This window comes from Methanosarcina sp. WH1 (assembly GCF_000970005.1).
Taxonomy (GTDB): domain Archaea; phylum Halobacteriota; class Methanosarcinia; order Methanosarcinales; family Methanosarcinaceae; genus Methanosarcina.
In genome coordinates, this window is the sequence record NZ_CP009504.1 from 1 (window position 1) to 57,671 (window position 57,671).

Annotated in this window: 41 protein-coding genes, 2 tRNA genes, 3 rRNA genes and 2 pseudogenes (1 of these 48 running past the window's edge); 27 read left to right on the forward strand and 21 right to left on the reverse strand. The window is 42.7% G+C overall.

Features of this window, described 5'->3' with window-relative positions:
• Positions 1–1,081 precede the first annotated feature (1,081 nt).
• The 4 genes from MSWH1_RS00005 (at position 1,082) to MSWH1_RS00020 (ending at position 5,231) form a co-directional block, all read left to right on the forward strand.
• Positions 1,082–2,326: an ORC1-type DNA replication protein gene (locus MSWH1_RS00005; protein WP_048124959.1), complete on the forward strand. Its 1,245-nt coding sequence runs from the start codon at positions 1,082–1,084 to the stop codon at positions 2,324–2,326.
• Between the two features lie 659 nt (positions 2,327–2,985).
• A complete protein-coding gene (locus tag MSWH1_RS00010) occupies positions 2,986–3,582 on the forward strand; it encodes a dephospho-CoA kinase (RefSeq protein WP_048124961.1) in 597 nt (198 codons plus the stop codon).
• A gap of 193 nt (positions 3,583–3,775) precedes the next feature.
• Positions 3,776–4,255: an RNA-binding domain-containing protein gene (locus MSWH1_RS00015; protein ID WP_048124963.1), complete on the forward strand. Its 480-nt coding sequence runs from the start codon at positions 3,776–3,778 to the stop codon at positions 4,253–4,255.
• 202 nt (positions 4,256–4,457) lie between these two features.
• Positions 4,458–5,231 (forward strand): sugar phosphate isomerase/epimerase family protein, encoded by a 774-nt coding sequence (locus MSWH1_RS00020; RefSeq protein WP_048124965.1) that lies wholly within the window; start codon positions 4,458–4,460, stop codon positions 5,229–5,231.
• A gap of 202 nt (positions 5,232–5,433) precedes the next feature.
• Here the strand turns inward: MSWH1_RS00020 and MSWH1_RS00025 are convergent, their stop codons facing one another.
• From MSWH1_RS00025 to tnpA (MSWH1_RS00040), 4 genes are all read right to left on the reverse strand, one after another.
• Positions 5,434–5,943, reverse strand: a complete 510-nt coding sequence (locus tag MSWH1_RS00025) for a gamma-glutamylcyclotransferase (protein ID WP_048124967.1) — start codon at positions 5,941–5,943, stop codon at positions 5,434–5,436.
• A 42-nt stretch (positions 5,944–5,985) separates the two neighbouring features.
• The gene (locus tag MSWH1_RS00030) at positions 5,986–7,035 is read right to left on the reverse strand and encodes an elongation factor Tu (protein ID WP_048124968.1); all 1,050 of its coding nucleotides are present in this window, start codon (positions 7,033–7,035) and stop codon (positions 5,986–5,988) included.
• 350 nt (positions 7,036–7,385) lie between these two features.
• Entirely contained in the window at positions 7,386–8,558 is a 1,173-nt protein-coding gene (locus MSWH1_RS00035) for an RNA ligase (RefSeq protein WP_048124970.1), read from the reverse strand.
• A gap of 160 nt (positions 8,559–8,718) precedes the next feature.
• On the reverse strand, positions 8,719–9,132 hold the full coding sequence (gene tnpA / locus MSWH1_RS00040; protein ID WP_048124972.1) for an IS200/IS605 family transposase: 414 nt from the start codon (positions 9,130–9,132) through the stop codon (positions 8,719–8,721).
• A gap of 28 nt (positions 9,133–9,160) precedes the next feature.
• Between tnpA (MSWH1_RS00040) and tnpB (MSWH1_RS00045) the strand changes: the two are divergent.
• A pseudogene (gene tnpB, locus MSWH1_RS00045) lies at positions 9,161–10,273 on the forward strand (IS200/IS605 family element RNA-guided endonuclease TnpB).
• Positions 10,274–10,464: 191 nt separating this feature from the next.
• Positions 10,465–11,256: a TIGR00266 family protein gene (locus tag MSWH1_RS00050; RefSeq protein WP_082087983.1), complete on the forward strand. Its 792-nt coding sequence runs from the start codon at positions 10,465–10,467 to the stop codon at positions 11,254–11,256.
• 176 nt (positions 11,257–11,432) lie between these two features.
• Here MSWH1_RS00050 and MSWH1_RS00055 read toward each other — a convergent pair whose 3' ends face one another.
• The 6 genes from MSWH1_RS00055 to MSWH1_RS00080 form a co-directional block, all read right to left on the reverse strand.
• Positions 11,433–12,209 (reverse strand): CBS domain-containing protein, encoded by a 777-nt coding sequence (locus tag MSWH1_RS00055; protein WP_197073995.1) that lies wholly within the window; start codon positions 12,207–12,209, stop codon positions 11,433–11,435.
• Between the two features lie 294 nt (positions 12,210–12,503).
• Positions 12,504–13,349: a CBS domain-containing protein gene (locus tag MSWH1_RS00060; RefSeq protein ID WP_048124976.1), complete on the reverse strand. Its 846-nt coding sequence runs from the start codon at positions 13,347–13,349 to the stop codon at positions 12,504–12,506.
• A 424-nt stretch (positions 13,350–13,773) separates the two neighbouring features.
• Positions 13,774–14,775, reverse strand: a complete 1,002-nt coding sequence (locus tag MSWH1_RS00065) for a CBS domain-containing protein (protein ID WP_048124978.1) — start codon at positions 14,773–14,775, stop codon at positions 13,774–13,776.
• Positions 14,776–15,199: 424 nt separating this feature from the next.
• Complete coding sequence (locus MSWH1_RS00070) at positions 15,200–15,994, reverse strand: HPP family protein (protein WP_048124980.1); 795 nt, start codon at positions 15,992–15,994, stop codon at positions 15,200–15,202.
• Positions 15,995–16,068: 74 nt separating this feature from the next.
• Positions 16,069–16,698, reverse strand: a complete 630-nt coding sequence (locus tag MSWH1_RS00075) for a cyclic nucleotide-binding/CBS domain-containing protein (RefSeq protein WP_048124982.1) — start codon at positions 16,696–16,698, stop codon at positions 16,069–16,071.
• A 1,486-nt stretch (positions 16,699–18,184) separates the two neighbouring features.
• A complete protein-coding gene (locus MSWH1_RS00080) occupies positions 18,185–19,639 on the reverse strand; it encodes an OB-fold nucleic acid binding domain-containing protein (RefSeq protein WP_048124985.1) in 1,455 nt (484 codons plus the stop codon).
• Between the two features lie 695 nt (positions 19,640–20,334).
• Between MSWH1_RS00080 and MSWH1_RS18650 the strand changes: the two genes are divergently transcribed.
• The 3 genes from MSWH1_RS18650 to MSWH1_RS00090 all read left to right on the forward strand — a co-directional run bounded on the left by MSWH1_RS18650 (position 20,335) and on the right by MSWH1_RS00090 (position 21,766).
• Positions 20,335–20,490, forward strand: coding sequence for a hypothetical protein (locus MSWH1_RS18650; protein ID WP_156148035.1), 156 nt, complete (start codon positions 20,335–20,337; stop codon positions 20,488–20,490).
• A 39-nt stretch (positions 20,491–20,529) separates the two neighbouring features.
• Complete coding sequence (locus MSWH1_RS00085) at positions 20,530–21,018, forward strand: hypothetical protein (protein WP_048124987.1); 489 nt, start codon at positions 20,530–20,532, stop codon at positions 21,016–21,018.
• 124 nt (positions 21,019–21,142) lie between these two features.
• On the forward strand, positions 21,143–21,766 hold the full coding sequence (locus tag MSWH1_RS00090; RefSeq protein WP_048124989.1) for an RNA 2'-phosphotransferase: 624 nt from the start codon (positions 21,143–21,145) through the stop codon (positions 21,764–21,766).
• 34 nt (positions 21,767–21,800) lie between these two features.
• On the opposite strand, the gene rtcA is transcribed toward MSWH1_RS00090, so the two are convergent.
• Together rtcA and MSWH1_RS00100 are read right to left on the reverse strand one after the other, a co-directional pair.
• Complete coding sequence (gene rtcA, locus MSWH1_RS00095) at positions 21,801–22,868, reverse strand: RNA 3'-terminal phosphate cyclase (protein WP_048124991.1); 1,068 nt, start codon at positions 22,866–22,868, stop codon at positions 21,801–21,803.
• A 41-nt stretch (positions 22,869–22,909) separates the two neighbouring features.
• Positions 22,910–24,415, reverse strand: a complete 1,506-nt coding sequence (locus MSWH1_RS00100; protein WP_048124993.1) for an NAD(P)/FAD-dependent oxidoreductase — start codon at positions 24,413–24,415, stop codon at positions 22,910–22,912.
• 1,502 nt (positions 24,416–25,917) lie between these two features.
• Here MSWH1_RS00100 and dnaG point away from each other — a divergent pair.
• On the forward strand, positions 25,918–27,468 hold the full coding sequence (gene dnaG, locus MSWH1_RS00105; protein ID WP_048124996.1) for a DNA primase DnaG: 1,551 nt from the start codon (positions 25,918–25,920) through the stop codon (positions 27,466–27,468).
• A gap of 411 nt (positions 27,469–27,879) precedes the next feature.
• Positions 27,880–28,158, forward strand: a complete 279-nt coding sequence (locus tag MSWH1_RS00110) for a UPF0058 family protein (protein ID WP_048124998.1) — start codon at positions 27,880–27,882, stop codon at positions 28,156–28,158.
• Here the strand turns inward: MSWH1_RS00110 and rimI are convergent.
• Together rimI and arcS are read right to left on the reverse strand one after the other, a co-directional pair.
• Positions 28,142–28,696: a ribosomal protein S18-alanine N-acetyltransferase gene (gene rimI, locus MSWH1_RS00115; RefSeq protein ID WP_231591846.1), complete on the reverse strand. Its 555-nt coding sequence runs from the start codon at positions 28,694–28,696 to the stop codon at positions 28,142–28,144. The two genes, MSWH1_RS00110 and rimI, sit on opposite strands and share 17 nt — an antisense overlap.
• Before the next feature lie 242 nt (positions 28,697–28,938).
• Positions 28,939–30,816: an archaeosine synthase subunit alpha gene (gene arcS, locus MSWH1_RS00120; protein WP_048125000.1), complete on the reverse strand. Its 1,878-nt coding sequence runs from the start codon at positions 30,814–30,816 to the stop codon at positions 28,939–28,941.
• A 331-nt stretch (positions 30,817–31,147) separates the two neighbouring features.
• Between arcS and MSWH1_RS00125 the strand changes: the two genes are divergently transcribed.
• The 4 genes from MSWH1_RS00125 to MSWH1_RS00140 all read left to right on the forward strand — a co-directional run bounded on the left by MSWH1_RS00125 (position 31,148) and on the right by MSWH1_RS00140 (position 34,582).
• Positions 31,148–32,518: an FAD-binding oxidoreductase gene (locus tag MSWH1_RS00125; RefSeq protein WP_048125002.1), complete on the forward strand. Its 1,371-nt coding sequence runs from the start codon at positions 31,148–31,150 to the stop codon at positions 32,516–32,518.
• Positions 32,519–32,565: 47 nt separating this feature from the next.
• Positions 32,566–33,693 carry a (Fe-S)-binding protein gene (locus tag MSWH1_RS00130; RefSeq protein ID WP_369798547.1) on the forward strand — a complete coding sequence of 376 codons (1,128 nt, stop codon included), beginning with the start codon at positions 32,566–32,568 and terminating at the stop codon, positions 33,691–33,693.
• A gap of 307 nt (positions 33,694–34,000) precedes the next feature.
• Entirely contained in the window at positions 34,001–34,258 is a 258-nt protein-coding gene (locus tag MSWH1_RS00135; RefSeq protein ID WP_048125005.1) for a hypothetical protein, read from the forward strand.
• 42 nt (positions 34,259–34,300) lie between these two features.
• Positions 34,301–34,582, forward strand: a complete 282-nt coding sequence (locus tag MSWH1_RS00140) for a hypothetical protein (protein ID WP_048125007.1) — start codon at positions 34,301–34,303, stop codon at positions 34,580–34,582.
• A gap of 278 nt (positions 34,583–34,860) precedes the next feature.
• Here MSWH1_RS00140 and MSWH1_RS00145 read toward each other — a convergent pair whose 3' ends face one another.
• The 4 genes from MSWH1_RS00145 to MSWH1_RS00160 form a co-directional block, all read right to left on the reverse strand.
• Positions 34,861–36,678: a YgiQ family radical SAM protein gene (locus MSWH1_RS00145; RefSeq protein ID WP_048130125.1), complete on the reverse strand. Its 1,818-nt coding sequence runs from the start codon at positions 36,676–36,678 to the stop codon at positions 34,861–34,863.
• Between the two features lie 388 nt (positions 36,679–37,066).
• The gene (locus MSWH1_RS00150; protein WP_048125010.1) at positions 37,067–37,708 is read right to left on the reverse strand and encodes an MBL fold metallo-hydrolase; all 642 of its coding nucleotides are present in this window, start codon (positions 37,706–37,708) and stop codon (positions 37,067–37,069) included.
• Between the two features lie 86 nt (positions 37,709–37,794).
• Positions 37,795–38,553 carry a TatD family hydrolase gene (locus MSWH1_RS00155; RefSeq protein WP_048125013.1) on the reverse strand — a complete coding sequence of 253 codons (759 nt, stop codon included), beginning with the start codon at positions 38,551–38,553 and terminating at the stop codon, positions 37,795–37,797.
• Positions 38,554–38,725: 172 nt separating this feature from the next.
• On the reverse strand, positions 38,726–40,264 hold the full coding sequence (locus MSWH1_RS00160; RefSeq protein WP_048125015.1) for a 2-isopropylmalate synthase: 1,539 nt from the start codon (positions 40,262–40,264) through the stop codon (positions 38,726–38,728).
• 704 nt (positions 40,265–40,968) lie between these two features.
• Between MSWH1_RS00160 and MSWH1_RS00165 the strand changes: the two genes are divergently transcribed.
• From MSWH1_RS00165 to tpiA, 9 genes are all read left to right on the forward strand, one after another.
• Positions 40,969–42,446 (forward strand): 16S ribosomal RNA (locus tag MSWH1_RS00165).
• 196 nt (positions 42,447–42,642) lie between these two features.
• Positions 42,643–45,547: ribosomal RNA gene (locus tag MSWH1_RS00170) — 23S ribosomal RNA — on the forward strand.
• Between the two features lie 74 nt (positions 45,548–45,621).
• Positions 45,622–45,743: ribosomal RNA gene (gene rrf / locus MSWH1_RS00175) — 5S ribosomal RNA — on the forward strand.
• The 16S, 23S and 5S rRNA genes sit together here, the layout of an rRNA operon.
• 857 nt (positions 45,744–46,600) lie before the next feature.
• The gene (locus MSWH1_RS00180; RefSeq protein WP_048125017.1) at positions 46,601–47,164 is read left to right on the forward strand and encodes a YIP1 family protein; all 564 of its coding nucleotides are present in this window, start codon (positions 46,601–46,603) and stop codon (positions 47,162–47,164) included.
• Positions 47,165–47,266: 102 nt separating this feature from the next.
• Positions 47,267–47,338, forward strand: a tRNA-Cys gene (locus MSWH1_RS00185).
• 72 nt (positions 47,339–47,410) lie between these two features.
• Positions 47,411–47,482 (forward strand) — tRNA-Cys (locus MSWH1_RS00190).
• A 411-nt stretch (positions 47,483–47,893) separates the two neighbouring features.
• Complete coding sequence (nth, locus tag MSWH1_RS00195) at positions 47,894–48,508, forward strand: endonuclease III (RefSeq protein WP_048130126.1); 615 nt, start codon at positions 47,894–47,896, stop codon at positions 48,506–48,508.
• A gap of 227 nt (positions 48,509–48,735) precedes the next feature.
• Positions 48,736–49,914: a bifunctional 5,6,7,8-tetrahydromethanopterin hydro-lyase/3-hexulose-6-phosphate synthase gene (locus tag MSWH1_RS00200; protein WP_048125018.1), complete on the forward strand. Its 1,179-nt coding sequence runs from the start codon at positions 48,736–48,738 to the stop codon at positions 49,912–49,914.
• Positions 49,915–49,978: 64 nt separating this feature from the next.
• Positions 49,979–50,647 (forward strand): triose-phosphate isomerase, encoded by a 669-nt coding sequence (gene tpiA / locus MSWH1_RS00205; RefSeq protein WP_048125020.1) that lies wholly within the window; start codon positions 49,979–49,981, stop codon positions 50,645–50,647.
• 222 nt (positions 50,648–50,869) lie between these two features.
• Here the strand turns inward: tpiA and MSWH1_RS17275 are convergent, their stop codons facing one another.
• The 3 genes from MSWH1_RS17275 to tnpA (MSWH1_RS00215) all read right to left on the reverse strand — a co-directional run bounded on the left by MSWH1_RS17275 (position 50,870) and on the right by tnpA (MSWH1_RS00215) (position 55,309).
• On the reverse strand, positions 50,870–54,034 hold the full coding sequence (locus tag MSWH1_RS17275; RefSeq protein WP_052723109.1) for a HEAT repeat domain-containing protein: 3,165 nt from the start codon (positions 54,032–54,034) through the stop codon (positions 50,870–50,872).
• 489 nt (positions 54,035–54,523) lie between these two features.
• Entirely contained in the window at positions 54,524–54,688 is a 165-nt protein-coding gene (locus tag MSWH1_RS18655; RefSeq protein WP_156148036.1) for a hypothetical protein, read from the reverse strand.
• Positions 54,689–54,895: 207 nt separating this feature from the next.
• A complete protein-coding gene (tnpA, locus tag MSWH1_RS00215) occupies positions 54,896–55,309 on the reverse strand; it encodes an IS200/IS605 family transposase (RefSeq protein WP_048125022.1) in 414 nt (137 codons plus the stop codon).
• Positions 55,310–55,337: 28 nt separating this feature from the next.
• Here tnpA (MSWH1_RS00215) and tnpB (MSWH1_RS00220) point away from each other — a divergent pair.
• From tnpB (MSWH1_RS00220) to MSWH1_RS00230, 3 genes and pseudogenes are all read left to right on the forward strand, one after another.
• Positions 55,338–56,453, forward strand: a pseudogene (tnpB, locus tag MSWH1_RS00220) (IS200/IS605 family element RNA-guided endonuclease TnpB).
• Between the two features lie 329 nt (positions 56,454–56,782).
• Positions 56,783–57,283, forward strand: coding sequence for an FmdE family protein (locus tag MSWH1_RS00225; RefSeq protein WP_048125023.1), 501 nt, complete (start codon positions 56,783–56,785; stop codon positions 57,281–57,283).
• Position 57,284: 1 nt separating this feature from the next.
• Positions 57,285–57,671, forward strand: the 5' portion of a protein-coding gene (locus tag MSWH1_RS00230) for an ABC transporter substrate-binding protein (RefSeq protein WP_231591848.1). Its footprint extends 1,365 nt past the window's final position; 387 of the gene's 1,752 nt are visible here — the first part of the coding sequence; it begins with the start codon at positions 57,285–57,287; the stop codon falls past the right edge of the window.

The window sequence follows — 57,671 nt, forward strand, 5'->3', positions numbered from 1 at the left end:
GTTTTAAGGAACATATCTGTTCCAGTAGAAACAGAGGGGTCTTCACCATAACTATTAATACCGTGTACTTCCATTGGATCTACTGCAAATATACTTTGAAATCAAAGGTTTATATATAACTTTCATCTAAAATTTTGGGTAAAGAAGATCCTGATTACAGGTTTCATCAGGGCTTAAGAGATGCTTTAAAATGCGCAACTCACTCTTCAGTTTATCCCCAGCCTTTTAGGAACAAAAATTTCAGGCATTAACTTTAAGAAACATGCATTTATCTATCCATCTCCCTTTGTAAATCTCTCATCCGTAAGGTTTGACTTATCAAAATTATACAAAAAAACAGGTCAGGTTTCCAGAATTACTGAGAATCAAGAGTGAAAGACATTTCGAAAATTAACAATTACGCCTTTCCATATATCTTTTCCATGTCCGGGTGATATTATGCCTAAACATATTCAGTCTGATGTATTCTGTCTGATATATTCTGTCTGGATAGTGTTCTGAGTCTCCAATATACTCACTTCGAAATAATGAAAATGGTTCAAAAAATCAAAAAATCTTTCAAAATCTGGGTTTAAATGTTTGCAAGTTTTTCCTTTATATGTATTTATGGAAAATTAGTGATATGATTCCTTAAGCAGGACTTTCACTCATTTAAACTGGATACAATAATCGAGACTGGAAAACGGAATTCAAAAATTAAGATTGAAAAACGGACCTGGAAAAACTGAGATTAAAATTTAAAATAAAAAAAAGAAAAAACACATAAATTCATAAGCGTGTGTACATTCATATAATTTCTTTAATTGGTTATTACCTTTGCAGATTTTATCTGTGTATTAACCGTACATATTAATTGTCCATATAAACCTAATTGTCCATATAAACCATCTTAAAATCGTACATATTAATTGTCCATATAAACCATCTTCATATAAACCATCTTAAAATTGTACATATTAATTGTCCATATAAACCATCTTCATATAAACCATCTTAAAACCGTACATATTAATTGTCCATATAAACCATTTTAACTCGTTACATCTGTAGTATTATAACTTTTATGCGAAGAGGATCATTCATGATAAAAGCTCAATCATTAGACGGCTTATTCGAAAAATTACTTGACGGAAAGTCAATTTTCAAAAACAAAGAGGTTCTTCGTCCTTCTTATACACCGGACCTGTTATTACACAGGAACGAACAAATAAACAGTCTTGCAACTATCCTGGTTTCTGCACTCCGGGGAGAGACCCCCTCCAATGTCCTGATTTACGGAAAAACAGGGACAGGAAAGACTGCAGTGACCAGATATGTAGGGAAGGAACTTGAAAGGGTAAGTGAAGACAAATCAATTTTCTGTTCTGTTGTTTATATTAACTGCGAGGTAATCGATACTCAGTACAGGCTTCTTGCAAATCTTGCCAGGCATTTCGAAGAAGAAGTCCCTATGACCGGGTGGCCTACGGACCAGGTCTTCATGAAATTTAAGGAAGCAATAGATGCAAGAGATCAGGTTATTATCATCATTCTGGATGAAATTGACAAGTTGATCAAGAAAGGTGACGATGTCCTCTACAACCTTTCAAGGATCAATACCGACCTCAAAAAAGCCAAGGTCAGCATGATAGGGGTTTCTAACGACCTTAAATTCACAGAGTTTCTGGACCCCAGAGTCAAAAGTTCCCTGGGCGAAGAGGAATTGATCTTTCCGCCTTATGATGCCGAACAGATCAGCGACATCCTGAAGCAAAGAGCAAAAATGGCTTACAACGACGGAGTGCTTGGCGAGATGGTAATTCCGCTCTGTGCAGCCTTTGCAGCCCAAGAACACGGCGATGCCAGGAGAGCACTTGACCTTCTGCGCGTTTCAGGAGAAATCGCAGAGAGAGAAAACCAGCCTCAGGTTCTTGAAGAGCACGTAAGGCGTGCGCAGGAAAAAATCGAAATTGATCGCGTCGTAGAAGTTGTAAGGACTCTCCCCACCCAATCCAAGCTTGTGCTCTACAGCATCATCATGCTCAGGAGCCGGGGAAGAGAAGGCAAGAACGTCACAACCGGAGAGATGTATAACGTCTACCGCCAGCTCTGTCATCATATTGACGTGGATATCCTTACCCAGCGCAGGGTCACCGACCTTATGTCAGAACTTGATATGCTGGGCATAGTGAATGCCGTGGTAGTAAGCAAGGGCCGTTACGGCAGGACAAAAGAAATCTCTTTGAGCGTCCCTGTGGAAAACACTCGTAAAGTACTTCTTGAAGACTACAGGCTTAAACCTCTTGTAGATTTCAAAGCCTCCATCTTCAACAAGATGTTCTCATAAAGTCCGGATTATCTTTCTGATCCGGCCTTTCTGGCTTTTCCACACTTTTTTTAAGACAATCAACCTGTTCTAAAACAATCTTAGCTTCTTTTAAGACAACTTTAATCTGTTCTAAGGCAACTTTTACCTGTTCTAAGGCAACTTTTACCTGTTCTAAGGCAACCTTACTTTTACGGAAAAACTTTTTTTATAGTTTTCTTTCCAGAAGCTTTTCTTTCAATCTTTCAGAAATAGCCTCAGCTTTTCAGGAAATAATATATATGATCCTGTGTTTTGACTAGGATCGTATCATAATTCATATTTCAGGTATAGATCTATATCATTCAAGTTCTATACTATGCAAATTACATACATTCAAATTGTATAATCTTCAATTTCCATACTATTCAAGTTTCTACCAGAGTTAATGATCTAAACTTTAACTCGAGTTTCGATTGAGATTCTAACTGATATTTCTATTTGAGGCTTCTACTCAAATTAATAGCCCATGTTTATAATTCAAATCTAATGATTTAGGTTTAAAAACTCAGATTTATAATTCAAATCTAATGATTTAGGTTTAAAAACTCAGTTTTATAATTCAAATCTAATGATTCAGGTTTAAAAACTCAGTTTTATAATTCAAATCTAATGATTCAGGTTTAAAAAGGTAATTTTTGATGAAGATAATAGCGTTTGTAGGCATGCCAGCTTCGGGAAAATCCGAAGCTTCTAGGATTGCTGCTGAGATGGGCATTCCTGTTATTATTATGGGTGACGTTATCAGAAAGGAAGTACTGAGGCGTGGGCTTGAGCCCAACGATTCCAATACCGGGATGGTTGCAACGGACCTTCGCAAATGTGAGGGCATGGATGCTGTTTCCAGGCGTTGCATTTCTCAGATCAGGGAAACAGGCTCGGAACTTGTAGTTGTTGATGGTGTACGCGGGATTGCGGAAGTAGAGTGCTTCAGGCAGGAATTCGGAAAAGGTTTTATCCTGATTTCCATTTACGCTCCCATTGAGATTCGTTTTTCCAGGGTCCAGAAGAGGGGTAGAAGTGATGATATGAACAGTATCGAAGGCCTTCGCCACAGAGATGAAAGAGAACTCGGCTGGGGTATGGGAGAAGCTATAGAAGCCTCTAATGTGGAAATTGAAAACAATTCCACTCTTGAAGCCTTCAGAAAAGATGTTATTGATGTTTTGGGGAACTATTCAGGATCATGCCCGGAAAAAGATCATGCCCGGAAAAAGACCATGCCCGAAAAAATCTGACAGAATAACATTTCAAGAACAAACCCAGAAAATGATGTTTTAAGAACAGATTTGATAGACTAACTTCTCTGAAGACAGCAAGTTATTTCTGTCGAACAGTGTCGAAAAATCAATTCAACTGAAAACTTTCCGGAACAATCATATATTAATCACTTTGAGATCAATCACATTGAGAGTATAGTGGAGTAGATTTATGATAAATGTAAAGGTTTCAGCAGCTGTATATCCTACAGAAGACTCTGAAAAGATCACTAAAGCAATTTCAGTTCTTTTTACGGGAATAGAACTTCAAAAAGAAAAGATTGAGGTAACAGAAACCGAAAAAGGAATTTCTCCTTCTTTTATTCTTACAGGAGAGGGAGGACTTGATCTCTTGTTTACTTTTCATGGACTTATTCGTAGGGAAAAGATTATAGATAGCATTCGCAACAAGGTTTTCAATAAAGGATTGTCCAGGGAAGGGCTTTTAGTCCGTTTTTTGCTCAACAAGCAGGCAGCTTTTGTTGGAGTTCCCAGTGTTCCTGCTAAAGAAGAATCCCTGGGAGCCATCGAAGTGATTATCAGGGCAGACTCTTCTGAGGAGATGGAAAGGCTCTTTGAGTGGCTTTTGCCTCTAACCGAAGAAGGAGTGCCAGTTGTTGAAGTGGGAATGGACTATGTGGAAAAGGGTTGAAATCACGAATTTCAGTTAATTACGAATTTCAGTTAATTACGAATTTCAGTTAATTACGAATTTCAGTTAATTACGAATTTCAGTTAATTACGAATTTCAGTTAATTACGAATTTCAGTTAATTATATTTTAATTCCCGCCCCAAGTTTATGTTAATCAGGGACGAATTAGAAGAGACGAAGTAAAAAGGATGAATTGTCACCATGCAGCTGCATAAAATCAGTTTTTCGTCGCGTGCGGTCGTTGAAGATCCTTTTAAATGGGCATACACGCTTGAAGACCATGGGTATACGGGCTGGGAGATTGTACAGGAAGGATCCCAGTGCCTTAACAGTAAAACCGTTCAGAATCTGAAGAATATTTATGATACCACCAGCCTGGAAATGACCCTGCATTTGCCTTTTTCTGATATGAACCTTGCAGGTCTGAACGATTCAATCCGTGCAGAAGTCCTCAGGCAGATGAAGCATTACCTGACCCTTGCCTCGAACTATGTCAACCTTGCTGTGGTACATCCCGGATATCTCTCACCTTATGGGGTACAGGTTCCGCAGCAAGCCTATATGACAAACCTTGCCTCTATCCGGGAATTATGTGACTTTGCAGCAGATTTCGGAATCCTTATAGCTGTTGAGAATATGCCCGATTACCCGAAGATTTTTGGCAAATACCCTGATGAAATGCAGGAAATGCTCGATGCTGTCGGGAGCCACAACGTTGGCTTCACCTTTGATGTCGGGCACGCAAACACTGTTGGGCTTGTAGACGAGTTTCTGGAGCAACTGGGAGGGAGGATATCCCATGTTCACATCCATGATAATATGGGCAAAAAAGATGAACATCTCCCTCTCGGAGAGGGTACTGTAAACTGGAAACAGGTTATGGAAAAACTCTCAAACTATAATGGAATCTTTGTTACCGAAATGGCTTCAGTCGAAGAAGGGATCAAAAGCCTTGAGTTCTTAAGAAAGCTATGAGTTACCTGTGGCTTTTTTACCCGCCGTCTTTTCTTCTCAATTCGTACCCCATTTCTCTCCAATTCTTGCCTAATTTTCTCTTTAATTTTTGCCTCATTCCTTTTTCAGTTCTTTTCTTTCAGTTCTTTTCTTTCAGTTCTTTTCTTTCAGTTCTTTTCTTTCAGTTCTTTTCTTTCAGTTCTTTTCTTTCAGTTCTTTTCTTTCAGTTCTTTTCTTTCAGTTCTTTCTCTTTGAGGTAATGGATCCAATCTCCGTGTTCGATTATTTCAGTTTCGGGTTTTTCATCGTAGACATAGATAAAACCCCTAATTTTCTGTTTTTCTATCTCAAGGTCCACATATTCCCTGTGGTACCCTCCAAAAAGTTCCATATAATCAATGGATTTTGCAATTTCAAGCTGTTTTCCGGAAAACCTGCGAACCTCTGCAACAACTGAGCAGCCTTCAATGGGGTATATTCCGGGGTAAGGACCCAGAGAGTAGAGTGCATATCCGTCGACTTTTGTTGTCCCGAGGAATTCTGATTTTTTCTGGAGATCAAAGCGCCGGCTGTTGTAGAGCCCATTTCTTAAGCTGCCGTAAAGTGCCATTACGATTTCTTCGCCTTCTGCTCTTTCGTATGAGCGCTGCCAGCAGATGTTTCGGTGGAAGGTGTTCCCGTAAAGGGTATTGTCCTTCCTTGAGGTTATGTTTTCCCCTGAGCCGTTTTCCATGGCATATCCCTTTTACATTCAGTCTCAAACTTAATCTCAAACTTATTTCGAAAAACCGTAAGCTGCAAAGCGCTGGGTCAGATCAAGGTTTGCAAGCAGGAAACGGTCTTCTTTGCTGTAGGCAACCTTTTTGTTTCCTGAAAGTTCCAGCACGCAGGTAGTGCCTGGCTTTGCTTCCGTTGCTTCCTTTCCGTCAACCAGGATTTTCTCAACGCGCACAGGTTCGGACTGCAAACCGACAAAAAGGTGAAGTACACTTTCAGGTTCTATCTTTTTCGTGAATTTTGAGATAGTACATTCCAGGATATAGTCGGTAGTCACGGTTTCCCTGTCGGAAATGATGAAGCCTCTTTCTATATCTTTGGCCTGGACATTTTTCAGGCGCATGCCGACTCTTGTGCCTGTCGGGGCGCTGTCGATGTCAACATCATGGCTCTGGATTGAGCGAATTTCGATATCCCTGTCCAGCGGGAAAATTTTGGTTTTATCTTTTTCTTTTGATATTCCCTGCTTAACAACTCCGAGAACAACACATCCTTTGCCTGTCACATTGAAAGCGTGGTCTATAAAAACCCTTGAAGGCAGGCTGTTAAGTTCTGCATGTTCGACTTCTATTTTTTCTGCCATCTCATTTATTCTGGCTTTAAGGTTGTCAACGCCTTCAAAGGGGTTCTTTGCGCTTTTGTTTGTGTTCAGGGAAATACATTCCCAGTCATGGAGTGCGGTTCCTGTAGTGATTGCCTTTAGTTTCGCCTTAAATTCTTCAACTGCATGCATGTTGGTGCTGTCCGATTTCGTCAGGGCAATAATTCCATGTTTAAAACCGAGCAGGTCCAGTGCAATGATACATTCCCCGGTATGGGCGTCCAGGTTCGGAGGGATGCACAGGACGGCTATATCGGAAATATTCAGTAATGTGACAAGGGATTTCAAGGTTTTAGGATAGCTTTGAGCATCCATAAAAACCATATTCTTGCCTTCCTTAGCGTTGTTGTACATCGTTATATCGGAAACTGTTCCTTTTTTCCCGAGGTTTGCGGCAAGGGAGGTCCTGCCGCTTTTTTCTGTCCCTATGATTGCAACGTTTACCATTGTGAGTCCCCTTTTCTGAATCAATGCTATGTATGGAGTATTTTCCAGATTTGTTGAATTTGTTTTGAGTGTAAGGATAGAGTGTAAGGATTTATCGAACCTCAATGTTTTTCAGGCAACATATTTTTGAAATCTGCAACTCTCGTTAAAGCTGCACCTTTTAAACTATGGCTTTCGCTAATTTTGTATCTGCCACTGGTATTAATATACTGCAATATATTTCTTTTCGCACTGTTTCCAAGAAACTCAATCAAGAAAAAGAAAAGTGATTAAGAAAAAGAAAAGTGATTAAGAAAAAGAAAAACAATCAATAATAGCTAGAAATAGGTTTTATTGACAGATCAACACTGTCACCAGAGATCTCCTTCCCATATCGCCTGAGTTTTATCATTTGTGCTTTTATTGACTTTTTTAATATTTATCAAATACTCGTCTCCTGCGGGTTGCGGGGCTTCAAAAATCGCATCCACTCCAAGCCTTTTGAGGTAATCTTCAAATTCTGTCGCGGTTTTCAGGTCCCTTACTCTGATCCTGACCTCTTCATAGAGCCTCTGACCATTCTTTACACTCTTGATTGCCTCTCTTAGAGGGTTCAGGATGCTTTCCCCAAGTTGCATATAACGCTTTTTGAACTCGGCTTCATTCTCGTCCCATTCCACTGTCTGAAATCCTTCTCTAACAATTCTGGGGAGCATATAGTCCCTTCCGGCTTCGTTGTAAAACTTGAAGGCGTGCCTGAGGTCGGAGCAATTACTCTGGGATGAAGTATACTTAAGGGAAGGAAGAACCATTTCAGGGTCCTTTATAACCACGCCTTCATGTTCTTTTTCCCCAAGTTTCCGGATGATTTTTGTAATTTCTTCAGCTGCCGTTTCCAGGGGAATCTCTCCGAAATATCGAACTTGCAGAAAGCTGTATTTTTCCAGAATTTCGTGTTTTCTGGCTACGGAAAGAGGGTTGCCGCTATTTTTCTCCCGGATGTCGAAGATGTAGAACTCCACGGATTCGATACCATAGATTTCTTTTGGAACATAAGGATTGTCAGGGCCCAGCATCTCTCCATAAAGTACGAGTTCGGGAAAGTCGTCAAAAAATCTCAGGTCAAGCTTCTCTTTTGCCCTTTCAGTCGTGTAAGGGCAGACATAGCCACTCCGGGTGATTGCCAGGACCTCGCCTTTTACGTTTGCTACCCTGACATTATACCCGTTCATTTTCTCTTCAACAATTACCTTTTCAAGCCCGCTGAAATGCTTTTTAAGAGTAGGGTCCAGGACCATGGCTCTCCGGATCTTAGGAAAACCCATAATTACTTCAAACGAATCATCTTTCTCGTAAAGCACGGTTCCCCTTTCAATATGGGAAATCTCTTTGTCGAAGCGGAAAAGGTAGTCATATTTCCCCCAGTTTCTGGCAAGGTAATTCTTTTCAAAAAGGTGTTGAATCCTCTCCGTCTCAAATCCCAGGCAGGCAGCCAGTCGACTTATAAAGTTGGGATCTATTTCCCCATTCTCCTCTTTATTCATATTTGTTTATCTGTGTTCAGGCGTGAAATAAGTTATCATTTCTTTCCTGAGCTTCAGGTTGATTTAGGTTCAGGGCAGGTAAATCCGCAAAAAATAGTTGGTTTATATGAAGAAGCGTAAAACCCCTGAGTCTTTAGCTCAGGGGATATAAGCGTCAACTTCAACCCTGATTTCGTATGTAATATTCTGCCGCCTCTTTACTAACATTTCCGATAGTAGACGCAAAATAACCATCACTCCATAACGTATTCTCACCCCAATAATACTTTTTCAGATATTCTTTTTGAGTTTTCCATAACCTGTTAGTATATTCTTGTTTCAATTTTCTGACAATTGACAAAACGCTAACTTTCGGCTCACTCTTGATCAAGAAATGAATATGGTCTTTGTCAGTTTCCATTTCAAGGATTTCAAAGTTAGACTCTTTTGAAATGTCACTCATAATCTGTTTGAGTTCTTCGCTAATTGGTTCAAGTATGACTTTTTGGTATTTGCAAACAAAAATAACATGATACATTAACAAAAATTTGCTATGATTCCGTGTTTCATACTTCGTATTTACCAAAAAGTACATGTGTTGTTAAAGCATATAATGCCTTTGTATGATGCAAGCGTTCAAATTTAGACTCTATCCTACAACTACACAAGCTATTCAATTGAATCAGCATATAGGTAGCTGTAGATTTGTCTATAATTGGGCACTTGACCAGAAAATTAAAACTTATGAGCAGACAGGGGAATCAATTTCCAGATTTGACTTAAACAAATTAATTCCTACTCTAAAGGCTTCTAATGAGTGGTTAGGAGAAGTTAACTCTCAATCATTACAGGGGATGACTAAGCAGGTTGAATCCGCTTTCACTAGATTCTTTAGAGAGAAAACAGGGTTTCCAAAGTTCAAATCAAAAAAGAATCCGATACAGTCTTTCCCTGTACCTCAACACTACACTGTAAACTTTGAAAATAATACTATCAAGCTTCCTAAAATAGAACCAATTAAAGCAGTTCTTCACAGGAAGTTTGAAGGAGAGCCTAAAACGGCTACGGTATCAAGGACATGTAAAGGACATTACTACATCAGTATCCTTGTTGAAGATGGAAAATAACTTCCAGTAAAGGAAGCTTTCACAGAATCAACAACAGTAGGAATTGATGTAGGTATCAAAGACTTTTCTGTCCTTTCAACAGGAGAAAAGGTTGAGAATCCAAAGTACTTGAAAAACTCTCTTAAAAGGCTCAAAGTATTACAGAAAAGAGTCTCAAGGAAACAGAAAGGCTCTAAGAACAGGGCAAAAGCTAAACGAAGACTTGCTGTACTGCATGACAAAATAACAAATCAGAGAAATGACTTCCAGAACAAACTCTCTTTTAGACTTGTTAGCGAAAACCAAGCTGTAGCTCTGGAAACTCTAAATGTTAAAGGCATGGTTAAGAATCATCACTTAGCACAGGCTATAATTGATTCTGCGTGGAGTAGTTTTGTAACAAAGTTGGAATATAAGGCTCAATGGTTTGGAAAAACCGTCCTGAGAATAGGACAATTTGAACCCTCTTCTAAGCTATGTAGTGTGTGTGGATACCACAATAAAGAGCTTCAGCTAAAAGACAGAGAATGGATTTGTCCAGACTGTAAAACCAAACACGATAGAGACATTAATGCCGCTATCAATATTAAAAAATTCGCTCTCATAGATCAGAATCTAATTGGATTATGACACCGTAGGGACTACGGGGATGAGCTTGGGGACTTGCCCTCAATAGAGGGAGGAATGAACCAAGAAACCACTCAGTCTTTAGCTGAGTGGTAGTTCACAAAGAATAAGCCAGTTTATCAAAAATCTTTTTAAATAGGCGGCTTCTAATCTCTCCTATACTTAAATTTCTATGTAAGCTAGGAGGCTACAAAATGGCTGACGACATCGACTATGAGATTATTGGCAACGATATGCAAATCGTTGAGATTGAGCTTGATCCAGGTGAAACTGTTCAGGCAGAAGCTGGGGCTATGGCATATATGGGGCCCGGAATCCAGATGGAGACAAGTATGGGCAGTGAAGGTCGTGGGTTACTGGGAGGTCTGAAAAAAGGACTGAAACGAGCCCTGACAGGGGAGAGTTTCTTTATTACCAGCTTTACACACAAAGGCTCCGGAAAAGGGCATGTGGCATTTGCGGCTCCGTATCCGGGCAAGATTCTCCCCCTTGACCTTACCAAGTTTGGAGGCAGTATTCTCTGCCAGAAGGATGCTTTTCTCTGTGCTGCCCGCGGAATAGACGTGGAAGTAGCTTTCACCAGGAAGCTTGGAGCAGGGCTTTTCGGTGGTGAGGGTTTCATCCTTCAGAGGTTACGAGGCAACGGTTTGGCTTTTGTACATATCGGAGGTACGGTTATAAGAAAGGACTTGGCTCCAGGTGAGACTTACCATGTTGACACGGGCTGTGTGGCAGCTTTTACCGAAACTGTGAATTATGACATAACATGGTCAAAAGACTTTAAAAATGCCCTTTTTGGAGGTGAAGGAGTTGTCCTTGCTACCCTGACAGGTCCGGGCATTGTGTACATGCAGAGCCTGCCTTTTTCACGTCTTGCTGACAGGATCTATACAGCTTCAGCTTCCCATCAGAATAGGGGAGAACAGACCGGTATTGGTGGAAGTGAAATCCTGGGAGGTCTTCTTGGAGGAGATCGGTCTTTCTAAAGTAGAAACAACTGCTAAGTAGTAGTAGTCGCAAGCAAGCGAAAATTGATCGCAAAAATGAGATCTCTATAAGTTAATGAAAACTGATAACGGACAAAACAGAAAATAGTGAAAGATCAGGAAGACCTGCTCCCTTAAGGGGCAGACCTTTTTCCCTCTCTTTTCTCTCTAAGATTTTATTCCTGGATTGTGTTTATGACATTCCTGCGTGCGAGGAAACCAACCAGTTCTTCTTCCAGATTGAGGACAGGAACACCTCCGACATTGCGTTCCAGCATGGTATTAACTGCATCTGAAAGGGGGGTGTTGGTGTACACACTGACCACGCTGCGGGTCATAATATCTCCAACAAGCAGGTTTTTGATTCTGGAGTCCTGCTGGTTGTCAGCTACCAGGTCCCTGAAAGAGCGCATCGCAAAAGCGATGTCGTCTTCTGCAACAATTCCTACAAGTTTTCCGTTTTCAATTACTGGCAGCCTTCCCACATCCTCATCAAGGATAAGGTGCCTGGCGTGGCTTACACGGTCTGAGGGGCTGACAGTGATCGGGTCTTTTTCCATTACTTCCCCGGCAAAGCCTGTGAAACGGTTTGCTTTCATGAATTCCTGTGGGGTCACCCAGCCCATTGCGTTTTCATTATCAGTGACAATGATCACGCCTCCGTTCTTTTTAATCAGGGTAAGGGCATCTTTAACATCGGTGTCTGGCAAAACCTTTACAAAATTGTCGGATACGGCTGTTGCAACATGCAAAGAGGATGCAGGTTTGCTCAGTTTCCTGCGAGTTCCGAGCTGCTCTGTCAGACTTCTCATGGTAAGTACACCGAGAACCTGGTTATCATGCACTACCAGCAGGCGCTTTGTATCCTTTTTTTCCATGAGATCAAGGGCGTGAGATATGGTGTCTGACTTATCAATCTTGTGTGGTTGTACCATTATGTCTTTAACTTGCATGCATTTCACCTCATGCGTATCCAGAGTTTTAGTTTCAATTCTTCGCAATTTTCGTTTTTACAGACCTTAATACATCCGTTTTTCCGAATTTCTGTTTTGCATCCTTTTTTTGCTTTCAGCTATCCTTTTCCGTTCCTTTTTTACCGTATATACCTCCGTACCATACGTGCTGTCATGAACTTACTGTTATAGTTAATTACTTCTTACATAGTTAATTACTTCTTACCCTTTTTAAGGTACTTTGCTCCTCTTTTACTTTCAATTTTTGCTGGATTTCATTTCTGAATCCATTTTTCAGAGCATGGATTTCACAATGTCGGTCCTGCTCAGTATTCCTACTATTTCTTCACCATCGTTGACAGGTAGGGCTGTTACCTCTTCTTCAATCAATTTTTTTGCAGCATCGCTAATTTTTTCGTTTACATCAATGGTTATTATTGGAGAAACCATGATGTCTTCCGCTGTCAAAGGCACTTCTTTCACATACCTGTAAGTTTTCTGACCTCCAGGCGAGGACTTCCGGGCCATTTTGATACTTTTTGTTGAAAGCTTGCCTTCGTTATCAGTTAAGAGGTTTAAGGCAAGGTTTCTTCTTGAAATGATTCCTACAGTTTTTCCAGCATCGTCTTTAACGATCACTCTTTCGATCTCGTTTTTGTTCATTTCGTCTATCACATGGTTGATTGTGTGGTGCCTGTGAACAGAAACAACATCTTCTGTCATCAGTCTGGAAATTTTTGTATCCATTCCTTCCGAATGTTCGGCAACATAGCGCACGATATCTGTTCTGGTAACAATACCTACAATATCGTTTTTTACCACTGGAATGTCATGCACTCCGTTCTCAAGCATTAAAGTGACTGCCTGGGAAATGGAGGCCTCAGGATAAATGGTGATTACGGATTCTGTCATCAACAACTTTATCGGGATCTGGTCTATCGGCCGTCTTCTCCAGAGAGGTTCAGCTTGAGCCAGGCGGTTGCTGATATCTGATTTCGTGACGATTCCCACCATTTTGCCCTCGTTAAGGACAAGCAACGTACTGATTCGGTGTCTTAACATCAGTTTTCTTGCATGTGACACGGGTTCATCTACGTTTACAACGTACACAGGTGAACTCATGATGTCCGCCACATTCATGGAATACCTCCTTCATTTTTACAATATATAAGTATTAACAATTATAGTTTTTGAATTAAATGTAAACTTTACAATTTTCAACTGTAAATCTTATAAATCTTAATATTTTACATAACTTCTGCCTATTTCCTGTAAGTCTTGTAGAATTATAGATAATTGGGGAGTATCGGCCAGTTAGAAAGCATCTTCCTAATCTCTATTTTCGAATCTCTTTTTTAAGCCCAGCTGCGCTCCGAGATACCCGATAAATCTAGAATACGAAGTTTATTCTGGTTTGCCCAGCCAAGAAGTTTGCCTCCTTTCCCAAACTCTTTAAATCAAGTCAAGGTATTTTTTCCATTTTTTTATGTTTCAGTCTGGTTAATTTAGCTTTGTTCAGGTTTAGCAGAAGTCTTGTTCCAAAATCCCTGTTTAAAATTCCTGTTTAAAAGTCAAACCCTCTCAGGAAATCGCTCTCTGTGATAATACCGCGTAGCATTCCTTCTTCCAGAACCGGAAGTGAGCCTATCTTTTTATCGAGCATGATTTTCATAGCTTTTCCCATATCTGTGCCGGGGCTGGTCCAGATCAGTTCTTTTGAAACAATAGAGCCTATAGGCTGGTCTAGAGCCTCATGAATATTTCCGGTTGTCAATTTGCTGAATGCATCTCCTCTTCCAAGGAAATGAACAATATCGGAGGCTGTGACCATTCCCGCAAAAATCCCGTCCTTTACTACAGGAAGTCTTCGGAACCTGTTCTGTACCATTACTTTTGCTGCGTGTCCGATGGACATGTCTGTTGTTACCATTGTGACAGCTTTGGTCATGTACTCGTCAACGGTTTTATTTGTCACAATCCCGCCCATCAGCTCCACGGCATTTCTTTCGGTAAAGATTGCGACGACCTGCATTTCATCATTTACTATTGGTAGGCCACCGGTCCTCCTTTTAAGCATTGTTGTAACGGCATCCTTGAAATCTGCCTGCTCATTGATGTACGCAACATCAGTTTGCATAATCTGGCGTACTTCTTCGTTTATTGCAGCCAGAAGGTTGCCTTTGAAACGATTTTCGACAAGGAGGTTCCTGCTGCCGCCTCCCAGGAAATCGATGATATCAACAGAAGTGACTACTCCTTCCAGTCTCCCTGTTCCTGCGTCTGTGATCGGAATACGCCTGAATCTCTTTTCAGTCATAATTCTGACTGCTTCCATGATAGTTGCAGTGGGAGGGAGGGTTACTACATTCCTTGTAGCCAGGGCAAGAATTTTTCCTTCATGTTCCGAAATGTGGGACTTGAAACTGGGGCCTATTCTCATTGTGCCCATGCTGCTGACCATATGCGAGTCTTTCTGTTGCGCTGTTTTGCCTGAATTGTTCAGACCTGGCTGAACATTCTTTTTTTCGACTGGTACAAATTTCGTATTTTTGTTCAATAGGATCACCGAATCGAGTTACAGTTAATTGCTTCTTTCACCTTCCGTTTTTCCTCTACTGCATTTTGCAGGAATTTTTCCCTGAGACTGCATTTCATATTTTAGCAGGCTCATGGATACTAGCAGACTTACGGTTACTAGCAGACTCATGGTTACTGCTGGAAACAAACAATACCTTAAAGCAATTTTCTCTCGAATCTTTCTGAACACTTACTTTTGTTTGTCAATCTGTAATCTTTATTAATTATAATCTTTAATCATTATAATCTTTTTGTGTGAGAACCTATTTATTACCTTTCATAGAATTTCTGATTAGTCATGTGGCTGATCTTGCTATTTCACTGGAATATTTTGTTATTCCACCGGAAAAGTCTCATTTAAAAGGATTAAAATGTCATTAAAGACATTAGATACTCGGCTCTGCTGCTAAAGGTCACTCAGACCATACGTTGGTGAGGGATTCCAGGAGATCCTGCCTGTCAACGATTCCGGATATTTTACCCTGCTCATTTACTACAGTAACTCTTCCGATATCCTGCCGGATAATTATGTCAATCGCACTCTTAACGGAATCGTTCTCTGAGAGAATATATGCAGGAGTTGACATAATCTTTTCAACTTTGGGACTTTCGTTTGGCCTTGTCGCCCGTTCGTCTTCTCTGGACATCCTCAAAATACCTGATTTAATTATATCTCTTCTTGTTATCATCCCGATGGGATCGCCTTTCTTTGAAACTACTGGAATACCGGTATAATCCGTCTCTATCATATAATCCCAAATCTTGGAGATCCTTTCATCCGGTGAACAGGTTTTGACTTTTTTTGTCATAATCGCTTCTATGGGTTTCAAAACACTTTTTGGAAGATCCACCTTTTTGAGAATATCAACATCACTCAGGACACCTACAACCGTATGGTCTGTTGTTGATTTGATAACTGGAACTCTGTTCTGTTTCGATTGCACCATTAATTTTGCAGCTTTTACAACATCCATATCTGGAGTTATTGTCGGGGACGGCCTTGCATATCCGCCTACCGTGACATCCGAGCGCGTGGATGTAATTTTCATGATATCCTGGTCATTCAGCATTCCAACAAGCCTGTTTCCCTCATCAACAACAACAAGGCCTCGAAGTAAGTAATCACGCATCATTTGACGGGCACGAGTTACAAAATCCCCATCTTTGACACTTATAGATCCTTCTGTCATAATCTCGCTTACATTCATTGTTTACCTTCCTGTGCTTTCTTTAAGACAGATAAAGACAGATAATTTGAAAGTCGAGATTTCAAGCTCGTGATTCATTCGTAATTCTCCCCTTCTGCTTGCCGACAGTTTTCACATAAGTATCTGCCGTCTACTAATTTCAGGTCTACTGAATGATATGAACAGGACTCACATATTCCTGCACTGAAGTCTTCTTCAATCTTCTCAGTTGGAGAACTGGAGAGGAGAGCTTCCCGGTTCATATCAATAAGATCCTTAAGTATGGTACTGAGTCCGGGTGTTACCATCAGGATGTCGGTATGAGAAATAATTCCTATAATTGTACTGTCTTTCAGGACTGGCAACCTTTTAATATTGGCTTTCAACATAATTTCGGAAGCTTTTATTACACTTGTTTCAGGCGCAACAGTTATCAGCGGGGTTGAGAGGATTTCGCTTGCATTTACCTTACTTGGTTTCTTGTCCTCTGTAACGATGCCCTTCACAAGGTCCCTTTCGGTAATGATTCCCATTGCCTTTTCTTTTTCTGTAATAATTACGCTTCCGACATCGTGTTTGACCATTTCCCTTGCAATGGCAGGAATATCTGTGTTAATGTCCATTGTGATGACTGTTTTATTCATCACTTCAGCAACCGAGACCTCTCTCTCAATTTCTCTGTTGTGAATATCAGTACCTGCTACCTTTTCAGGTTCATCAATCATTAACTGCCGCTCCCCCTTTATTCTTTCAGCATCCCAAAACCTGGTAAATTCACTATTAGGTAAATTTACTATTAAAACCTCTTCAGGTTTTCAATTTCTCGTGGAAAAATCAAAAGCTCTTTAGGTTTTCAATTTCCCATGGAAGAATCTTCTAGGTTCCTTTAAACTTCCCCTTTTGATAAAGCTCTGGGGTGAAATTCTGAAAAGCCGGGATTTCGGTAAGCTTTTCGCTCAAATATTTTTTCCGGCTCTTTTCCCTTGAAATGTCTTTCCCGCACTTCTAAGACCTTTTTATGACACTTAATATATACGAGTCAATAGTACATAATGATAACGGCATTTCTTTTTTGTGTAAAGATCTGAGTTTACATAAAGTAGGTGCAGAAGCCCTTTTTTGAGGTTAGAGCTGTAGATTTCTTCACTAGAGGTTTACGAAAGTCCGACAGGAATTTTTTTCATAACCCCTCAATTTCCACTGGAGATCTTTGCTCAGAATGAAACATATCTAGTTCTTGAAAAAAATACCAGGGGAAGGTAGAAGAAGAAAAATCTAGCTAAGAAAATAGCTTTAAAGCAAAATAAATTTTTCTTAATTATATTTATGACACTATTAATTCTTCTCACGGGAAATTTTCTATACCCCCTTCATTTCCACTGGAACTCACATCCTCACCTTTTTACCTGCAAATTTCCGGATTTAAAATTGCCAATAGTTTTTATAAAGAGTAAAAAAAATAGAAATTAGACAGCAAGTAAAAATGTAAACCTGGATAAAAGGTAAATAAAAGTTTAGATAAAAATATGTAAAAGTAAATAAAAGTTTAGATAAAAATATGTAAAAGTAAATAAAAGTAGATAATTATAAATAAATGCAGATAAATATAAATAAAAGTAAACAAAAATAGATAAATATAAATAAATCTGGATGAAAAATAAACAAAAATAGTTAAATATATATAAACGTAGATAAAAGTACACAAAAGTAGGTAAATCTAAATAAATCTGGGTAAAAAATGAACAAAAGTAGATAAATATAAATAAATCTAGGTAAAAAATAAACAAAAGTAGAAAAAAATAGGAAATAATCAGAGAAAGAAAACAGCTTTAAGCAGAATTAATTTTCCTTAATTGAAAGAAAACAGCTTTAAGCAGAATTAATTTTCCTTAATTATATTTATGATGCTATTAATTCTTCCCACAGGTATTTTTTTATACCCCCTATGTTTCCACTGGAACTCACATCCTCACCTTTTTACCTGGCAAATTTCCGGATTTAAAATTGCCAATAGTTTTTATAATGAGTAAAAAAATAGAAATTAGACAGCAAGTAAAAATGTAAACCTGGATAAAAGGTAAATAAAAGTTTAGATAAAAAATATATATAAACTATCTAAATAAATAAAAGTAGATACTGATAAACAAAAGTCAATAATTATCTGTAAAAGTAGATAAAAATAAACAAAAGTAGATAAAAAATAGGGAATAATCAGAGAATAATCACTCTACTCCTGTTCCCAACGCTAAGTTCAATTTCTTCGTTCAACCCATATTTGGCATAAGCGTCAATGATCTGGATCTCAGAGTCTATATCCAGGTCCTCTATAACATAGGCCTGTTCTCCCCAGAGAGTTAATCGGATACTGCCTGTTTCGTCTTTGAGCTGCAGGTTTGCAACCACACTTTCGGTTCCGTCCTCCTTCTCAAACTCTCTGAGTTCGCCGATTTCGGCAACTTTCCCCTGGACAGAATAACTTTCTCCTGGGACAATGTCGGTGATGTCAGTAAATTTCTCCCTGTACTCAACCTTTTTTTCACTTATCTGAATTATCCCTCTGGCTCCCAGGCTGAGTTCCACCTGCTGGCTGAATGTGTTTTCCCGGGAATAGGCATTGAGGACTTCCACTGTATCATCGAAATTAATCTCGTCAAGACAATCGGTTTTTTCGTCCCAGATTGTAAGCCTTATTTTGCCTGTAGAATCACCCATAAGGATGTTTGCAACCCTGCCGGTGGATCCATCTTTTTTCTCGAAAATTCGGACTTCTGAGATATCAAGTATTCTTCCGGAAACATTGATATTATTCATGTCGGCTTTTATATCTGCAATAGGGGTAAACTCTTCTTTATATTCTACTTCTTTTTCGCTTTTCTTGATTATGCTTCGGTTTCCTATTTGCAGCTCTACTTTCTGTGTAAAGGCATTTTCACGGGCGTAAGCACTGATCAGTTCAACAGTGTCCCCGTACTCAATCTGGTTTAAAAAATCGGTTTTTTCGTCCCAGAGCGTTACCCTGATTGTGCCTGTGGAATCTCCAAGCATCAGGTTTCCAACTCTCCCACTGCTGCCGTCTTTGCGCTGGAAAGTCTTGACTTCAGAAACCTCCAGCACTTTTCCCGTAAGGTTGAGGTCTCCCATTCCATCTTTGATGTCCTTTATATTCTGGCTGCTCGAAGCAACATCAACTTCCTCTTCACTTTCGGTCAGAACTCCATTATTGCCGATGTTAACTTCCACTCCAGAATAGCCCTGCTTTGCATAGCCGCTGATCTGAACGGTTTGCCCTACCTTTACTTTTCCGTTTTTAATCAGGTCTGCCATATTGTCCCACAAGGTTAACTTCACTTTTCCGGTTTCGTCTCCGACGATCAGATTTCCAACTCTGCCTATAGTACCGTCGTTCCGGGTAAACTCCTTGATATCAAAAACCGAAACAATTCTTGCAACAAAATTAACAGGTCCGCTCTCGGGTGTAATACTTTCTATTTTCACACTGTCTCTACCTGCATCCGAGAATCCCAGTTCATTGGCAACCAGCATTGCAGCCATCGTCTCATCACAAAGCCCTCCCATGTTCTCGACCTTTTCCTGTGTACGCTGCAGGAAATCCTCTTTACTGATGACATGGCTGAGCTTCTCATAAATAGTGTCAATATCGGTCATAGTACTCCCTTGAATGTTTGATACTTGCTTTCAGTGTTTGATGGTGCTTTTCTTCGATATGTATTCTTGCCTTAAATATCAGGTGTTTGTCCCTGAAAGGCCGTTACTGTAAGTGTTATTTTAAGACGTGAAGTGTTTTGGAAATCTGATATATTTCAGGTGAAAGCTTGAGGTGAAAATTCAGACCAGATGTTTTCAAACTTAAGATAAAATACCTTCCAATTTCTTGTGAGAAATCACCAGGTTCCATACGTCCTTTCATTAATGAATAACAAGAACATCCCTGAAAATTAAATATTAGTTGGTAAGTCTTTTCCTTTTTGGCTATTTTTTTAAGGAGCCTTTGATAAGGTAAGGTATGTAAAGTGTCGTACTAAAGATTACTGTATGCAGGGTGAAAGTATTCAATATTCGGGATGAAATTATTTTGTGTGCTGGATGAGTATCTTGAGAGTGATTTGCTTGAATGAGTTCTTGAGAGTGATTTGCTTGAATGAGTGATAGTTCACCTTACCTCATATTTAGGAAAACATAATAAGTTATGCCGGTGTTTTTACAGTGTGAATCTTCTTGATGAGAATAAATAACGTCCAGTTCTTTTCAAACATGGCTAATGTTCTTTCGCTGCTTTTTATTCCCATTTTTGCCACATCACTCGGCGCCTCTTATATCGAGATTGGGCTTATAGTGATACAGTGATTCGAGGAGGCTTCGGATTTGCTGCAGCCGCCTTTTTTCTTCAGGTATTTGCCACAGATCCTTCTACCCTCATGCTTGCAAGGGCTCTAGCCGGTTTCAGTATTGGGATTCACCCGGGGGCCCTGATAGCCTACGTCCATTATCAGAAGTAGAGCCTCGGAAAGTTTATTTCTCTTGGTTCTCTCGGCTGGATGGCGGGGTTTCTTCTGGCAGGGATGATAGGGGTAAGAATAGATCTGCTTTTTGGACTTTCATCTCTCTTTTATGCCTTATGTTTCCTGCAGGCTTTCAGGTTAAAAGAAATTGAAAAGCTGCAGCCGAAAGTTCCTTACTTCTCCCTAGACACCCTGATGAAGAACTCAGGGACCTATTTTCCTCTCTTCTTGCGGCATACCGGAGCCGTCGGGGTCTGGGCCATTTTTCCTCTCTATCTCCGGGAGCTCGGAGCAGGTACCTTCTGGATTGGAGTAATCTATGCTATAAATCCTGCAGTCCAGTTTCTGATAATGCGTATGCTTGATCCTTTTGAAAACGAAAAGCTGATTCCTTGGAGGTGTTCTATCCCAGATTTTCGGATTCAGGGCGACAATGCTCGGAGCTGCCATCTTTTCTATCTCAGGTTTTCTGCTCTACAAAACCCTGGGAAGGGTTGCAGGCACGAAGGATTCCTGAGAAGATAACTGAAAGTAGAAAAATCAGAATTTTGAAGTTCAAGGCTTAAAATTATCTTCCCAAAAACAAATTTTAAGAAAAAAGCTGATCAAAACAAAACCTTATTTATGGTAAAGTTTCATATGTGATATTATGATTCGAAAATGCACTGAGCACGGCTATTTTAGAGGAAGCAGCTGTCAGCAGTGTAAACGCCCTGGCAGATACGTGCTGGACGATGGAAGGGAAGAAAAGCTCGGCAGGTTTGTATCAGGCACTCTCCGGCACTTTCCGGCATCTGCAGGAGTTAAAATGGACGAATGCGGCTGGGTGGATCTTAACGCTTTCTGTGATGTTATGAGGAAACGTTATAACTGGATGAGGAAAGAGTACCTTTATGCCCTTGTGGAGTCCGATGAAAAAGGAAGATATCAGATCAATGGGTCCATGATAAGGGCACGTTACGGACATTCTGTTAACATTGATCTTGATTACGAGGAAAGTGATACTCCATACGTGTACTACGGGGCAAGCCCGGAGGAAGTCGATGTCCTGCTCGAGAACGGAATTTTCCCTATCAAACAGCGCTATGTTCATCTCAGCACTTCATATGAAAAGGCAACTGAAGTTGCCCTGATCCATACTGAAAATCCTGTGATCCTTCAGGTGGACGCCTTTGGAGCTCAGGAAGAAGGAATTTCTCTTAAGCTCGCAACGGATTACATCGTACTTGCAGAAAAGATACCTCCCGAGTACCTGTTTGTACTCGAGGACTAATTTTCCTTTACTGATTTTTCTACTCGTTTTTTAATCAGTCTGCTGATACTTCAAAAAGTCCCTCCTTTTCCTTTATCCTGAATTTCACATCCAGGAACTGTTCTGTGACCCAGATGTTTGTTGCCGCATGTAAAGTTATTTCACGAACAGTGTAAGAACTGTTTCCTGCAAGTGCCATATACGGGATCAGCTGGTCTGCCAGGTGCACATCCACAGAGGCTGTTATTCTGAGTTCCGAGATTATTTCTTCTGCAGCTCGCCTGCCCACTTTTTCAGCAGGCAGTCCTCTTTCTCCAAGGGCACTTCCTCCGCAATAACCGGACCAGAGGGTTATCCCGCTTCCTGTGGAAAGCAATTCGCAGGACTGGACAGTGATCCGTGGATCGTATCCGGCTTCAAAAAGCATGGATCCAGCAGCTTCAGCCTGGCGGGCTGGCACATGTGCCGGAAGATTCGATGCATGTGAAATTCCCATAACTTCTATCCCCTGGTTTGGGTCCTTCCCTTCTTTCAGGGTTTCTTCTCCTCTTCGGTCCTCTTCGGCTCTTCTGTTTTCTCCTTCCTTTCGGAAATGGAAACCACGAAGCTTACAGGGTTCAAAAACAGCTGAGACTTCTCCTCCTCCCCTGGGATAGTAACCGCGGGTTTTTAGGGTTACACTGCCTGCATATCCAAGTTGTTTAAGTGCCCTGAAGGTTACATGCTGGAGGTAGTCAATTGTCGGGGACCAGGCAACGTCAGTCCCTCCCTTTATCGTTATTTCGACCTTTTCTTTTGCAAAAGGCAGGGCTGGCATAAGGCTCTGCAGAAGCAGGGTTATGCTTCCTGCAGTCCCTATATCAACCTCATATTTCCCCCCCTTTATTTCCACTGGAGCAAAAAATAACTCTGAAGAACCTGGAAAAAGCCCTGAAACCCGTGCTCCGCAGATCCTGGCTGCAGTTTCCAAAGCTTTCAGATGCTGCTGTTTCAGGCCGGGATTTGGTCTGTTTTTTCTTATGTTCGTAACCTTTACTTCTTTTCCAGTAACTGCAGAAAGGGCAACAGCTGTTCTGATTACCTGCCCTCCTCCTTCCCCATATGAACCGTCAATTTCTATCATTTCCCTCTCTCCTTATTTTACTCGTTTTTTCTTCCTGGAATTTAACCATATCTTTCATCCGATCCCTTATCCGGACCCTGCTCATTTGTTTTCCCCTTTCGCATATTTCTGACCGCGGCTTTTACAGCCGGTACGAGAGGGTCCACAAGCATGGAAACCGGAGGGGCATAGCAAGTTTCAAGGCTCAGAAGGTCTTTAATTGTTGTTTTCTTTCTTATCGCAAGGGAGAGAGCATCGATCCTTTCCTTTATCCCCTCTCCTCCTGCGAGCTGCGCTCCTGCAAGGTAGCCGTCTTTAAAAAAGAGTTTTATATAAATATCTTTTAGACCCGGATAGTAGGAAGCTCTCGTGCGCCCGCGGGAAAATCCGGTTACAATTTTTATCCCCTGCCTCTCCGTCTGTTCGGGTGTAAGCCCAACTCCTCCGAATTGCAGGTCTCCGGCAACAGCTACCCAGGGGTCTGCAAGAGGCCCGAAAATAGAGTATTTGCCTGTAATATTATTTCCGATTACATCTGCCATACGCCGTGCGGTTGTCCCCAGCTGGCTGAGCCTGCTTTCCCCGGTTAGCAGGTCAATAACTTCCGCACATTCGCCCCCTGCGTATACATTGGGGAGGAATTCCCCTCCTGCCTTCACCTGAAGCATTTCATTTACGACTATTCCTCCTGCCTTTCCAATTTCTAGCCCTGCCTCGCTGGCCAGGTAGACTTCAGGTTTTACCCCGGTTGCCAGGAGCATAAGGTCTGCAGGAAAATGCCTGTCCTTTAAGTATACGGTTTTTTCTTTCCAGAAATTTTCCGGTAAAAAGAGAGGTTCCCCAGTAATAACCTCCACACCGAGGTCTTCAAGATGTGCCCTGACAATTGCAGCCATCTCGGAATCAAACTGGCTGGAAAGCAGGTCTTTACTTCTGGTTACAAGGATAGTTTTAATCCCTCGCTTTGTGAGGGCTGAGGCACATTCGATTCCTATTGTACCCCCACCTACGATGCATACTATTTGGGCGGTTTCGAGGGCTTTTCCAAAGAGTTTGCCGTCAGTAAGATTCCGGAGTGTGAAGAACCCGTAAGACAGAATATTTGCCTTACTTTTACGGGATATAAAGGGCAGGCTCCCTGTAGCAATTACCAGTTTGTCAAAAGGATAGGTTCCCTCTCCTGTCAGGATGACCTGCTCGGTCAGGTTTATTGACCTTACTTTCTCGTTCAGTTTCACATCTATGTTTTTTTCCCTGAAAAAACCCGGAGATTTTACAATTAATTTTTCGAAACTTTCAATTTCTCTGCCCAGAACAAAAGGAATTCCGCAGTGACTGTAAGCCGTGTGGGAGTCTGATGAAAGCACAACTATTTTAAAGTCACTCTGCCTCCTGATCTTGGTAGCAACTGCCATACCACAGGCTCCACCTCCTATAATGACCACCCTTGTAGGGTTTTTCTCTTTCCGGGCCCGTGTGGAAACTTTAACAGGATCCTCCTCTTGAACTTCACCTGCGACTCGAATGATTTTACTTGCAGCATCTTTTACACCGAAATCGCTTCCCATGCTTTTTATAATGGTGTTTCGCGCCTATTATATGTTTTTAAAAGAAAAAGAGCCTACAGAACCCTAAGTGATTTCAGATGATCCTTCAGATGATCCGGGAAAACTTTCAGTGTCCTGTACTGAAAATATCTATTTGAAGATGCTTTCCAGAAAACAAAAGAGAACGATAACGGTTTTATGGGGGGTGAACGAGCGAGTTGGGAGTGGGGGGGTTAATACATAAAACAGTGTATTTGTCTCGCTCGTTCAAATTTTTAGACGTCCTTTGTTTTATATATACTTTTCTAAATTTTTCTAATTAGTTGTCCATTTTAAATTTGAAAATCTTTCCAGAGGGTCACTGTACTTAAATCTTTTGATAATGGGTTAAAATAATTCAGGTTTGGGGAATCTTTTATATAACCAAAAAGTTCTTAAAGCCTGCAACCATTAAACATATGAATTTAAGACATGTGACGTACAGGATTCCTGTTTCTCTGAAGTCGTTTTAAGGCGGGCAGGAGCTGTTTCGTCAGGTCATATCATAAATTAATAACTTCATCAATTCATCATTACTGGATTCGTAAAAAATTTCACGTAACTAAACGTATGCAAACTTAATAGAAATTTCAGATTATACATATTACCAATTCAGGGCTAATATCATTCAGTTCAAAAATAAACCTTATACCACTATATCACCCATGATGCAAAAGTCAAAAAGTGCTTTCAATAAACCTGATGCATTCCATTCACTGCTTTACCACTCATCGTTTAGAGATACTTGTTTAGTAAAAAAGGCGTCTGGCTCGCTCTAGTTACTCACGCCTCAGGTTAATCCCATCTATGGGAATATCTCTGGAAGTCTTCAGTTATCAGGCGTATTGAATGGCAAACACATTATTTGACTTACGGTTCTGAGAGTTATTTCAGATCCATCAATAAGCTTATGTTAGGGCAAAGATTTTCGGGCAAGTACAGAACTCCGTGGATATCGTGGAGGTATAAATGCTTTCTCTGGTCGAAAATCAGGAATAGCTCTATCTTTGAGAGCTTTAAAACCAGGTTGGCGCTTATCTGGCGGTTTTCCTTGCAGGTTATAGAGCTTTCATTAATTAATAGTCAGGAAATATTCCACCGGTTTAATTATCCTGGCATAAGCACAACAGGCAGTTGCAGGCAGGTTCGGAATTTCTCTTTCGGTTCATAATAATTTTTTATTATGAAATCTGCCTTTTCAAGGGTGTATTATCCCTGATCTGGTTTTTAATCTGATTTTTACTACTATTTTTGCATTTTCTGGCCCTTTATGGTTTCCAGCACGTTTCCAGAATATAGAGGATAGGTTTGTACTATACCAGAAAAGTGCTATGAGCTTGCAGCCGGAAAAAGAATTGTACCCCGGATTTTTCGGGTGTATAAGGACAATTTCCCGTCGATTAGTCAGGATAATCACTCGAATAAAAGATTTTCGTAATACATAGTTCATGATAAATCGTTATAATAATTCAGGGAGAATTTACATGCAAAATACTGATACCACAAAATACATCATTCACTCTAAAATCAATGCTGATGGGGTAATTGAGCGTCCTGATATCGTAGGCGCAATTTTTGGTCAGACCGAAGGGCTGCTCGGAGCAGATCTTGATCTGCGTGATCTGCAGAAAACTGGAAGGATCGGCAGGATTGAGGTAATGGTTACCGCCAAGGGAGGAAAAACCAAAGGAAATATCTTTGTTCCTTCGAGCCTTGATAAGGTAGAGACATCGATTCTTGCAGCATCTCTGGAAACCATTGACAGGGTAGGACCCTGCAGTGCCAAGATTGAGGTTTTCCAGGTAGAAGACGTAAGGGCTGTTAAGCGCAAAAAAATTATTGAGAGAGCAAAACTCATTTTCACAAAGATGTTCGATGAGACTGTGCCCGAATCCCAGGAGCTCGCTGATGAAGTTCGGCAGTCCGTAAGGGTTGACGAGCTGACTTATTATGGCAAGTCAAGGATACCCTGCGGGCCTAACGTGCTTAACTCGGATGCTATCATTATTGTTGAAGGCAGGGCTGACATCCTGAACCTGCTTCGCTATGGTATAAAGAACACCATCTGCGTGGGCGGAACAAACATTCCACCTGAGGTCGCTGAACTTACTAAAAAGAAAACCGTAACTGCTTTTACGGACGGAGACCGGGGTGGAGAACTCATTATACGTGAACTCCTGCAGGTGGCAGATATCGATTATGTTGCCCGTGCTCCGGATGGCAAGGGTGTGGAAGACCTTGTTCAGAAAGAAATAATCAGGTCTTTGCGCAGGAAAGTTCCAGTGGAACAGATTATTGAGAAATATGGAATCCAGGAAAAGGAAAATGAAGATAGTGCCTGCAGGCTGGAACGCATTTCCAAGAGAAAGATAAGAGCACCAGAAGTTGTTTCCAGAGTTGCGGAGAAGAAGTTACATAAACGTGTGAAAGTTCACAGGGTATCTCCAAAGACCGACGTTTATGAAGAGGAAGCCCCTGAAGAAATGGAAGGGGCGGTTCCTGAGAAACCATTAGAAAAAGTTTCGGAAAGGTCTTTTAAAAAAACTCCTGCAACGACAGAAAGAGTTGAGGCAAGACATGCGGTTTCAAAACCTGCGGTTATGGCAAGAGCAGTTCCAGCCAGCAGAGTTCCCAGAGGAAAGCCCGTAGTTGAGAAAGTTTCAGCTGTGAAAGTCCCTGGTGGAGAGGCGGTAAGGGTTTCACCCGCTCCTGCAAGACAGGCTCCGGTAGCTCCTCCAGTTTCTCCGGAAGCTGTGAGATTCAGACCGCACGTAGACGCCCTTAAAGGGACATTGACGGCAAGGATTCTGGATTCTGAAGACAGGATAATAGAGGAAATTGCAGTCAGAGACCTTGCAAGCAGGTTAAAAACCTGCAGAGACAATGTGAAAAGTGTAATTTTTGATGGTGTAATTACTCAGAGGCTTGTTGATATTGCTTCGAGCAATGCAATCAAAAATCTTGTAGGGGTGAAAATCGGAAATCTTGCTAAGGTTCCTGCAGATATGGAAGTTTTGACCTCCAGCATGCTCTGAACAGGTCTTTTTACTTCCTTTCTTTATCTTTTTTATTTCTTTTCTTATTGTTTTAGAAAAAATCGTTTATTTACGCCTGATTTTTGTCATAGAGTTAATTATCCTCCTGGCCGGGAATTATAGCCAGTAACTAATTATCTCATTTTTATTTTTTTTTTTGTGTAACATTTATATATATCTCCGGGAGGATCACTACGATTTGGCATGGTTTCACACTATAATGCTATAATTCACACTCTATCATATAATTTATCATTATTTATCATATACATTATATGACAAAGTTTATTTATAATAACTAGGAACTCAATTTCCTCGGGTAATTCTTTTATTCGGTTCAAGATAATATTTAATTGATCTTGTAAAATTGAGGTATTTAATTGATCTTGTAAAAATGTAGGTCTGTTCGCTATGCACAAGGAAGAACTGATACAACTGCACACATATATGGCTCAAATGAAGAGATACTTTGAGAGGCACGGTGTAACGCACGAGTTCGATGACTACAAGGCTTTATCGATAAGCCCCGTCCATATCCACAGGAGCAAGGCGGATCACAAGCGCGCAATTTTTATTTTGGGAGGCGAGCTTGCTACTCTCATGTCACGGGATGACCCCATCTTCGAGGAAGCGTCTGCCCATATGAGAGATTCTCTGAATTCCGTCATCAAGCTCATCGGTAATAACTGATAGGGCCCCGGATTGTAGTAACGAGTTCGTTGTTTGAGAATACGGGTTCGAGATATTTTTGTTTTGAGATCAAGAGGCGGTATGGGCGCAGATGCATTTTCATAACCATGCCGTCTTCTCCATCTGAATAATACTTTTTTTCTGTCCAGCAGGGTACGAATCCTAGTGATCTGTACAACTTTTGTGCGCTAGTATTACTGTTTCTTACTTCCAGTCTCGCGTATTTAAGGCAGTTTGCAACAAAAATGTCACATATGGCATGAATAAGTTCTGTGCCTATTCCTCTTCCCCTATATTCTTTTTTTACTCCAACGGAAAAAATATGCCCTTCGTTTTCCGCGGAACGGTAGCCGACTACATACCCCACGACTTTTTCGTCCTGTTCCGCAACAAGGAAGCCATCTCCAACCATCTCGTAAAAGTTCATATATACCAGGGAATTATGCTCCGAAAAAGCCTCTTCTTCAATTTCGACTATTTCCTGGAAGTCCTCAGGTGCGAAACGTCTTATCATAATATCATTATATATCCCTTCCATTTTATTACTTCTTCGAGAGAAGAACAACTCTCTCGCGGAAGCCTGTATGGCTTTCTGTTCTGCATATTTTCTATTCAAGAACATCTTTTCTGGTGCCTGTTTCGCACTTCTACAGCGTTTTTCCGGGCTGAAAATCAGGTTAAAAACCAGACTTGAAGTTTTCAGCCTCAAGGTCTTCAGGTTTAGTGTTTTCAGGTTTAGTGTTTTCAGGTTTAGTGTTTTCAGGTTTAGTGTTTTCAGGTTCAAAGTTTTTTAACATGCCGGACGTCTACTGCAACACCTCTACCTGATTCTTCCATTTCTCTCCCGCTCATCATAGCCCTTCCTACACAGAGAGCTTTTTTCCCGAGAACTATTACTTCATCATTTGGTCGTATTTCGGGGTCTGCCTCAAGCACACCTGGGGCAAGAATGGAACCGCGTGGGACAAAGTCGTCAATCTTTACCACATATTTCTCACTTTTTAGCACCAGTTCCGCTCCTTCGGGAGATAGGGCAAGCATCCCGTACTGCGGGATTAAAGTTGCAAGCTGTTTTTTCCCGGCAAAGAGCTGGTACTTCGGGAAACGGCCTTTAACCACAGTTTTTCCAACTTCTTCCGAAAAGAGATGCCCTGCGCCCTCTCCGAATTGATAACCTGCAACCGCTTTTACGAAATTCTTCTTCTCTTCTTCAGCATTCTGTTTTTTCTGGCTGAAATTCTCGGATGTGCAGATAGATTCAACGGTATTTTTCAGGTTCGAAAGAGATTCATAGGACGTGAGACTTTTCCCGGCAGTGTAGATTACTTCAATCCCGAGCTTTTCAGCTATTCTTTCACAGATCTCCCTGTACGCCCCTTCCACATGGGCAACTATGGCCTTATACCCATGTTTTGAAAGATAGGCTTCAAGGCAGCCGGAAACCCAGGTCTTTTCTTCTTCGTCCCAATGTCCTGTAACCGCAGTATCGTAATGGGCTGCCGGGTAGGTCAATTCGAGTTCTCTGGGCACGATTCCCAGGGGTGAGGTTATGATTACCTCATGGACAAACTTCCGGTATTTGCCAAGGGTAAGGATGAACTTCTGGTGGGACTGGGAAATTGAATAGGGTTTTTTAGCTGCACACGGGAGGAGCAGGAGGATATCAAGGTCAGGAGGTACATATCTTTCCTGTATGCGCTGCGCAAACCTGACCACTTCGATCCTTGAAAGGGCTTCGGAAGTATTTGCAAGGAGCTGATTTTGTCGGAAAGCGGGAACTTTTTCTTCAAGGTAAGAGTATTCGAAATCACCAAGGCGCAACAGGGCTGTAAGCCAGGGCCTGACCCTGCACTGCCCTTCCACGTACTCCCGCAGTGTCCCTGCCCGAATTTTTTCACGGACAAGAGCAAGTTCAGCGTCAAGGGCGTCCCTGTTATGGGCTGAAAGAAGCTTTGCCCTGTCGGCTCTTGGGAGAGTTAGAAGTTCTGCGGGTGTTGTGGTGGCACATACCTTGCACCTGCAGGGGAACTCTACAAGGGAGTCAAGATAGAAACTGCCTGCAGCTGTAAGGTAGATATCAGAATAGGCTGCAATTTCTGCTTTTGTATCATCCATAACATCGATCCCTATGTAGGCAAGCATTGCTGCATTTTCAGGACGAGCCAGGTTGGGGGCATAGAGAGCAGTATCCGGAGGGATCTGGTTTTTCAGGTCAATTAAGGTTTCCAGAAACCTTCGAGCATTATTTTCCAGAGTCCCTGCACCTTCCATTATGTAAAGGTCACTCTTCTGAATCTCTTTTTCTGCTCTAAGAAAGGAACCTGTAGGGCCGTTATCTTCAGCATTTCCATCGCTGGTGGCAGTAAATATTTCTACTTTTCCGAGCGATTCGGCTGGAATAGCAGGCGGATAAGTCTGATGGGGAAGGATTATGAGAGTTCTCTTTCCTGTTTTTTCACGAATTTCCTTTATGCGTGCTTGAAGTTCTTCCCGGTCAACAGTCCAGAGGCTGCCTGCATCAACAATAGGTCCCGGATTTTCAAGGTTTCCAAGTGCTGCCGTATGCAGGGCACAGGGAGTGCGGAGTTCGGGAGAGAGCAGAAGTTTTCCTATACGTGCTGCTCCATCTCTATTTTCTATTTCAAAGTACTGTGTCATATTTGTCCTCTTATGTCTATCAGGATGTAAAGGTTTGCCCTGCACATTTTTCTCAAAAAGTTCGTAGCTCTCTTTCTTTTTCCTTTACCTTATTTTCAGTTCAAATGATAATTACTGTCACCATTGTAGAATCAAATTTAATTTTAAGATACGTTCTAAGGGGGAAGGAGGCTGGAGATGGTATATTCTTATATATTATTAAGCTGGAGATGGTATATTCTTATATATTATTAATATTGATTATCTGCTGCAACTTATCTCTCATTTCTGTCCCAATAGTGGCAGGGAATTTTCTATTTTTCACATCCGAATTCCAGATTTGAGGTTTATAATGGATATAACTGCAGAGCTTCGAAAAATCGTTGGCGAGCGGCTCTCGGTCTCGCCTTCTGAACTTTACTGTTATTCTTCTGATGCATCCCAGGTCAAAGGTGTGCCTGATTACGTGGTACGCCCGAAAAGCACGGAAGAGGTCAGCCGCATTGTCAGGCTTGCTTATGAAAATGAAATCCCTGTGACTGCAAGGGGAGCAGGCACCGGACTTGCCGGTGGTGCAGTCCCTGTTGGAGGAGGCATTGTGCTGGATATGTCAGGAATGAACCGCCTTCTTGAAATTGATATTGACAATATCCAGGTAGTAGTGGAACCGGGTATAATCCAGGACGCCCTTAATGACGCCTTAAAACCATACGGCTTTTTCTTTCCCCCTAACCCAGGCAGTTCTGCCATGTGCACTATCGGGGGTATGATAGCTTATAATGCAAGTGGGATGCGTTGTGTCAAATACGGGACCACCAGGAACTATGTCCGCGACCTGGAAGTGGTGCTTGCGGATGGAACTGTTATCCACACAGGCTCAAAAATGTTGAAATCAGCTGCAGGTTATGACCTGACCCAGCTTATTATAGGCTCTGAAGGCACGCTTGGAATCGTCACTAAAGCCGGCCTGAAGATCGCTCCTCTCCCGAAGACGCGGAAACTTGTAATCGCGTCCTTTAAAAGTGCTGAGGTTGCGGGGCAGGCAGTTGTAAAGACTTTTTCAAACGGGGTTATCCCTTCAGCCTGCGAGATCCTTGACAGGGTTTCCCTGCAGGTGCTTAAACGCTACGACCCGAAACTTGTGCTCCCTTCGGAGGGGGATGTAATCCTTTTCGAGGTAGATGGCACTGAAAATTCGGCGCATGAAGCTGCAGAGCAGATAATATCGGTCTGTTCCCCCCTTGCCCTCTCCATAAAGCTTGCGGAAAGTGAAAAGGAAATGGCAGATATCTGGGCAGCCCGAAAGCTTGTAGGAGCTGCAGTTTCCCGTCTTGACCCCACCAAATCCAGGATTTATGTGGGGGAAGACGTGGGAGTTCCCATAAAGAAGATTCCTGAACTGCTCAGGAGAGCACAGGAAATTTCTGAGAAATTCAATCTGCCTGCTATGAAGTACGGGCATATTGGAGATGGAAACCTGCACCTTGCCCTTTTCATTGATGTCCTGAATAAGGACGAGTGGGACCGCCTAAACCGGGCTGCAGATCTGATCCACAGGACAGCAATTGAGCTTGGGGGCACGGTCAGTTCCGAACATGGTGTGGGAGCTGCCCGCGGCCAGTATATGGAAGCCCAGTGGGGCCCGGCTCTTGAGGTAATGCGTGCAATCAAGAAAGCCCTTGACCCGAAAGGAATCCTGAATCCGGGTAAGTTGGGGTTGTGAAAGCCGTGAAAAATGAAGGAAAAAAGGAAACTAAGAGAACGGAAGAAATGAAAGAAAGTAGAGTAAGTAAGTCCAGAGAAAAAAGTGAGACTAAAGGCAAAGAGTTGCCCTTTGAAATAGATCCCCGTTCGGTTTATAAATGTGTGCAGTGTGGAACCTGCCGCTCAGTCTGCCCGGTCTTTGATGTAGTCGGCTGGGAGTCCGCCAATACACGCGGAAGAATGCTTATCATTAAGAGTCTGCTTGAAGGAAGGCCGCCATCCGAAGATGTCCTCTCAAGCCTCTCTACCTGCACAACCTGTGGGATCTGTGCTGCCAAATGCCCTGCCGGAGCAAACCCTCCTGATGTAGTGGAAGCTGCCCGTGCTCAGCTGGTAAAATGTGGTGTTACAACCGAAGCCCAGGAAAAGCTGAAGGCTGCAGTTACGACCAGTGGCAATTCTTTTGGGGAAACAAGAAGTCGCTTGCACTGGCTGTCTGATACAGAACGTTCAAAACTCCCGGAGAAGTCCGACTATGTCTACTTTGTAGGTTGTTTTGACTCCTACCGTTATCCGGAATTTGCAAAAAAGACTTTTGAGGTTTTGCAGCGCTTCGGGGTCACCCTCCTGCCGGACGAGCAGTGCTGTGCTTCCCCCCTCCTCCGTACGGGTTTCCGGGAAGATGCAGAAAAAATCATGGAGCACAACCTTGAGCAGATTCGGAAAGTGGGAGCTCATACCGTCGTCACGGGTTGTGCCGGTTGTTATACAACACTCAAGAACAACTACCCTGAAGAGCTCAGGGTCATCAGCCTCCCAGAGTTCCTTGCCGAACACCTGGACGAACTGAACCTGAAGCGCCTTGACCTCACAGTTACTTACCATGACCCCTGCCACCTGGGTAGGCACAACAAGGTCTATGACCCACCCAGAAAAGTTATTCAGGCTATCTGCACCCTCAAGGAGATGAAAAACATCAAAGAAAACTCTCGCTGCTGCGGCGGTGGGGGAGGAGTCAGAATAGGATATCCCGACATCTCCCTTGAACTTGCAAGAAAGCGTATTGAAGACGTGCCCGAAGGTGTGGACTACATAGTTACCTCCTGTCCCCTCTGCGTGAGGAACCTCAGGGATGCAGGTGGAGATGTCGAAGTTATCGACATTGTAGAACTCGTGGCAATGGCGCTGGAGTGAATTAGCTACAGGTTTATGGTTGATTTTTTTCCGGGTCGGTTTTTTTCCGACTCAGTAATTTCTTTTTTGCTTCTGAGAAGAGGTCTGTTCCTGGTACAAAATCAGTAATTGTTTTTTCGCGATTTCTATTTTTTAATTGTAAACATCACATTATTTTTATCTTCCTGATTTTCTCTTCCTGGATGGATACAATGATAAACAGTCCGTGGGCTGTCAACGCTATATTTTTATTTCTTGAAGGTGACTGTTGTTTGTTGGGCAATACAGGTGAAAGTAAGTTTTAGAAATTTATAGGAGGATATGATCTATGAGTTGTAAACCAATAACATTTAAGAATGTCCCCCCCGATGTGTTTAAATGCATGAAGAAAAAACTTCAGGATGCGGGCATCCATGTACCACCGGGAAACAGAGGAGAACTCTCAGGATCGGGGGTTGAGGCGGATTTTGAATGGGACGGAAAATCTTCTCTTACCATCACAATCACGGAGAAACCGTTTATCGTCAGCTGCGGAGCAGTGGCGGGGAAAATAAAGGGCTTTGTGAAAGAGTGCCATGGGTCCTGAAAATTCAGGATAAAACCTGTTCGGAACAGAGGGGGAAAAGGTATGGGTGGCAGGAAAATTGATACGGAGGGGTGTCAGGGGATCAGGTTTAGAAATATAACTCCGGACTTGTTTTCCTGTCTGAAGAAAAAACTCCAGACCTACGGGATCGAAACTTCACCTGGAAACTCCGGGGTGCTTGAAGGCAACGGTATAGTTGCTCACTTTAGCCTGGATGGGGGGAACAACCTGCTAATTGTGGTCAAGGAAAGATCCCTGGATACCTATTGTGGGCAGATAAGCGGAAAACTTAGAGCTCTTGTGCGGGAATGCCAGGGGTTCTAAGAAAATTAGCAAAAATCCGGGGTTTGGTTTTTTTGGTGTGGTATACCGGAAAAGAACTTATAAATGCATTACAGAAAGCAAGATTTCTTGTCGTGAGGCGAAAAGGAAGTCATGTTTCACTTTGAAAAACCGCTCCCGAAGGAACTTACAGGACAGTTGTTCCGTTACATGCAAGACTTGCCAAAGGGACTCTTCTCGATATTCTTCATCAAATCGGCTTAAGTAAAGAGGAGTTAATTGATTTGCTATAATTCTTATACGGAAGTTCATAACTTTCCTTATTTGCCTTTTCTTCTTATCAAACAATTATGGGCGTTTCCCACAAGATCGAGCCGCCCTGCTTTTTCCAGGGCTTCATATACGAGTTCATAGTTTGCAGGACTTCTATAGTGCATGAGGGCTCTTTGCATGGCTTTTTCTTTTTTATCCCGGGCAACGTATACCGCTTTTCCTGTAAAAGGGTCAAGCCCTGTGTAATACATGCAGGTTGATACTGTCATCGGGGTTGGGGTAAAGTCCTGGACCTGTTCTGTGTAGCCCCCATGGTCCCGCACATACTCTGCCATTTCGATCATATCTTCAAGGGTGCAGCCCGGATGTCCTGACATCAGGTAGTTTACTATATACTGGTTCTTGCCACATTTTTTGTTAAGGACTGCAAACTTTCCGGCAAATTTCTCATAAACTTCTCTGCCAGGCTTGGACATTACATCGGTTACTCGCTTTGAGAAGTGTTCGGGTGCAACCCGCAGCTGTCCGCTTATGTGGTGGGTGCAAAGTTCTTCGAGGTACTCTTCATCTTCAAGAGCCAGGTCGTAGCGCACACCGTAACCTGTAAAGACCTGCCTGACCCCGGGAAGTTCGCGCAGGCGCTGCATCAATTCAAGCAGTTTTTTATGGCTTGTGTCAAGAGAGGGGCAGATACGCGGGTAAAGGCAGGCTTTGTCCAGGCAGGCTCCCTTCTTTTCCCAGGAACTACACCTCATGCCGTACATATTGGCAGTGGGGCCTCCGACTCCATTGATTATGCCTTTGAAATCCGGTTTTTCTGTCAGCTTCTTTGCTTCCCTGAGGACGGACTCAATGCTGCGGCTTGCTATCATGCGCCCCTGGTGCTGGGTGATGGCGCAAAAAGCACAACCTCCGAAACAGCCCCTGTGCGTTGTCAGGGAGAATTTTACCATTTCAAGGGCAGGGATGGGCTCGGGGTAGAAGGGGTGGGTTTCTCCCGTGAACGGTAGCTCATATAAATGGTCAAGTTCTGCCTCTGTCAGAGGGCGCATGGGCCTGTTCTGTACAATAACAGTTTTCGGGTGAGGCTGAACTACACCTTTTCCTGTGACCGGGTTCAGTTCCAGGAAATATGTGCGGAAAGCATTTGCAAAGGTTGCTTTGTCCTGAGAAACTTCGGAAAAGGAAGGAATTTCGAGGTATTTCCTGAAAAATTCGGTTGCTTCCTTGGCTGCCTTTTTGTTCTGTTCTTTCAGCTCTTTCCAGGCTTTGACTTCCATTTTCCAGACCGTGCCGGGGATGTCTCTGATATCCCGTATGTCCTCTCCAGCTTGAAGGCGCGTTGCAATTTCTACAATCTGGAGTTCTCCCATTCCGTAGACAACAAGGTCTGCAGGGGCGTCGGCCAGAATTGACTGTCTTACTTTATCAGAAAGATAATCGTAATGAGCAAAGCGCCGCAGGGAAGCTTCAATTCCTCCGAGCACTATCGTCACCCCAGGGAAAGCTTCTTTTATCCTGTTTGAATAGATAATCACGGCACGGTTCGGACGAAGTCCTTTTTTGCCTTCAGGTGAATATGCATCTTTATCTCGCGGCTTAAGACCCGCAGTCAGGTTGCTGACCATTGAGTCAGTGTTTCCTGCACTTACGGAAAAAAAGAGTCTGGGTTTTCCAAGTTTTCTGAAGTCTTCAGGGCTGTCCCAGCGTGGTTGGGCAATTATTCCTACCCTGAAGCCGGCATCTTCAAGGACCCTTCCTATTATTGCAGTCCCGAAACTGGAGTGGTCCACATAGGCGTCTCCTGTGACCAGTATAATATCAAGTTCCTTCCAACCGCGAGCTTTTACTTCTTCAGGGCTCATCGGAAGAAACATTGATGCAGGGAGAGATGGAGAATAGGTTTTTTTCTGCTTTTTTTCCTTTTTTCTGGTTTTAGTTTCAGGCCTCGATTCGGATGTTTTTCCTTCTCCTGCTGAAGCTTCCGGCTTTGTCCTTCCGGGTTTTCTTGAGGTTCGAGTCCCGGATTTTATTTCTTTTCCGGTTTCTACTTTTTTTGGAACAAAAAGACCGGTTTTCCTAGCAGACTTTTCTCTATCCGGGTTTTTATCCTTTTTTTTATTTGTTTTTTCCAGGTTGAATTTTTTATTTCCTGTCGGGACTGATGTATCTTTTACCATAATCTGCTTCCGGACTCCCAGTCTTTTAACCTCTTCTTCCAGTCTTTTAATCTCTTTTTCTTATTCGCTGCCTTCAAACTCCCATCATCATCTTTAGCATTGTATAAGAAGCCTGGACCTGTTTGTTCCCGTCTCTGTCATTAGGGGCTCCATGCCCCGAGTACAGGGTTTTTACATCGAGTTTTGTGAGTTTTTCTATGGAACCAAGCATTTTTTCAGGCTCTGAACCTTCAAAGTCCATCCTTCCGAAACCACCGCCTGGAAAGACGGTGTCTCCTGAAAAGAGGCTTTTTGAGATAGGTTCATAGAGGCAGATGCTCCCTTTTGAATGACCTGGGGTGTGGATGACTTCAAGGCATTCCTCTTTTCCTATGGGGATTTTGTCCCCTTCCTCATAGACAACTGTTGGCCTGACAGCCGGGGCGCGGTCTCCAAAGAGCACGGAAACACTTAGATACTCATCGTTTACGCCTTCAAGGTCTGCCCTGTGGATTCCAACTTTTGCTCCACTCTTCTCTGCAATTATTGCAGCTGCGGCAGTGTGATCATAGTGGCAGTGGGTCAGGACGATTAGTTCAAGGTCAGTAAGCTTGATAGATTTTTCAAGTTCCCTGATGATCAGGTCACTGTTCATTCCAGCATCGATCAGGACTTTCCCGTTTACAAGGTAAACACTGGAATCGTAGGCTGTGGGGCAGATGTATCGGACTTCCATATTTCTTCCTCTTCTGTTCCTCTTTCTGTTTTTTCTTTTTTCCCTTCTTCTTTCTTTTCTTTTATCTCAGAAACGATTTTAAAACCTTAGATTCCGAAAACCTTGCGCGCGTTTTCAGTGGTGTCTCTTGCAATTTCTGCAGGCTCCATTTCCTTAACCTGCGCTACAACCGGGATCGAATCCGCTATATATGCAGGCTCGTTTCTGCCTTTGCGGGGGGAGAGGAAAGGACTATCGGTTTCCAGGAGCAGGTTTTCAAGGGGGACCTTGGCTGCAAGGTTCTGGTGATGTTCGGAAAAACAGACAAGGGTAGCCAGGGAAATATAGTAGCCTGCGTCTACGATTTCCTGCATGGTCTCAAGGGAACCACTATAGCAGTGATAGACTACGGTATCCACCCCTTTTACAAGTTTAAGGACTTCTGCTTCAGCCATCCGGGCATGTACTACAAGGGGTTTGTCCAGATTTTTTGCAATCTCGATTACTTTTTCAAACGAAGCTGTCTGTCGTTGACGTTCTTCATTTGTTTTGCAGTCCTGAAAATCCAGGCCGGCTTCTCCTATACCCACTGCGTTTTCGGCATTAGCTTCGATCTGGGCAAGGATAGAGTTGATAATGTCATCGTTTCCCTCTCTGCCGATGTCAGGGCTCAGTCCCAGTGCAGCATGGATATCTTCATTCTTTTCCGCAAGCTCAAGACTCATGCGGTTGCCTTTAAGGGAAATTCCGGAGTTGATCATCCCGATAACTCCTGCTTTTCGGGCGCGGAGGATAGCCTCTTCCCTGTCGGGGTTGAATTTGGGAAAATCAAGGTGACAATGAGAATCAATGATTGGATAAGGCATGGGTTTGTATTCTATTTCATTTTATTTTACCTTATACATGCTTGGGGAATACAAACCCGAAAATTAACAGGTATCTTGCCTTATCCGGTTTCAGGCTTTGAGTTGTTATTTCCGGTATTATTTTCCGGCTCAAAGCTTCAGCCCTTTTCTCTTTGCCGTTTTAGCTTTTTTCTTATTTTTTATACAGCAGGTTCATAGCGTTTACAAGGGCTTCCACGGAAGCCATGACTATGTCCGGGTTTGCGGACCGTGCTGTTACAATCCTGCCCTTTTCGTTTTGGAGGCCTATGTACACATCGGCAAGAGCGTCAGCTCCTCCCGTGATAGCATCGATCCTGAATTCCTGAAGCTTAAAATGGTTGCTCTCGCCCAGGATATCCCTTACAGCGTTGAGGGCGGCGTCTACAGGGCCAACTCCGGTTTTTGCTGAAATGATTTCTTTTCCTTCGATATTTGCCTTGACCACAGCCGTAGGTGTGATGATGTTTCCTGTCATGACGGATACTTCTTTGAGTTTAATCAGTTCTTCATCAGAACTTGCTTTTCCGAGCACCGCAGAGGCGATTGCATAGAGATCGGCGTCTGTTATCTGTTTACCTTTGTTTGCGATTTCTTTGATCCTGAGCACAATCTCGTCGAGCTGCTTTTCACTGGTTTTTATGCCAGCAGACTCAAGGGACTGTTTGACAGCATGTTTGCCTGTGTGCTTTCCAAGGACGATGCGACGTCTGTGCCCGACCATTTCCGGGGTCATAATACCGGGTTCGAAAGTATCGGATTTTTCAAGCACTCCCTGACTGTGAATTCCCGATTCATGGGAAAAGGCGTTTTGCCCGACCACAGGCGTGTTTGGTGGAAGCCTGATTCCGGTGTAGTTTTCAATCATTTTTGAAGTTTCTACAAGGTATTCTGTCCGGATATTGGTTTTTGCACCGTAGATTGACTTCAGGCTCATCACTGCCTGGGAAAGGTCAGCATTTCCTGCCCTCTCCCCAATGCCATTTATAGTGACCTGTACCTGAGATGCCCCGGCTTCAACGGCCATAAGGCTGTTTGCTACTGCAAGTCCGAAATCATTGTGACAGTGTACGTCTATCGGAATCGTAATTTCAGTTGCAATGTCTTTGATCTGTCTGTACATTGCAGATGGAACCATGATGCCGACAGTGTCCGGCACGTTAATGATATCGCATCCTGCCTCCTGGACTGCCTTGAAAACCTCTATGAGATATTCAGGGTCAGTTCTGGTGGCATCCATTGCAGAAAACATGCACTTCAGCCCGTGGTCTTTGATGTACTGGACAGCTTCTACAGCCAGTTGGATTACTTCTTCCTGGCTCTTTTTAATGGTATAGATCCGCTGTACATCTGAGGTCGGGACGAAGGTATGCACAAGGCCAACATCACTATCAAAACAGGCATCGATGTCTTTTTTCAGTACGCGAGCAAGTCCGCAGACTATGGTTTCAAGCCCGGCATTAGAAATCGATTTTACGGATTCTTTATCTCCTTCTGAAGAGATGGGAAATCCAGCTTCTATTATGTCTACCCCGAGTTTGTCGAGTTGATGAGCAATTTCCAGCTTCTGGGTAGAAGTCAGGGATACGCCCGGGGTTTGTTCTCCGTCACGCAGTGTTGTGTCAAAAACAGTTACTTTTTTATTCTGCATGGGTTCGATGTAAAAATCGATCCCTTCTTTCAGTGTGTACATCCATAGTAATCATCAATTTGAATGTACACTTCTGGTATATAAACATCATGTATATTTTTAAATGTTTGATTGGAACTTTACTTTTTTGAGCGTTTGATAGAAAATTATTTATAGTAGATGCCCCATTCTAGGGTTGCTTCTCAGGGTGTCACAAGACATCCCGAAGGTGAAAAACGGAATTTGAAAAACAGAGTTCGAAAAACGGAACAGGTACTTAAAAACGAAACCTGAAAAACGGAATAAAAAGTGCCTGAGCGGTTTGTTTTTACAAACGATCGCTAATAAAAACGGACAAAGTTAAGGGTTCTAAAGGACAACTCCTTTGAAATCTTTCAACTATTCACTTTCCATCTTTCAATTTGTTCGACCTTCTTTGAAGGAATAAGTATATATACAAGAAATACCTTGTATCTATCCCTCACAAGGCGCAAATGCGTGGGAGAACAATAAGAAGGTTTATATACAAGAAATACCTTGTATGAATCCCTCGCACAGAGTAAATGTGTGGGTTGATATTCAAAATCTCTTTCATCTTTTAATGGAGACAGGAGTTATTTTCTGTCTGACGAGGATTTGTCGGTTCGGTTAATTCTGGGTGATAGATGTTTTTTCAAATATCTATCGCGAAATGAACTAACTGAATTAGATAGTTGTTAGTGCAAGTTTCTGCGACCAAGACCTTTAATTTCAAGTGTGCTATAACAATTCTGGTTGATCCTGCCAGAGGTTACTGCTATCGGTGTTCGTCTAAGCCATGCGAGTCATATGTTCTTCGTGAACATGGCGTACTGCTCAGTAACACGTGGATAACCTGCCCTTGGGTCCGGCATAACCCCGGGAAACTGGGGATAATTCCGGATACCGCATATCTGCTGGAATGCTTTATGCGTCAAATGGATTCGTCTGCCCAAGGATGGATCTGCGGCCTATCAGGTAGTAGTGGGTGTAATGTACCTACTAGCCAACGACGGGTACGGGTTGTGAGAGCAAGAGCCCGGAGATGGATTCTGAGACATGAATCCAGGCCCTACGGGGCGCAGCAGGCGCGAAAACTTTACAATGCGGGAAACCGTGATAAGGGGACACCGAGTGCCAGCATCATATGCTGGCTGTCCAGGTGTTTAAACTACACCTGTTAGCAAGGGCCGGGCAAGACCGGTGCCAGCCGCCGCGGTAACACCGGCGGCCCGAGTGGTGATCGTGATTATTGGGTCTAAAGGGTCCGTAGCCGGTTTGGTCAGTCCTCCGGGAAATCTGATAGCTTAACTATTAGGCTTTCGGGGGATACTGCCAGGCTTGGAACCGGGAGAGGTAAGAGGTACTACAGGGGTAGGAGTGAAATCTTGTAATCCCTGTGGGACCACCTGTGGCGAAGGCGTCTTACCAGAACGGGTTCGACGGTGAGGGACGAAAGCTGGGGGTACGAACCGGATTAGATACCCGGGTAGTCCCAGCCGTAAACGATGCTCGCTAGGTGTCAGGCATGGCGCGACCGTGTCTGGTGCCGCAGGGAAGCCGTGAAGCGAGCCACCTGGGAAGTACGGCCGCAAGGCTGAAACTTAAAGGAATTGGCGGGGGAGCACAACAACGGGTGGAGCCTGCGGTTTAATTGGACTCAACGCCGGACAACTCACCGGGGGCGACAGCAATATGTAGGCCAAGCTGAAGACTTTGCCTGAATCGCTGAGAGGAGGTGCATGGCCGTCGCCAGTTCGTACTGTGAAGCATCCTGTTAAGTCAGGCAACGAGCGAGACCCGTGCCCACTGTTACCAGCATGTCCTCCGGGACGATGGGTACTCTGTGGGGACCGCCGGTGTTAAATCGGAGGAAGGTGCGGGCCACGGTAGGTCAGTATGCCCCGAATCTCCCGGGCTACACGCGGGCTACAATGGATGGGACAATGGGTCCCTCCCCCGAAAGGGGCTGGTAATCTCACAAACCCATCCGTAGTTCGGATCGAGGGCTGTAACTCGCCCTCGTGAAGCTGGAATCCGTAGTAATCGCGTTTCAATATAGCGCGGTGAATACTTCCCTGCTCCTTGCACACACCGCCCGTCAAACCACCCGAGTGAGGTATGGGTGAGGGCACGGACTCTGTGCCGTGTTCGAACCTGAATTTTGCAAGGGGGGTTAAGTCGTAACAAGGTAGCCGTAGGGGAATCTGCGGCTGGATCACCTCCTAAGCTAAAAACACTATCACCCAGATGCCGATAAACCGTACAAATCCTCACCCCATTAATAAATTCGAATTATAACTCATCAAATGCACCCGATAAGTAGTTTATCGGGGAAGGATGGATAGCCTGCGCGGAACCGCAGGCATATGAAGTCGTGTATAGGTGCTGTATATTGAACGCTAACTGGACCTGGTTAGGTGTAACAGGAGTTATGCTATCAGGTGGATGGCTCGGCTCAAGAGCTGATGAAGGACGTGCCAAGCTGCGATAAGCCCGGGATAGGTGCATGGATCCAATGAACCCGGGATCTCCGAATGGGACCTCTCCATAGTGATCAGTAATGATCGGGAACGCTCCGAATTGAAACATCTCAGTAGGAGCTGGAAAAGAAATCAATTGAGATGCCGCTAGTAACGGCGAGTGAAACCGGCACAGTTCAAACCGAATCCCTTCGGGGAAATGTGGTGTTGTAGGGCTGTTCAAACGTCTTGCGGCAAAACCGAACTTGCCTGGAACGGCAGACCATAGAGTGTGACAGTCACTTAGGTGTAAGCTAACAGACCGGAACATGTCCCTGAGTACCGTGCGTTGGATATCGTGCGGGAATCTGGGGGTCACCAATCTCCAAAACTAAATACTCCTTGAGACCGATAGCGAAATAGTAGGGTGACCGAACGCTGAAAAGTACCCCGAGAAGGGAGGTGCAAAGTGCCTGAAACCTGATAGTGATGGAACGATACGGCATGAAAGGATCTTTGACATGAAGAAATCATCCGCGAGGATGTAGTACGAATGTCACTGCCAGTGTTGTATCTTACGTTTTGAAGAACGGGCCAGGGAGTGTATCTTGGTGGCGATGGCTAACCTTTTATCTGGGCAGCCGAAGCGAAAGCAACATGTGCGCAGCCTTCGGGCGAGGCACGACGTATACAAGTGCGTGGAGTCACCGGGGTACGACCCGAAGCCGGGTGATCTAGGCGTGGGCAGGTTGAAGCGTGGCGAAAGCTACGTGGAGGACCGCAAGCGGTATTGATCTGCAAATCATTCGTGTGACCTGCGTCTCGTAGTGAAATGCTAATCTAACCCGGCATCCGCTGGTTCCTTCCGAAACATGTCGCAGCATGACCTGACTTGAGATCGTCGGTGGAGTAGAGCACTGATTGGCGGTTCCGGGGGAGAAATCCCTCGCCCGCCTGTCAAACTCCAAACCCACCGTCATCTGAGACAGTCGGAGTCCGGACTACTGGGGTAAGCTTGTAGTCCGTAAGGGAGACAACCCAGCCCGTGGTTAAGGTCCCCAAGTGTCGACTAAGTGTTAACGCTAAAGGGCGTCCCAAGCCCAAGACAGCTGGAAGGTTAGCTTAGAAGCAGCTACCCTTCAAAGAGTGCGTAACAGCTCACCAGTCGAGGTTTGGGGCCCCGAAAATTGACGGGGCTCAAGTCGACCACCGATACCACGGAGTACCGCAAGGTAATCTCGTAGGAAGGCGTTGTGTTCGGGCTGAAGCAGGGCTGTAAAGTCCTGTGGACCGTTCACAAACGAAAATCCTGGTAATAGTAGCAGCAAAGCAGGGTGAGAATCCCTGCCGCCGAAGGGGCCAGGTTTCCTCGGCAATGATCGTCAGCCGAGGGTTAGTCGGTCCTAAGACGTACCGTAATTCGAGTACGCCAAAAGGGAAACAGGTTAATATTCCTGTACCATTTAGCACTTAGTTCTGACGTTTCCGGGCAGGCCGAGCGGCGTCGTCGCGCCGTCTAAGCAGCGAACCCCGTGGAGAGCCGTAATGGCGAGAATCGGGCGAATCTGTAATGGCTTAAGTCGGCTGCACCCAGGAACCCGTGAAAAGGACAGCTAAATGTCCGTACCGAGAACTGACACAGGTGCCCCTAGCTGAAAAGGCTAAGGCGTGTCGGAGTAATTCAGTTAAGGGAATTCGGCAAATTAGCTCCGTAACTTCGGGAGAAGGAGTGCCTGCTGTGAAGACAGCAGGTCGCAGTGACCAGGGGGCTCTAACTGTCTAATACCAACATAGGAGATTGCAAACCCGTAAGGGCTAGTACAATCTCTGAATCCTGCTCAGTGCAGGTACCTGAAACCCCGGTTCAACGGGAAGAAGGGCCTGTAAACAGCGGGGGTAACTATGACCCTCTTAAGGTAGCGTAGTACCTTGTCGCTTAATTGGCGACTTGCATGAATGGATCAATGAGAGCCCTACTGTCCCTAACTGGAGTCCGGTGAAGCTTACATTCTAGTGCACAGTCTAGAGACCTCTAGGGGGAAGTGAAGACCCCGTGGAGCTTTACTGCAGCCTGTCGTTGGGTTGTGGTTCTGGATGTACAGAGTAGGTAGGAGGCGTCGAAGCGGGTGCGCCAGCATCTGTGGAGCCACAATTGGGACACTACCCTTCTGGAACTACGACCCTAACTCTGCGAAGAGGACCCCGATAGGTGGGCAGTTTGCCTGGGGCGGGACGCCCTTGAAAAGATATCAAGGGCGCGCAATGGTTGACTCAAGCGGGTCGGAAACTCGCTGAAGAGTGCAAGAGTATAAGTCAGCCTGACGTTATTCAGCAAAGCAGTGGATGACGAGACGAAAGTCGGTTCTAGCGAACTTTTGAGCCTCCTTGGTGGGGGCCAAAAATGACAGAAAAGTTACCCCGGGGATAATTGAGTCGTTGCCGGCAAGAGTACATATCGACCCGGCAGCTTGCTACCTCGATGTCGGTTCTTTCCATCCTGGCCGTGCAGCATCGGCCAAGGGTGAGGTTGTTCGCCTATTAAAGGAGATCGTGAGCTGGGTTTAGACCGTCGTGAGACAGGTCGGTTACTATCTACTAGAGGTGCCAGAGGTCTGCGGGTAAGCTGCTTTTAGTACGAGAGGAACCAAGCAGCGGCGCCACTGGTGTACCGGTTGTCTGACAAGGCATTGCCGGGCAGCTACGCGCTAAGGAATAAGAGCTGAATGCATCTAAGCTCGAAATCTGACCTAAAAAGAGACCTCTCTAAGGATTCCGGTAGAAGACCGGTTTGATAGAAACGGGATGTAAGCACCAAGGCAACGAGGTGTTCAGTCCGCGTTCACTAACTATCCGTTCCTTTCACCTAATTCAGGTCCAGGCGAAATTCAGTATGCAGCACATCTATACATGACTTTTTCCATATCCCATTTATAGGTAGAGTTTGGCGGCCATAGCGGCAGGGCAACTCCTGTACCCATCCCGAACACAGAAGATAAGCCTGTCCACGTTCCTTACTGTACTGAAGTGTGCGAGCCTTCGGGAACTCTGGATCGCTGCCAAACTCACCCTATACTACTTTAACTCTATTCTGAAATTGTTTTTTTGAAATGTTTTTTTGAATTGATTTTTTAAATTGATTTTTTAATATTGATTTTTTAAATTGATTTTTTAAATTGATTTTTTAATATTGATTTTTTAAATTGATTTTTTAATATTGATTTTTTAAATTGATTTTTTAATATTGATTTTTTAAATTGATTTTTTAATATTGATTTTTTAAATTGATTTTTTAAATTGATTTTTTGAAATGTTTTTTTGAATTCTTCTTTCTCTTGTTACGTTGTCTGCTTGAGCGAGCGAAGCGAGTGAAACGGACTTCGTGCTCCCGACACGAAACTCGGGTGTGCGAGCCTTCGGGAACTCTGGATCGCTGCCAAACTCACCCTATACTACTTTAACTCTATTCTGAAATTGTTTTTTTGAATTGTTTTTTTGAATTGTTTTTACATGTTGTTGACATAGTTTTCCGATATTTTTTGATCCTGTTTATTCTTTTGAGCCCTTCTAAGTTTTTCATTGCTTTTTTTGTCCTGCTGCTTTTGTTACTTGATTTTTATGTTCCGTCTCTCTTTTAGTTATGCTTTTTATAAAATCAGAAATCATGCTCAACTTTTTTGAGTTACTGGTATTCTACTTCGGCACACTGGCTAAGTCTCGGCGGGCGCGCTCAGCTTAATAATTGAAGCTGAACGCTTGCTATAAGACAGGAAATACTATCTTAGCGAAGTTTAGGCTTTCACTTTTAGACTTTCATAAATTTTCAGCAGGAAACCCCTGAGTCTTTAGCTCAGGGGTAGTTGACTTTATTCCTACAAATCTCTTTAAATACTGTTCATACATATTTTTAATGGGGAAAATAATGGATTATATCGAAACCTGGAAAGAAGTTATACAAAGGCCGTCTGAATTTTACAGAAAAATGCCAACGACCGGAGGATATAATGATCCTCTTACCTTTGCAGCACTCAGTTATCTCATATACGGGCTTTTAACCGGACTTTTTAACCGCGGAATGATGAGAGGCATGTATGGGTACGGTGGTATCACCGAATTTGGTTTTTCCACTGCAATTATGACTGCGATTATGGCCCCGATTGTGGGGATCATCTCTATCTTTATCGGAGCTGCGATATTCTATGTTATTTATAGGGTGCTTGGAGGTTCCGGAACTTATGAAGGCACTGTAAGGTTCATATCTTATGCAACCGCCGTAATGGTGGTCTCCTGGGTTCCTCTTATCGGCTGGGTCTTCGGGCTTTACGGGATATATCTCTACATTGTGGGCGGTATGGTTGTACATGATGTAAGCATGGCCAAATCGGCGATAGCTGTACTCTTGCCCACTGTCGTGATCATCTTACTTGTCATAATTATGGTAGTTCTGGTAGGATCAATTGCATATGCCACGATAACTCAATTCTAATATAATTCTTAAATTTTTTATGGATTCATTGCTTCAAGCTAAATGTTTATATATTAGAAATTACTTTAATTGCATCTACACGATTAATACGTGCTCAAAAGTGCCAAGATGGCGGAGCGGCTACGCAATCGCCTGCAGAGCGATTCCATTCCGGTTCGAATCCGGATCTTGGCTTTTTCTCTTTTAATATTCTATTTAACCTAAAACTATATATTCAATAAAGTGCTTTAAGAGAATCCACTTTGTGCCAAGATGGCGGAGCGGCTACGCAATCGCCTGCAGAGCGATTCCATTCCGGTTCGAATCCGGATCTTGGCTTTTAAATTTCTTCTTTTTCTCAAACATTTCTTGTTTCTCAAAATAGTTTTTGTCTTTATTTTGAAAATTTCTTCATCTGCCCTTTTTTTGAATCCATTTTTTTCGTCTTTATTCAGACTTCTCCAATTTGAACTTCTCTAGGATTCTCTAAGAGGCTGTCTTAAAATTCAAACCATTTCTACATTTGGACTGTGGCCATTGCTGACTTTAAATTCAGACTGTAAATTTATTACATCAGGCTTACTCGCTCGATGTATGAAAGACCATTGTAGAATCAAATTTAATTTTAAGACACGCTCTAAGACTCATCCAGGACTTCTCTACAGGATCTGTTTTTATTTTTTTTTATTTACTTACTGAATTACAGTTTTAATTTGGTATTTTTATATCAAGAGAATGTTAACTCTGGGCATGGACCTTGATGAACTCATGCGGAGGCTTTTTGAACTTTATCCAGAGGGCTATACTGATGGCTCGAGAGATCCTTTTTTTGTGTTAATCTCCACTGTTATGTCCCACAGGACCCGGGACGATGTAACCTATCCTGCAGCAAAGAGGCTTTTTGAGAGATTCTCAACTCCTGAGGAAATGGTCGAGGCTGATGTTGAAGAGCTTGAAGAGCTTATAAGAGATGTGGGCTTTTACAGGGTCAAAGCTGGAAGGATAAAGGAGATTTCCAGGATTCTACTTGAAGAATACAATGGCAGGGTTTCGGATGATATGGAAACTCTCCTTAAATTGCCGGGTGTTGGCCGAAAGACTGCTAACTGCGTACTTGCTCATGCTTTCCTTAAAGATGCCCTTGCGGTCGATACACACGTTCACAGGATTTCTAACAGGCTTGGGCTGGTAGAGACAAAAGCTCCTGAGGAGACTGAGACTGAGTTAAAAAAAATTTTTCCGCAGAAGTACTGGAAACATATAAATCTCTTGCTTGTAAAATTAGGGCAGAACGTCTGCCGGCCGATTTCTCCAAGGTGTGAAGTCTGCGTCCTGAACGATATGTGTCCTAAAATTCTCCTTTAAGCGGAGGGTTTTGAAAACTCCGTGATTGTGGAATCAAAGTGTAGAGAACCTGTGAGCTGTCGAAAAACTGTTTGGGATGATCCAAGATTATTTATATCAGGCTGGCGTTTAGCAGGCAAAAGGGTTATGCTACCCCATAGTTCAATAACAAATTCGCTCTCAAGCAACTAACTATCAAACACTTCATAACACTTAATATTACTTTCATCGCATTTACGAGGTCAAACATGTTTCAGATAGGAGAAGCATTAATGGGGCAGGGTGCAGAACTTGCCCATGTTGATTTGATGATAGGAGACAAGGAGGGTCCTGTAGGACAGGCTTTTGCAAATGGCCTGACCCAGCTTTCAGCTGGACACACCCCCCTCCTTTCCGTTATCAGGCCAAATCTGCCGCCTAAACCTTCAACTCTTATTATCCCGAAGGTTACTGTAAAGAACATGGAGCAGGCATCAAAAATTTTCGGGCCTGCCCAGTCAGCAGTTGCAAAAGCAGTAGCAGACTCAGTAGAAGAAGGCGTAATCACAAAGGACCAGGCTGAAGACCTTGTCATTGTAGCTAGCGTCTTTATCCACCCTGATGCCCAGGACTATAACAAGATCTACAGGTACAATTACGGTGCCACAAAGCTTGCACTCAAGCGCGCTCTTGAAGGCTTCCCGGACATCGACACTGTGCTTGAAGAGAGCAACAAGTCCACCCATGCTATCATGGGCTTTAAAGTCACCAGGCTCTGGGATCCACCTTATCTGCAGATTGCTTTTGACAACCCGAACATCGAGTTCGTGCTTTCGGCTATTTCCCAGATTCCGAACAGCGATCACGTCATCATCGAAGCAGGGACGCCCCTTATCAAGCGCTACGGTGTGGACGTGATTTCCAAGATCAGACAGGTCAGGCCCGATGCTTTCATCGTTGCTGACCTAAAGACCCTGGATACCGGGAATCTTGAAGCAAGAATGGTTGCAGACGCTGCAGGAGATGCCATTGTGGTATCTGCTCTTGCCCCTATCAGCACTATTGACAAACTCATTGAAGAAGCCCACAAGACAGGCATCTATGCTGTCATGGACACTCTCAACCAGCACGATCCGATTTTTGTCTTGAAGCAGCTTAAGGTCATGCCTGATGTCATTGAACTCCACCGTGGAATTGACATCGAAGGTACTGAACACGCTTGGGGCAATATTGCCGATATCAAGAAGGTTGCTCCAAAGGCTCTTATTGCTGTTGCAGGCGGAGTCCGTCTCGACAAGGTGCCTGTAGCCCTTAGCCAGGGTGCTGATATCCTTGTGGTCGGACGTGCTATCACCAATGCAAAGGATATCAGGGAAATGGCTGAGCAGTTCATTAACAGCCTTAACAAACCTGAAATCGACCAGTTCAGAGTTATGACAGACTTCTGAAAGCGTGAGTTTTCACGCTTTTTTCTTTTTCGTTTTCTTTCCATTTGTCAGGAGGGGATTTTTCTTGGGTTCACCATTCATTTTACTGAACTACAAAACTTATTTGCAGGGCACAGGCTACGAAGCAGTTGAAATTGCAAAAGCCTGCAAAGCCGTATCCGAAGAATCAGGTATCGAGATTGCAGTAGCTCCTCAACTCCCGGATATTTACAGGGTAGCTTCCGAGGTTGAACTTCCGGTCTTTTCCCAGCATCTGGACGGTATAGGGGCAGGAAGTTTTACAGGTCATGTTTTCGGAAAATGTGTAAAAGAAGCAGGAGCTGTTGGGACTCTGATCAATCATTCTGAAAGGCGCCTGACCCTTGCAGAAATTGAAGCTTCCCTGAAAGCGGCAAAAGAATTTGGACTAAGGGCAGTAATATGTACTAATAATGTCCCTACAACGGCAGCAGCTGCAGCTCTTGAACCTGATTATGTAGCAATTGAACCTCCGGAGCTCATAGGCAGTGGAATTCCTGTCTCAAAAGCCGACCCCGAAGTTGTTAGCGGTTCGGTAGAAGCCGTTGCAAAGATCAAGCCAGGCGTAAAAGTGCTCTGTGGTGCCGGAATTTCAAAAGGTGAAGACCTCAGGGCAGCTCTTGATCTTGGCTCGCAGGGGGTGCTTCTTGCGTCTGGAATCGTGAAAGCTACAGACCCCAAGGCTGCACTTGAAGATCTTATTCGCCTGGTTTAAGTTTCATTTTCCTGAGTTTCAGCTGAAGTCCCGTCTTCCATACCATCTAAGTTGGTCTTTTAATTAGGAGTTACGCACTTGAAAAGTATAATCAAGCACATGAGAGCTTGCCAAGATAATTATGCTTTAGATAGTTTGGTGCCTCATGCTGCCTATTTTTTGTTCATCAGCTTCAGGACAGCAGATTTTTTGATGCTGCGAGGCTGAAATTCTTTTTTTGCTTCATTTTCTTTTTGAGTAAAGAATGATGATTAGAACCGCTGACACCATCCCTCTCAGCATGTAGATCTTATCCACAGACAATCCTGTTTCTTCAACAGGTTCGGGCTCCTGAATTTTATCTCTCTTTTCAGAGCTCTGATCTGGATTTAAGACAGCCTGCGTATCTTTTTCTGCCTGGTTTTTCGAGGTTGTCTCTTTTGTAGCAGATTCTGTTTCCTGTGATGAATTCTCCGGCGTCACAACTGCAGTTTTCCCCTGCAGGGTTACTTTTTTCTTGATATCGTCACTACTTATTTCAAAATCTCCTGGAGGAATGACTTTTGTATTGTATGAATAAATCAAGTCTTCTTCAGAGTCCGCTTTTATCTTCTGAACAGCTGTGATTTTAAGGGTTTCAGGTTGAGTTCTGGTATTTGTCTCCAGGTACTTAATTAGAGGGTCTACTGCCCTCTCATCTCCAATTTCAATTAGCAGGAGCACAGAGTTTTCCCTGATATTCTCGTTTTCATCGCTCAGACTTCTTATAAGAGGTTCTACAGCCTCTTCTTTTCTGTTAATAAGAGCATTTGAGACGCAGCTTCTTACTTCTTTATTATTATCTCCCAAAGCTCTGACAAGAATTTCAGTTGCTTTTTCATCTTTTATCTTTCCCAAAGCAGTAATAGCTGAAATTTGAATTCTGACGTTATCATCTTCAAGAGCTTTTTCCAAAGTTCCGATTGCTTTTGAGTCGTTTATTTTTCCCAAAGCTTCTAAAGTGGTACACCTGAATGTTTCATTTCCATCTGCTGCAGCACTATTGAGCACATCCACAGCTGTGGCATCACCTATATTTCCAAGAGCCCATACTGCAGCAGTTCTCACAGTTTCGTCTTCATCTTGCAGTACCAAAGTTAAAGATTTAACTGCTTTTTCATCCCCTATTGCTCCAAGGGCCAGAGCTGCATTTCTCCTTACTTCGGGTTTTTCACTGTCTAGTAGCGGTATCAGAGGTTTAACAGCCCTCTGATTTCCTATTTCTCCAAGAGCAAGAGCTGCACAACTTTTTACTGAATAACCTTCGTTCAAAGCCATTATAAGGGGTTCTACTGCCCTTTGATCTCCTATTTTTCCAAGGGAGATTGCGCAACATTCTTTTACGCTGTCGTATTTATCCATTTTCAGGGCAAACGATAAGGGTTCAACTGCCTTTTCGCTTCCGATTTCTCCAAGAGAAAAGGCGGCGCAGGCTTTAGTCTGATTCAAGTCTTTGATAAGCACTTCAGCAAGAGACTCGACAGAACTTTCATCTCCTATTTCCGCTAGTGCAAATATGGAACTGACCCTCATGTAACTCTTCTCATTCTTTAATGCGCCTAAGAGTTTCTCCTGTGCTTTTTCATCTTCAGGGTCAACTCCACACATTTCTTCATATTTTTTAGTGTTTTGTGGCTCTGTTTCCAATGCATTGATAAGGGGTTTTGCTTCTGAATTTCCTATTTTTTCAAAGGTATTTGCCACTTCTTTTCGGAAGTTCAGGTCTTTTTCTTCTATAATTTTCAGGAGAATTTGATCTGCTTTTTCGTCCCTTTCTTTTTCAGTAAATTCAGCAGAAATTTCTGTTATTTCTGTTTTATCCTTTGTTTTATCCTTTAATATTTCTTTAAGTCCTGGAATAGCTCTTTCATCTCCCATTTCAATAAGTGAAAAAACAATATATTTTCTAACGGTTTTGTTCTGATTTTCAAGAACTTTTGTCAAAGCAGGCACTGCAGGTTCTCCTATTTCTACTAGGGCCCAGGTGCAGCTCAGCCTTACGTCTTCGTCTTCTGTTGAAAGGGTTTGAATCAGGGGTTCTATTGCCCTTTCGTCTTTTATCTGTCCTAGAGCCCAGGCTGCTGTACAACGGGTATACACATCATTATCCGAAAGAGCCTCTATAAGAGGTTCCACAGCCGGTTTCCCAATTTCAACAAGAATATTCCTCGCTTGCCACTTAACATCTTTATTTTCATCTTTTAATGCCTGAACAAGCAGTTCAGTATATCTGTCTCCGGTTTCTATGAGAATATTTGCAGTAATATTCCTAACTTTTTCATCTGAATCTTTTAACTGCTGGATGAGAGCTCTTATTGTTTCTTCTTTTCCTACTTTTCCAAGAGCTTCCACAACAAAACTTCTTACCTCAGGGTCTCCATCTGAAAGGGCACTTATCAGAGCTTTTTCTGCTCTCTCATCCCCAATCTCTCCCAACTCCATGGCCGCAATACAGCGGGTATCCCGATCTTCATCATTCAATACCTGTATCAGGGCTTTTGTCGCTTTCTCTTCTCTAAGTTCTCCCAGAGCTAGAACAGCTTTTTTTCTGACTTCTCTGTCTGGGTCATTTAATGCCTCCTGTATCAGAGGTTCAGCAGCTTTTTTGCTCCCTATCCTTCCAAGGGCTTCCACAGCGTTTCTTCTGACTTCTCTGTCCCCGTCGGAAAGAGCCTTTATCAGGAGCTCTTCAGCTTTTTCTCCTCCTATTTTTCCCAGTGCTTCTGTAGCACTGGACCTTACATCACTATTATTATCTTCGAGAGTCTGGCAGAGAGCTTCAACAATTATTTCATTTTCTACAGCTCCTGAAAATAAGGTTTGTTCCCAGTCTTCTTCCTTTGAAGGAGAAGAACCTGCCTTTACAATTTCCCCGAGAGCCCAAGCTGAATTTGAGCGTACTCTTTTATCTTCATCTAAAAGTGTCTGGATGAGTTCTTTCTCTGCTCTTACACTTCTTGCATTTCCAAGGGCTAGAGCTGAACTGCTTCTAACTTCCGGGTCTTCGTCCCTTAAAAGTTGTATTAAAGTTTTTTCTGCTTCTTGTCCGCCAATATTTCCGAGAGCTCGAGCGGCCTCACACCTTATTTCCTGAGTTTCTTCTGAGTCAATAACTTTTATTAGAAGATCTACGGCTTCTTCTCCCATTTCTTCCAGAGCAAATCTGGCTTCTTTTCTGGAGTTTATATCATCGGCTCCCAATGCCCGTATCAGAGGTTCTATAGCCTGCTGCTTCTCCGATTCATTCATATTTAACACGTTTTCATTGGGGTTTTCATTGTCACTTTCGCTGAGCCCGGAAGCAACTCCAACCATTGTCAGGATGAACAGTAAAATTAACAGTAAGATTTTAGGTACTGGCAGATTCATGTGTCACACCATTTTTATGAGGGATCTCAGCTTGAGTTTGAAATTAGAAATTTAAATTTCGGCTCTCGTAGAAATTCTCTAAAAGTTTCAGATTATCATTTCTTTGGAAAATATCAGGTAATTAACGGTTTTTCTCGAGACCATTGTTTAAAAGACACTGTTTTTGTCGTAAACTAACAGTTTTATTGCTTGAGATTGAAAAACTCATTTTTCAAAAGCTTTGGAATTTGTCGGAAATAATCTTTTTAACTAGGTAACGATAAAAAGTAAAAAATATGGTAGTATTTGGGTAAGAATTGTTACTTTTCTGGCTAACGAATTTTCTTCTGACTATGAAAAGGTAAGAACTTTTTTTCGAATTTTTTTTGTTTTTTTACTTTTTTTTCAATAAAAAATACCTCTTCGTTTTTTCTGTAGACAAAAAAAAGAAGATTTCTTCAGAATTTAAATTTCAGGGCCAATCATCCTTTTTCCTTTATGTTCCAGGGTCTAGATGTCTATGCCGCGCACAATTTGATTTTTTCGGGGGTCATTACCTTTTCCGGGGATTCTGAAATGATTTTCTATATTTTTCACGGAAAAGTCAGAATATTCATCATTTTCAAACTCTGGGATCAACGTAAACAGTTCACTGTCCTTAATCGTGGTTTTCATTGTTTCACAATTACGACTTATGTATCCCATCAGTCATTTAATATTAGTTTGTAAAAAATAAAAAATAAGGCAATTTAATGTTATTTTTTTAATTTAATGTGATAAATATGAGTATTTAAGTTTGTTGAGCTCAACTAACATAAATACATTTATATGAAGAAGCGTAAAACCCCTGAGTCTTTAGCTCAGGGGATATAAGCGTCAACTTCACTCCTGATTCCGTATGTAATATTCTGCCGCCTCTTTACTAACATTTCCGATAGTAGACGCAAAATAACCATTACTCCATAACGTATTCTCACCCCAATAATACTTTTTCATATATTCTTTTTGAGTTTTCCATAACCTGTTAGTATATTCTTGTTTCAATTTTCTGACAATTGACAAAACGCTAACTTTCGGCTCACTCTTGATCAAGAAATGAATATGGTCTTTGTCAGTTTCCATTTCAAGGATTTCAAAGTTAGACTCTTTTGAAATGTCAATCATAATCTGTTTGAGTTCTTCGCTAATTGGTTCAAGTATGACTTTTTGGTATTTGCAAACAAAAATAACATGATACATTAACAAAAATTTGCTATGATTCCGTGTTTCATACTTCGTATTTACCAAAAAGTACATGTGTTGTTAAAGCATATAATGCCTTTGTATGATGCAAACGTTCAAATTTAGACTCTATCCTACAACTACACAAGCTATTCAATTGAATCAGCATATAGGTAGCTGTAGATTTGTCTATAATTGGGCACTTGACCAGAAAATTAAAACTTATGAGCAGACAGGGGAATCAATTTTCAGATTTGACTTAAACAAATTAATTCCTACTCTAAAGGCTTCTAATGAGTGGTTAGGAGAGTTAACTCTCAATCATTACAGGGATGACTAAGCAGTTGAATCCGCTTTCACTAAGATTCTTTAGAGAGAAAACCAGGGTTTCCAAAGTTCAAATCAAAAAAAGAATCCGATACAGTCTTTCCCTGTACCTCAACACTACACCTGGTAAACTTTGAAAATAAATACTATCAAGCTTCCTTAAAATAGAACCAATTAAAGCAGTTCTTCACAGAAAGTTTGAAGGAGAGCCTAAAACGGCTACGGTATCAAGACATGTAAAGGACATTACTATATCAGTATCCTTGTTGAAGATGGAAAAGAACTTCCAGTAAAGGAAACTTTCACAGAATCAACAACAGTAGGAATTGATGTAGGTATCAAAGACTTTGCTGTCCTTTCAACAGGAGAAAAGGTTGAGAATCCAAAGTACTTGAAAAACTCTCTTAAAAGGCTCAAAGTATTACAGAAAAGAGTCTCAAGGAAACAGAAAGGCTCTAAGAACAGGGCAAAAGCTAAACGAAGACTTGCTGTACTGCATGACAAAATAACAAATCAGAGAAATGACTTCCAGAACAAACTCTCTTTTAGACTTGTTAGCGAAAACCAAGCTGTAGCTCTGGAAACTCTAAATGTTAAAGGCATGGTTAAGAATCATCACTTAGCACAGGCTATAAGTGATTCTGCGTGGAGTAGTTTTGTAACAAAGTTGGAATATAAGGCTCAATGGTTTGGAAAAACCGTCCTGAGAATAGGACAATTTGAACCCTCTTCTAAGCTATGTAGTGTGTGTGGATACCACAATAAAGAGCTTCAGCTAAAAGACAGAGAATGGATTTGTCCAGACTGTAAAACCAAACACCATAGAGACATTAATGCCGCTATTAATATCAAAAAATTCGCTCTCATAGATCAGAATCTAATTGGATTATGACACCGTAGGGACTACGGGGATGAGCTTGGGGACTTGCCCTCAATAGAGGGAGGAATGAACCAAGAAGCCACTCAGTCTTTAGCTGAGTGGTAGTTCACATGCAGTCGTCAAACTCTGAAAATACTTCTTTTTTCTTGGAATTCTCTTTCTGATTCGGGATCTATTCCCTTCCTGAAACCTTGAATTTACTTTTCAAGAGCTTTTTCCGGTAAATTATGCCGGTTAAGGGATCATTATATAGCTGGAATTTTAATATGGTTGATTCTTTTATTAATTGCTGATAATAATTATTTAGGAAAATATAATAAGTATTACAAAAGTAAATATTCATGATCAAAATGGCTGGAGAATGTTCGCACGAAAACACAGGGGTAAATCAAATAGCTCTCTTTTCCGAGGTTTCAAAGTTCCATGGGCATGTGTGTCCGGGGCTGACCTACAGGGATTACGGGAAACAGGCTTTCACTTTTATATGCAGAGGCGGCGGCAAAGCCGTCAGATTTGTACTGAAATCCGAGTTTAACATTGAGAACCTTGACCCTGAGTTAAGCGAGTTTTGTCCCAGAGTAATGTCAGGCACAGCTACTGAAGCCGAAACCCTGGACTTCGGAACACAGATGAATTGTGTCTCGGAGTACATGAGAGAAATGCCGGCTGAAGAAATATTCGACATAAAACATGTGAACGTGGAAATTCCCCGAAAAGCCAGGATCTTCAATTCGGTAAAGTGCTCAAAATGCGGGGAAATGTTTGCAGAGTCCCGTGCCAGAATGGAGAATGGAGAGATATTCTGCACATCCTGTTATGAGGAATATACCAGAGGATGGTAAAATGAAGATTGGTAGGGTATTTTCGATTCTCTTATCCTTCTTTATCATTAGTTTCGTATTCGTTCCGCTTTTCCTTTCCTCAGCTGCAGCTGCAGAAAATTCCGGTGAGGAAAGTGCCAGGGTTCTCAAAGCAACCTGGGGTGCAAGTGGAGGTGACTGGGGTTTTCCTTCCCCCCTTACCTTTTATCCTAGGGGACCGGGTTATGTAATGACGAGTTTCTGTTTTGACTCGCTGGTCTGGCCTGATGAAACAGGGAACTTCACAGGGCTTCTTGCCAGTTCCTGGGAGAACTCGCCTGACGGGCTTACCTGGACTTTTTACCTGCGGGAAAATGTGACATGGCACGACGGAGAACCGTTTACGGCAGATGATGTAACCTTCACATAC

Coding starts and splice junctions, on each gene's coding strand:
- MSWH1_RS00005 (WP_048124959.1), top strand. CDS start 1,082: ATGATAAAAGCTCAATCATTAGACGGCTTATTCGAAAAATTACTTGAC.
- MSWH1_RS00010 (WP_048124961.1), top strand. CDS start 2,986: ATGAAGATAATAGCGTTTGTAGGCATGCCAGCTTCGGGAAAATCCGAA.
- MSWH1_RS00015 (WP_048124963.1), top strand. CDS start 3,776: ATGATAAATGTAAAGGTTTCAGCAGCTGTATATCCTACAGAAGACTCT.
- MSWH1_RS00020 (WP_048124965.1), top strand. CDS start 4,458: ATGCAGCTGCATAAAATCAGTTTTTCGTCGCGTGCGGTCGTTGAAGAT.
- MSWH1_RS00025 (WP_048124967.1), bottom strand. CDS start 5,943: ATGGAAAACGGCTCAGGGGAAAACATAACCTCAAGGAAGGACAATACC.
- MSWH1_RS00030 (WP_048124968.1), bottom strand. CDS start 7,035: ATGGTAAACGTTGCAATCATAGGGACAGAAAAAAGCGGCAGGACCTCC.
- MSWH1_RS00035 (WP_048124970.1), bottom strand. CDS start 8,558: ATGAATAAAGAGGAGAATGGGGAAATAGATCCCAACTTTATAAGTCGA.
- tnpA (WP_048124972.1), bottom strand. CDS start 9,132: ATGTACTTTTTGGTAAATACGAAGTATGAAACACGGAATCATAGCAAA.
- MSWH1_RS00050 (WP_082087983.1), top strand. CDS start 10,465: ATGGCTGACGACATCGACTATGAGATTATTGGCAACGATATGCAAATC.
- MSWH1_RS00055 (WP_197073995.1), bottom strand. CDS start 12,209: ATGCAAGTTAAAGACATAATGGTACAACCACACAAGATTGATAAGTCA.
- MSWH1_RS00060 (WP_048124976.1), bottom strand. CDS start 13,349: ATGAATGTGGCGGACATCATGAGTTCACCTGTGTACGTTGTAAACGTA.
- MSWH1_RS00070 (WP_048124980.1), bottom strand. CDS start 15,994: ATGAATGTAAGCGAGATTATGACAGAAGGATCTATAAGTGTCAAAGAT.
- MSWH1_RS00075 (WP_048124982.1), bottom strand. CDS start 16,698: ATGATTGATGAACCTGAAAAGGTAGCAGGTACTGATATTCACAACAGA.
- MSWH1_RS00080 (WP_048124985.1), bottom strand. CDS start 19,639: ATGACCGATATTGACACTATTTATGAGAAGCTCAGCCATGTCATCAGT.
- MSWH1_RS00085 (WP_048124987.1), top strand. CDS start 20,530: ATGGCGGGGTTTCTTCTGGCAGGGATGATAGGGGTAAGAATAGATCTG.
- MSWH1_RS00090 (WP_048124989.1), top strand. CDS start 21,143: ATGATTCGAAAATGCACTGAGCACGGCTATTTTAGAGGAAGCAGCTGT.
- rtcA (WP_048124991.1), bottom strand. CDS start 22,868: ATGATAGAAATTGACGGTTCATATGGGGAAGGAGGAGGGCAGGTAATC.
- MSWH1_RS00100 (WP_048124993.1), bottom strand. CDS start 24,415: ATGGGAAGCGATTTCGGTGTAAAAGATGCTGCAAGTAAAATCATTCGA.
- dnaG (WP_048124996.1), top strand. CDS start 25,918: ATGCAAAATACTGATACCACAAAATACATCATTCACTCTAAAATCAAT.
- MSWH1_RS00110 (WP_048124998.1), top strand. CDS start 27,880: ATGCACAAGGAAGAACTGATACAACTGCACACATATATGGCTCAAATG.
- rimI (WP_231591846.1), bottom strand. CDS start 28,696: ATGGAAGGGATATATAATGATATTATGATAAGACGTTTCGCACCTGAG.
- arcS (WP_048125000.1), bottom strand. CDS start 30,816: ATGACACAGTACTTTGAAATAGAAAATAGAGATGGAGCAGCACGTATA.
- MSWH1_RS00125 (WP_048125002.1), top strand. CDS start 31,148: ATGGATATAACTGCAGAGCTTCGAAAAATCGTTGGCGAGCGGCTCTCG.
- MSWH1_RS00130 (WP_369798547.1), top strand. CDS start 32,566: ATGAAAGAAAGTAGAGTAAGTAAGTCCAGAGAAAAAAGTGAGACTAAA.
- MSWH1_RS00135 (WP_048125005.1), top strand. CDS start 34,001: ATGAGTTGTAAACCAATAACATTTAAGAATGTCCCCCCCGATGTGTTT.
- MSWH1_RS00140 (WP_048125007.1), top strand. CDS start 34,301: ATGGGTGGCAGGAAAATTGATACGGAGGGGTGTCAGGGGATCAGGTTT.
- MSWH1_RS00145 (WP_048130125.1), bottom strand. CDS start 36,678: ATGAGCCCTGAAGAAGTAAAAGCTCGCGGTTGGAAGGAACTTGATATT.
- MSWH1_RS00150 (WP_048125010.1), bottom strand. CDS start 37,708: ATGGAAGTCCGATACATCTGCCCCACAGCCTACGATTCCAGTGTTTAC.
- MSWH1_RS00155 (WP_048125013.1), bottom strand. CDS start 38,553: ATGCCTTATCCAATCATTGATTCTCATTGTCACCTTGATTTTCCCAAA.
- MSWH1_RS00160 (WP_048125015.1), bottom strand. CDS start 40,264: ATGTACACACTGAAAGAAGGGATCGATTTTTACATCGAACCCATGCAG.
- MSWH1_RS00180 (WP_048125017.1), top strand. CDS start 46,601: ATGGATTATATCGAAACCTGGAAAGAAGTTATACAAAGGCCGTCTGAA.
- nth (WP_048130126.1), top strand. CDS start 47,894: ATGGACCTTGATGAACTCATGCGGAGGCTTTTTGAACTTTATCCAGAG.
- MSWH1_RS00200 (WP_048125018.1), top strand. CDS start 48,736: ATGTTTCAGATAGGAGAAGCATTAATGGGGCAGGGTGCAGAACTTGCC.
- MSWH1_RS17275 (WP_052723109.1), bottom strand. CDS start 54,034: ATGAATCTGCCAGTACCTAAAATCTTACTGTTAATTTTACTGTTCATC.
- MSWH1_RS18655 (WP_156148036.1), bottom strand. CDS start 54,688: ATGAAAACCACGATTAAGGACAGTGAACTGTTTACGTTGATCCCAGAG.
- tnpA (WP_048125022.1), bottom strand. CDS start 55,309: ATGTACTTTTTGGTAAATACGAAGTATGAAACACGGAATCATAGCAAA.
- MSWH1_RS00225 (WP_048125023.1), top strand. CDS start 56,783: ATGATCAAAATGGCTGGAGAATGTTCGCACGAAAACACAGGGGTAAAT.